General features: G+C 35.0%; 55 protein-coding genes and 1 tRNA gene. 20 read left to right on the top strand and 36 right to left on the bottom strand.

Annotated features, from left to right (window positions below):
• Window positions 1-232 precede the first annotated feature (232 nt).
• A complete protein-coding gene (locus F1Z66_RS12790) occupies window positions 233-1,495 on the top strand; it encodes a glycosyltransferase (RefSeq protein ID WP_149864016.1) in 1,263 nt (420 codons plus the stop codon).
• A 227-nt stretch (window positions 1,496-1,722) separates the two neighbouring features.
• Here F1Z66_RS12790 and F1Z66_RS15660 read toward each other — a convergent pair whose 3' ends face one another.
• Window positions 1,723-1,896 (bottom strand): hypothetical protein, encoded by a 174-nt coding sequence (locus F1Z66_RS15660; protein WP_154670566.1) that lies wholly within the window; start codon window positions 1,894-1,896, stop codon window positions 1,723-1,725.
• 288 nt (window positions 1,897-2,184) lie between these two features.
• Here F1Z66_RS15660 and F1Z66_RS12785 point away from each other — a divergent pair, with 288 nt between their 5' ends.
• Together F1Z66_RS12785 and F1Z66_RS12780 are read left to right on the top strand one after the other, a co-directional pair.
• Entirely contained in the window at window positions 2,185-2,469 is a 285-nt protein-coding gene (locus F1Z66_RS12785) for a hypothetical protein (protein WP_149864015.1), read from the top strand.
• Between the two features lie 128 nt (window positions 2,470-2,597).
• Window positions 2,598-3,164, top strand: a complete 567-nt coding sequence (locus F1Z66_RS12780) for a uracil-DNA glycosylase (protein ID WP_230207560.1) — start codon at window positions 2,598-2,600, stop codon at window positions 3,162-3,164.
• A 228-nt stretch (window positions 3,165-3,392) separates the two neighbouring features.
• Here F1Z66_RS12780 and F1Z66_RS12775 read toward each other — a convergent pair whose 3' ends face one another.
• The 12 genes from F1Z66_RS12775 to F1Z66_RS12720 form a co-directional block, all read right to left on the bottom strand.
• Window positions 3,393-4,892, bottom strand: a complete 1,500-nt coding sequence (locus tag F1Z66_RS12775) for an NADH-quinone oxidoreductase subunit N (protein ID WP_149864013.1) — start codon at window positions 4,890-4,892, stop codon at window positions 3,393-3,395.
• 22 nt (window positions 4,893-4,914) lie between these two features.
• Window positions 4,915-7,014 carry an NADH-quinone oxidoreductase subunit 5 family protein gene (locus F1Z66_RS12770; protein ID WP_149864012.1) on the bottom strand — a complete coding sequence of 700 codons (2,100 nt, stop codon included), beginning with the start codon at window positions 7,012-7,014 and terminating at the stop codon, window positions 4,915-4,917.
• A gap of 10 nt (window positions 7,015-7,024) precedes the next feature.
• A complete protein-coding gene (locus F1Z66_RS12765) occupies window positions 7,025-8,839 on the bottom strand; it encodes a complex I subunit 4 family protein (protein ID WP_149864011.1) in 1,815 nt (604 codons plus the stop codon).
• A 102-nt stretch (window positions 8,840-8,941) separates the two neighbouring features.
• A complete protein-coding gene (nuoK, locus tag F1Z66_RS12760; RefSeq protein WP_149864010.1) occupies window positions 8,942-9,244 on the bottom strand; it encodes an NADH-quinone oxidoreductase subunit NuoK in 303 nt (100 codons plus the stop codon).
• Window positions 9,228-9,749 (bottom strand): NADH-quinone oxidoreductase subunit J family protein, encoded by a 522-nt coding sequence (locus F1Z66_RS12755; RefSeq protein WP_149864009.1) that lies wholly within the window; start codon window positions 9,747-9,749, stop codon window positions 9,228-9,230. The genes nuoK and F1Z66_RS12755 overlap by 17 nt, the downstream gene beginning before the upstream one ends.
• Window positions 9,739-10,239 (bottom strand): NADH-quinone oxidoreductase subunit I, encoded by a 501-nt coding sequence (locus F1Z66_RS12750; protein ID WP_149864008.1) that lies wholly within the window; start codon window positions 10,237-10,239, stop codon window positions 9,739-9,741. Before F1Z66_RS12750 ends, F1Z66_RS12755 begins: the two co-directional genes overlap by 11 nt.
• Window positions 10,236-11,537, bottom strand: coding sequence for a complex I subunit 1/NuoH family protein (locus F1Z66_RS12745; RefSeq protein ID WP_149864007.1), 1,302 nt, complete (start codon window positions 11,535-11,537; stop codon window positions 10,236-10,238). The genes F1Z66_RS12750 and F1Z66_RS12745 overlap by 4 nt, the downstream gene beginning before the upstream one ends.
• A complete protein-coding gene (locus F1Z66_RS12740) occupies window positions 11,537-12,616 on the bottom strand; it encodes an NADH-quinone oxidoreductase subunit D (RefSeq protein ID WP_438502948.1) in 1,080 nt (359 codons plus the stop codon). Before F1Z66_RS12740 ends, F1Z66_RS12745 begins: the two co-directional genes overlap by 1 nt.
• Before the next feature lie 86 nt (window positions 12,617-12,702).
• Window positions 12,703-13,275 (bottom strand): NADH-quinone oxidoreductase subunit C, encoded by a 573-nt coding sequence (locus tag F1Z66_RS12735; RefSeq protein ID WP_149864005.1) that lies wholly within the window; start codon window positions 13,273-13,275, stop codon window positions 12,703-12,705.
• Window positions 13,275-13,790, bottom strand: coding sequence for an NADH-quinone oxidoreductase subunit B (locus F1Z66_RS12730; protein WP_149864004.1), 516 nt, complete (start codon window positions 13,788-13,790; stop codon window positions 13,275-13,277). The genes F1Z66_RS12735 and F1Z66_RS12730 overlap by 1 nt, the downstream gene beginning before the upstream one ends.
• 61 nt (window positions 13,791-13,851) lie before the next feature.
• On the bottom strand, window positions 13,852-14,184 hold the full coding sequence (locus tag F1Z66_RS12725) for an NADH-quinone oxidoreductase subunit A (RefSeq protein WP_149864025.1): 333 nt from the start codon (window positions 14,182-14,184) through the stop codon (window positions 13,852-13,854).
• An 824-nt stretch (window positions 14,185-15,008) separates the two neighbouring features.
• A complete protein-coding gene (locus F1Z66_RS12720; RefSeq protein ID WP_149864003.1) occupies window positions 15,009-16,217 on the bottom strand; it encodes an NAD(P)/FAD-dependent oxidoreductase in 1,209 nt (402 codons plus the stop codon).
• Between the two features lie 315 nt (window positions 16,218-16,532).
• Between F1Z66_RS12720 and F1Z66_RS12715 the strand changes: the two genes are divergently transcribed.
• Window positions 16,533-16,847 carry a hypothetical protein gene (locus tag F1Z66_RS12715; RefSeq protein WP_149864002.1) on the top strand — a complete coding sequence of 105 codons (315 nt, stop codon included), beginning with the start codon at window positions 16,533-16,535 and terminating at the stop codon, window positions 16,845-16,847.
• Between the two features lie 92 nt (window positions 16,848-16,939).
• Here the strand turns inward: F1Z66_RS12715 and F1Z66_RS12710 are convergent, their stop codons facing one another.
• The 10 genes from F1Z66_RS12710 to F1Z66_RS12665 all read right to left on the bottom strand — a co-directional run bounded on the left by F1Z66_RS12710 (window position 16,940) and on the right by F1Z66_RS12665 (window position 27,194).
• Window positions 16,940-17,812 carry a fumarylacetoacetate hydrolase family protein gene (locus F1Z66_RS12710; protein WP_149864001.1) on the bottom strand — a complete coding sequence of 291 codons (873 nt, stop codon included), beginning with the start codon at window positions 17,810-17,812 and terminating at the stop codon, window positions 16,940-16,942.
• 12 nt (window positions 17,813-17,824) lie between these two features.
• A complete protein-coding gene (gltX, locus tag F1Z66_RS12705; protein ID WP_159357483.1) occupies window positions 17,825-19,720 on the bottom strand; it encodes a glutamate--tRNA ligase in 1,896 nt (631 codons plus the stop codon).
• A 6-nt stretch (window positions 19,721-19,726) separates the two neighbouring features.
• The gene (locus tag F1Z66_RS12700) at window positions 19,727-20,734 is read right to left on the bottom strand and encodes a polyprenyl synthetase family protein (RefSeq protein WP_149863999.1); all 1,008 of its coding nucleotides are present in this window, start codon (window positions 20,732-20,734) and stop codon (window positions 19,727-19,729) included.
• Window positions 20,709-21,830 carry a type 2 isopentenyl-diphosphate Delta-isomerase gene (gene fni, locus F1Z66_RS12695; RefSeq protein ID WP_149863998.1) on the bottom strand — a complete coding sequence of 374 codons (1,122 nt, stop codon included), beginning with the start codon at window positions 21,828-21,830 and terminating at the stop codon, window positions 20,709-20,711. The genes F1Z66_RS12700 and fni overlap by 26 nt, the downstream gene beginning before the upstream one ends.
• Before the next feature lie 36 nt (window positions 21,831-21,866).
• On the bottom strand, window positions 21,867-22,667 hold the full coding sequence (locus F1Z66_RS12690; protein WP_255437925.1) for an isopentenyl phosphate kinase: 801 nt from the start codon (window positions 22,665-22,667) through the stop codon (window positions 21,867-21,869).
• 217 nt (window positions 22,668-22,884) lie between these two features.
• A complete protein-coding gene (gene mvk / locus F1Z66_RS12685; RefSeq protein ID WP_149863996.1) occupies window positions 22,885-23,913 on the bottom strand; it encodes a mevalonate kinase in 1,029 nt (342 codons plus the stop codon).
• A gap of 16 nt (window positions 23,914-23,929) precedes the next feature.
• A complete protein-coding gene (gene amrB / locus F1Z66_RS12680; protein ID WP_149863995.1) occupies window positions 23,930-24,796 on the bottom strand; it encodes an AmmeMemoRadiSam system protein B in 867 nt (288 codons plus the stop codon).
• Between the two features lie 8 nt (window positions 24,797-24,804).
• Window positions 24,805-25,389 (bottom strand): 30S ribosomal protein S2, encoded by a 585-nt coding sequence (gene rpsB, locus F1Z66_RS16470; RefSeq protein WP_438502947.1) that lies wholly within the window; start codon window positions 25,387-25,389, stop codon window positions 24,805-24,807.
• Between the two features lie 311 nt (window positions 25,390-25,700).
• The gene (gene eno / locus F1Z66_RS12670; protein ID WP_149863994.1) at window positions 25,701-26,951 is read right to left on the bottom strand and encodes a phosphopyruvate hydratase; all 1,251 of its coding nucleotides are present in this window, start codon (window positions 26,949-26,951) and stop codon (window positions 25,701-25,703) included.
• 6 nt (window positions 26,952-26,957) lie between these two features.
• Complete coding sequence (locus F1Z66_RS12665) at window positions 26,958-27,194, bottom strand: DNA-directed RNA polymerase subunit N (protein ID WP_149863993.1); 237 nt, start codon at window positions 27,192-27,194, stop codon at window positions 26,958-26,960.
• 99 nt (window positions 27,195-27,293) lie between these two features.
• On the opposite strand from F1Z66_RS12665, the gene F1Z66_RS12660 reads away from it, so the two are divergent.
• The 3 genes from F1Z66_RS12660 to F1Z66_RS12650 all read left to right on the top strand — a co-directional run bounded on the left by F1Z66_RS12660 (window position 27,294) and on the right by F1Z66_RS12650 (window position 29,123).
• A tRNA-Leu gene (locus F1Z66_RS12660) sits at window positions 27,294-27,378 on the top strand.
• 96 nt (window positions 27,379-27,474) lie between these two features.
• Window positions 27,475-28,554 carry a redoxin family protein gene (locus F1Z66_RS12655; RefSeq protein WP_149863992.1) on the top strand — a complete coding sequence of 360 codons (1,080 nt, stop codon included), beginning with the start codon at window positions 27,475-27,477 and terminating at the stop codon, window positions 28,552-28,554.
• Between the two features lie 65 nt (window positions 28,555-28,619).
• Entirely contained in the window at window positions 28,620-29,123 is a 504-nt protein-coding gene (locus F1Z66_RS12650) for a peroxiredoxin (protein ID WP_149863991.1), read from the top strand.
• A 21-nt stretch (window positions 29,124-29,144) separates the two neighbouring features.
• Here F1Z66_RS12650 and F1Z66_RS12645 read toward each other — a convergent pair whose 3' ends face one another.
• Window positions 29,145-29,759, bottom strand: coding sequence for a hypothetical protein (locus tag F1Z66_RS12645; protein WP_149863990.1), 615 nt, complete (start codon window positions 29,757-29,759; stop codon window positions 29,145-29,147).
• 551 nt (window positions 29,760-30,310) lie between these two features.
• On the opposite strand from F1Z66_RS12645, the gene F1Z66_RS12640 reads away from it, so the two are divergent.
• Together F1Z66_RS12640 and F1Z66_RS12635 are read left to right on the top strand one after the other, a co-directional pair.
• Entirely contained in the window at window positions 30,311-31,150 is an 840-nt protein-coding gene (locus F1Z66_RS12640; protein WP_149863989.1) for an FAD-binding oxidoreductase, read from the top strand.
• Between the two features lie 57 nt (window positions 31,151-31,207).
• On the top strand, window positions 31,208-31,537 hold the full coding sequence (locus tag F1Z66_RS12635) for a hypothetical protein (protein ID WP_149863988.1): 330 nt from the start codon (window positions 31,208-31,210) through the stop codon (window positions 31,535-31,537).
• Between the two features lie 93 nt (window positions 31,538-31,630).
• Here the strand turns inward: F1Z66_RS12635 and F1Z66_RS12630 are convergent, their stop codons facing one another.
• The 3 genes from F1Z66_RS12630 to F1Z66_RS12620 all read right to left on the bottom strand — a co-directional run bounded on the left by F1Z66_RS12630 (window position 31,631) and on the right by F1Z66_RS12620 (window position 34,552).
• Window positions 31,631-33,160, bottom strand: a complete 1,530-nt coding sequence (locus tag F1Z66_RS12630; protein ID WP_149864023.1) for a B12-binding domain-containing radical SAM protein — start codon at window positions 33,158-33,160, stop codon at window positions 31,631-31,633.
• Window positions 33,161-33,300: 140 nt separating this feature from the next.
• Window positions 33,301-33,726 (bottom strand): NUDIX domain-containing protein, encoded by a 426-nt coding sequence (locus tag F1Z66_RS12625; RefSeq protein WP_149863987.1) that lies wholly within the window; start codon window positions 33,724-33,726, stop codon window positions 33,301-33,303.
• 454 nt (window positions 33,727-34,180) lie between these two features.
• Window positions 34,181-34,552: a hypothetical protein gene (locus F1Z66_RS12620; RefSeq protein WP_149863986.1), complete on the bottom strand. Its 372-nt coding sequence runs from the start codon at window positions 34,550-34,552 to the stop codon at window positions 34,181-34,183.
• Window positions 34,553-34,900: 348 nt separating this feature from the next.
• On the opposite strand from F1Z66_RS12620, the gene F1Z66_RS12615 reads away from it, so the two are divergent.
• The gene (locus F1Z66_RS12615) at window positions 34,901-35,428 is read left to right on the top strand and encodes a GNAT family N-acetyltransferase (protein WP_149863985.1); all 528 of its coding nucleotides are present in this window, start codon (window positions 34,901-34,903) and stop codon (window positions 35,426-35,428) included.
• 1,652 nt (window positions 35,429-37,080) lie between these two features.
• Here F1Z66_RS12615 and F1Z66_RS12610 read toward each other — a convergent pair.
• Entirely contained in the window at window positions 37,081-37,362 is a 282-nt protein-coding gene (locus tag F1Z66_RS12610; protein WP_149863984.1) for a peptidylprolyl isomerase, read from the bottom strand.
• A gap of 1,164 nt (window positions 37,363-38,526) precedes the next feature.
• Here F1Z66_RS12610 and F1Z66_RS12605 point away from each other — a divergent pair.
• The 5 genes from F1Z66_RS12605 (at window position 38,527) to F1Z66_RS12595 (ending at window position 41,516) form a co-directional block, all read left to right on the top strand.
• Entirely contained in the window at window positions 38,527-39,363 is an 837-nt protein-coding gene (locus F1Z66_RS12605) for an SDR family oxidoreductase (protein ID WP_149863983.1), read from the top strand.
• Between the two features lie 195 nt (window positions 39,364-39,558).
• A complete protein-coding gene (locus F1Z66_RS15655) occupies window positions 39,559-39,732 on the top strand; it encodes a hypothetical protein (RefSeq protein ID WP_154670565.1) in 174 nt (57 codons plus the stop codon).
• A 53-nt stretch (window positions 39,733-39,785) separates the two neighbouring features.
• Window positions 39,786-40,187 (top strand): hypothetical protein, encoded by a 402-nt coding sequence (locus F1Z66_RS12600; RefSeq protein WP_149863982.1) that lies wholly within the window; start codon window positions 39,786-39,788, stop codon window positions 40,185-40,187.
• Window positions 40,184-40,354 (top strand): hypothetical protein, encoded by a 171-nt coding sequence (locus F1Z66_RS15650; protein ID WP_154670564.1) that lies wholly within the window; start codon window positions 40,184-40,186, stop codon window positions 40,352-40,354. Before F1Z66_RS12600 ends, F1Z66_RS15650 begins: the two co-directional genes overlap by 4 nt.
• Window positions 40,355-41,057: 703 nt before the next feature.
• Window positions 41,058-41,516 (top strand): hypothetical protein, encoded by a 459-nt coding sequence (locus tag F1Z66_RS12595; RefSeq protein ID WP_149863981.1) that lies wholly within the window; start codon window positions 41,058-41,060, stop codon window positions 41,514-41,516.
• Between the two features lie 415 nt (window positions 41,517-41,931).
• Here the strand turns inward: F1Z66_RS12595 and F1Z66_RS12590 are convergent, their stop codons facing one another.
• The 5 genes from F1Z66_RS12590 to F1Z66_RS12570 form a co-directional block, all read right to left on the bottom strand.
• On the bottom strand, window positions 41,932-42,801 hold the full coding sequence (locus tag F1Z66_RS12590; RefSeq protein ID WP_230207554.1) for a S1C family serine protease: 870 nt from the start codon (window positions 42,799-42,801) through the stop codon (window positions 41,932-41,934).
• A 332-nt stretch (window positions 42,802-43,133) separates the two neighbouring features.
• Window positions 43,134-44,567 (bottom strand): MFS transporter, encoded by a 1,434-nt coding sequence (locus tag F1Z66_RS12585; protein WP_149863979.1) that lies wholly within the window; start codon window positions 44,565-44,567, stop codon window positions 43,134-43,136.
• A gap of 153 nt (window positions 44,568-44,720) precedes the next feature.
• A complete protein-coding gene (locus F1Z66_RS12580; protein WP_149863978.1) occupies window positions 44,721-45,551 on the bottom strand; it encodes a hypothetical protein in 831 nt (276 codons plus the stop codon).
• 453 nt (window positions 45,552-46,004) lie between these two features.
• Window positions 46,005-46,742 (bottom strand): class I SAM-dependent methyltransferase, encoded by a 738-nt coding sequence (locus F1Z66_RS12575; RefSeq protein ID WP_149863977.1) that lies wholly within the window; start codon window positions 46,740-46,742, stop codon window positions 46,005-46,007.
• A gap of 184 nt (window positions 46,743-46,926) precedes the next feature.
• Window positions 46,927-47,478 (bottom strand): hypothetical protein, encoded by a 552-nt coding sequence (locus tag F1Z66_RS12570; RefSeq protein WP_149863976.1) that lies wholly within the window; start codon window positions 47,476-47,478, stop codon window positions 46,927-46,929.
• A 454-nt stretch (window positions 47,479-47,932) separates the two neighbouring features.
• Here F1Z66_RS12570 and F1Z66_RS12560 point away from each other — a divergent pair, with 454 nt between their 5' ends.
• Together F1Z66_RS12560 and F1Z66_RS12555 are read left to right on the top strand one after the other, a co-directional pair.
• Window positions 47,933-48,142: a hypothetical protein gene (locus F1Z66_RS12560; RefSeq protein WP_149863974.1), complete on the top strand. Its 210-nt coding sequence runs from the start codon at window positions 47,933-47,935 to the stop codon at window positions 48,140-48,142.
• Between the two features lie 249 nt (window positions 48,143-48,391).
• Complete coding sequence (locus tag F1Z66_RS12555) at window positions 48,392-48,994, top strand: MarR family transcriptional regulator (protein ID WP_230207553.1); 603 nt, start codon at window positions 48,392-48,394, stop codon at window positions 48,992-48,994.
• Between the two features lie 324 nt (window positions 48,995-49,318).
• Here F1Z66_RS12555 and F1Z66_RS12550 read toward each other — a convergent pair whose 3' ends face one another.
• Together F1Z66_RS12550 and F1Z66_RS12545 are read right to left on the bottom strand one after the other, a co-directional pair.
• A complete protein-coding gene (locus tag F1Z66_RS12550) occupies window positions 49,319-51,421 on the bottom strand; it encodes a 6-bladed beta-propeller (protein WP_230207561.1) in 2,103 nt (700 codons plus the stop codon).
• Window positions 51,422-51,757: 336 nt separating this feature from the next.
• Window positions 51,758-53,422, bottom strand: coding sequence for a PQQ-dependent sugar dehydrogenase (locus tag F1Z66_RS12545; protein ID WP_159357478.1), 1,665 nt, complete (start codon window positions 53,420-53,422; stop codon window positions 51,758-51,760).
• A 1,870-nt stretch (window positions 53,423-55,292) separates the two neighbouring features.
• On the opposite strand from F1Z66_RS12545, the gene F1Z66_RS15645 reads away from it, so the two are divergent.
• From F1Z66_RS15645 to F1Z66_RS12535, 3 genes are all read left to right on the top strand, one after another.
• Window positions 55,293-55,454, top strand: a complete 162-nt coding sequence (locus F1Z66_RS15645; RefSeq protein WP_154670563.1) for a hypothetical protein — start codon at window positions 55,293-55,295, stop codon at window positions 55,452-55,454.
• A gap of 151 nt (window positions 55,455-55,605) precedes the next feature.
• Window positions 55,606-55,953, top strand: coding sequence for a hypothetical protein (locus F1Z66_RS12540; RefSeq protein ID WP_149863971.1), 348 nt, complete (start codon window positions 55,606-55,608; stop codon window positions 55,951-55,953).
• An 11-nt stretch (window positions 55,954-55,964) separates the two neighbouring features.
• A complete protein-coding gene (locus F1Z66_RS12535) occupies window positions 55,965-56,495 on the top strand; it encodes a hypothetical protein (RefSeq protein ID WP_149863970.1) in 531 nt (176 codons plus the stop codon).
• A 539-nt stretch (window positions 56,496-57,034) separates the two neighbouring features.
• On the opposite strand, the gene F1Z66_RS12530 is transcribed toward F1Z66_RS12535, so the two are convergent.
• Window positions 57,035-57,334 (bottom strand): hypothetical protein, encoded by a 300-nt coding sequence (locus F1Z66_RS12530; protein WP_149863969.1) that lies wholly within the window; start codon window positions 57,332-57,334, stop codon window positions 57,035-57,037.
• Between the last annotated feature and the right edge of the window lie 337 nt (window positions 57,335-57,671).

The following is a 57,671-nucleotide window of genomic DNA, read 5'->3' as shown; positions in this document are numbered from 1 at the left end:
CATAGATATAAAATTTTATGCACATATAACTTCGCAGTGATAATAGTTTGAAATCAAGCATAAATATATCAACAAATTCATACTTCTTGGGTTATTTAACAAATAGAGGATCTTTAGTAAGATTAATTGCCACTGAAATGGTTAAAGATAAAGTAAATTTCCACTTACATGGTTTTCAGGTGTTGGAATAAATCCAAGGCTTAAAGTTCAAAACTAAGGAAGATGAAATAGATTGAAAGTAAACTTTGTATATTCGGATCTAAATCCTTGTGGCGGAGCAGAAAAACTATCGTTGATTACGATGCAATCCTTCATAGAACTTGGAATTAATATTGATTTAACTTCATTAGAATTCCCAGATTCAAAAAGAATTCAAAACGCATTTGGTAAAGAATTGGCCTCCGTATTAGAGTGCATCAGAGAAATCCATATTCTAGATACGTTTAACGAAAAAAGTATAGAAAAGAATATTCTCAACGACTATAAGTTGGTGTTTAACTCTCATGGTGATATTGACCCATATTATCATAAGAGTCGGAATAAATTTAATACAATTACATATTGCCATTATCCTACTGCAAAGTTTTTGATAAAATCAAGAGACGAAGAATATCTTGAAAGATATCTAAAAATATCAAGATTCGAAAGATCTGGTGACAATGGCATAGAAAGCATAACAATACCACGTTCAAATAATCAGGTTAGCTTGTTACAAATCAATAATAACAAGCACCTTCAATGGCTAGAGCAAACATATGATAATATGTTAATGAATTCATCCTTGGTTACCAATTCCCAATATAGCCATAATCAGATTACCAAGACATTAGGGATATCAGATACTATGGTAATATATCCTCCTGTTGATGTTGATAAATTTCGAGACATGTCTTTAATTCCATCGCTAAATAAAGGGATTAAGGAAAATGATATCGTAGTTATATGTAGGATCGACCCGGCAAAAAAAGTCGAAAACGTCATTTTTTTGGCGCAAAAATTGAGAGAAGCAGGAGTCAATTTGAAAATAACTATTGTAGGTAATTTGGATCCATATCATCACTACTACTATAAGAAATTGAAGAAGACTATTATTGATCTGAATTTGGAAGATAGGATCTTTTTTAAGACTGATGCTAGTTTAGAAGATCTATTCGTCATCCTAAGTAAATCAGGAATTATTTTTCATCCAAAACCTGGGGAACACTTTGGCATTTCCATTGTCGAAGCAATGAGTGCTGGATTAGTGCCTGTTGTCCCCTCAGTTGGCGGGCCGACTGAGTTCGTTCCAATAGAAAATCAATACGACTCAATTGAAACAGCTGTTAAAATCATACAAAAATTTCAAAATATAAAAGATATTGAAAGGATTAGAACAAGTAACTCAGTAAGACAGTTTTCCACACAGTGTTATAAGGCAAAAATAAAGAAGCTCGTACTTGATTTACTTAATGGGATAGACTATACTTCTTTTGGCGTCTATCACAATTTAACATAATATTGAAAATTTATTGGCTTAGCAGACTTGCTACTAAACTGAGCAACAATATTGATATGGTCTCAAATTAGTTTAAAGGTCTTGTAAAATATTCTCTAAATTTGATTTAAAATAAGAGATTTACTGGTTGTTCAGTCGATTGAATTTAGGAAGATAATATAAAAGGTGATTAGTATGTAGTCGTACCTGGAACATAGTAAGAAAATAAAAATATAAAGGTTTATTTTTTAGGCCCTATCGCCCTCTTTAGCAATCCTTTTCCTGGTTTGTTCATCAGCTGCTTGAAGTTCTCTTTCATCATGTGGCGGCTCTCCACCTGCACGTCCTCCTCGCGCTCCTGTTTCTTTGTTGGCTGAGGCCAATCCTCTACTACTATTTTTGTCATTTTTATTGTTTGACATAAGAATTGATTTCTCTACTTTCAATAATTTTAATTTAAGATCGCTTAAATCAAATAAACATCACCTTGATGAACAAGGGTTTTTTTATATTACCGTTAATTAAGACCACTCAAATATAGGAAAAAAATCAGTTTATACTCAGTCTAAGGTTTAAAACAATTATAGTTTTTTTAATTCGGTATATAAATTATAAAAAACGTATATAGTAATTATTTATACTTTCTTACGTTTTAATAAACAATGAAGATAATATTAGTCATTTTTTCAGTATTGAGCAGTTTTTTGATAATGGCTCCCTCAATGGTCTCAGCACAAAATTCTAATGACAATGCCACTGGGAATGACCTCAATAATGCAGGAGGTTTGTCTCCAGAATCAGTAGATTTAGCCACATCCAACGGAACTAATCAAGCGCTAAACACGACAGATTCTTCGAATAATGCAGGAGGTTTGTCTCCAGAATCAGTAGATTTAGCCACATCCAACGGAACTAATCAAGCGCTAAACACGACAGATTCTTCGAATAATACAGGTGGTTTGTCTCCAGAATCAGTAACAGAAGCGAAATATTAGTTTTTGCATAAATAATACAATTGCTCCAAAACTTTCTTTTTGACTACTCATATTTTTTAATTATATTTACGAAAGGCTTATCACGATGCATTTTCATAAATCAATAGTTGGATAATCGTGTTGATACTTTGGAAAGTATTAGTAAACAAGTTGTCAATTGCCTCCTGTGTGATTTGGCAAAGTCCCGTATAAACGCAGTCCCAGGAAATGGAGACATTAAATCCAAAGTAGTTTTTGTAGGAGAAGCTCCTGGAAAAAATGAAGATGAAACAGGTGTGCCTTTTGTTGGAAGTGCTGGCAAGATTTTGGAAAAAGCTTTAAGGGAAGCTGGGTTTGATAGGAAAGAAGTTTACATAACAAACGTAGTAAAATGTCGTCCACCAAATAATCGCATTCCAAACGAATTTGAGATTGAAACTTGTACTTCAGCCCACCTTAAAGTCGAATTACAGGTACTATCACCAAAAATTGTTTGTATATTAGGGGCTACAGCGCTAAAATCTCTGCTAGGATTAGGACATATGACATTATATCGAGGCAAAATTATTACTAGACCACCGTATAGGTATTTTGTCACATATCATCCCGCCGCTACAATATACAATAACAAATTGAAGGAGACTTTTGATTCAGATATCAAGAGATTGTATAGTTTGATCAAGGGTGAAAATAAGACTTTAAATGATTTTGCCTAATTTTTAAATTTTCTATGAATTCCATATTCATGTTTATGAACTGGGTAATACATTTTAAGTATCAAACCTGTTTTATCCAACCCTGATGCAGTCAATTCGTGGAAATCTATCTATAGATAATTACATTTCTGTTACAGAATTAAAATAAAAGACGTTTAAAATCAATTAGTAAGTTCATCTTTCTGGATTCATCAAAATTAAAGGGAGATAGAATTTGAAGATTTGCTACTACCGGGCTGCAATCAAATGAGTCAAATCGTTTGGCACAGCCATGGATGCCAGGTCCAATAATGGACCATACCATATGCCGAATAAGACCATGAAGCCAAGCGCAAACAAAAGAACAGCAACAATAGGACGCGGTTCCTTCTGCCTTATTCTGTTTTCTCCTTCTTCCATGTACATCTTTCTGATTATCCATATGTAATAGCCCAGCGATAATGCACTGTTAAGAACACCGGCTATCGCAAGGTATGGAGCCCACCAAGCTTGATCCCCAGCGTCAATGGCAGAACCAAAAATCAAATATTTACCCCAAAATCCGTTAAGGGGAGGAACTCCTGCGAGAGAAAGTAAAGCAACGGCAAGTACCAATGCTGTTATAGGCATTCTATATCCTAGACCCCTGTATTTTTCAATAGTGTAAGCACCAATTGTAATGATTACAGCGGCGGCTGCCACAAAGGCAGCAGACTTCATTACAGCATGATTTAATATTTGCAACAGGGATGCGTCTAGTCCGTAATTTGTATACGGAGCTACTGCTAGACCAATTAAGATGTACCCGGCCTGCGCGATACTAGAATAAGCCAAGATTCGTGGAATACTTTTTTGTGTTAGAGCACCAAGATTACCCAAAGTCATTGTGAATATGGCAATTATAGCAAGAGTAATAGTCCAATGGACATTCAAAGCTATTAACCCTATTACAATAACCCGTATAGCAGCCGCAAAACCTGCCTTTTTGGTACCTGCAGCCAGCAGAGTGGCAATCGTCGTTGGAGCCCCCGAATAGGTATCTGGCAACCACATGTGGAAGGGAACCAATCCCATTTTGAACCCAAATCCTGCTATGAATAGCGCTACGGCCAACAGGGCAAAAGGCATCAAATCAGGATTTAGGGTAGTCATGCCCACCACAGAGTCATAGATGTTGGTAGTTCCAGTCAATCCATATACGATTCCCATACCCAGAATTATGATAGCTGAAGAGAGTGCCCCAAACAAAAAGTATTTTATCGCAGCTTCGTTTGAAACTGGATCCCTTTTTGAAAATGCAGCCAGTGCGTAGGTTGGAATTGACATAAGCTCCCATGCAACCAATAGCATTACAAAGTCTGTTGAATACCCAATGAGTATCATACCAATGCTAGAAAGCAATATCAATGAATAATAGGCAGCGTGATTGCTCTTCTTCTTCATATAGCTCCATGAGGAAACAGTAACCATGATGGAAACTATCAAAAAGGCAATTGAGAAGAATGCCCCAAAAATATCATCCGCAATCACACCATTATTAGTAAGAGACAAAGCCGGAAGATTTTCACCGGTAAATATTCTAGATATGACTACTGCTAATGCTAATGCTAATGCACCAAAGGCAATAGCACTATAGACTTTATTCTTTGAACCTCTCTCTTTGTTAAGGGCATCTAGAATTGGTATGAGGAGTGCTACACTGCCTAAGATTATTGTTACAAGTGCGGGTGTTGAGAAAATATCTATCATTTTTTTATCTCATCCTCCCTCACTAACTTAGCAAAAGCATTGTAATGACAATAATGCCCGCTGAAAATACATATAGATAGATTTGTACATCTCCGGATTGCGCCATCTTTGCCACTTTAGACATAAAAACCATAGAGTGCTGTACGGATGGATTAATACCGTACATTAGTAGATGCTCAAAGTACTTGTTTACTCTCCTGTAGAAGCCAAGTGGAATAACCACTCCCATCCAATACAAAATGGAGTTAAGGTACCATCGGTTGTAAAGAAATCGCCATAATCCTTTGGATACGACATTTTCGTTGATCTTTGCAGGGTCTACTGATCTACGGATGTAAAATAGATAACCCAAGAATCCACCTACACCAAATGCCGTAACTGAGGCTGCGACCGCCACGGGATTCATTTCTGAACCACCTGATGTTGCTTCGTGTTGACCTTCTCCTTCTACTGTACCTGTTGTATCTTGGACCTCTGATAATGGTATAACACCATTTTCTGTAATTCCAAATGTACTGGACAAGTAAGTCGCAAATACATGATGCAATTGGCCTTCAAAAGCAAATCCAACCAGTCCTATCACCACTGATGCCACGGCTAAAACAGCAAATGGAAGCCACATAAGTTGATTGACTTCTCTGATACGATGACCTTTGTTTTCCATGTTTACAATATTTTGGCTAGGCTTTCCAAAGAATACCAGTCCGACCATTCTAAAAGTGTAAAATGCAGTCATCACTGCTACAGTTACCGCAATAAAGAATAGATAGGATGAAAATTCGTAATTGCTATCCAAAATTGAAGCAAAAATGGCATCTTTACTCCAGAATCCAGAGGTTATTAGCGGAGCCCCTGCAAGAGATAAGCTAGCCAAAAGCATGAAAATATAAGTTCTTTTCATATTTTTCCTTAGTCCACCCATATCCGTCATAAATCTAGAATGCACGGTATGCAGTATCGCACCTGCTGCCATGAACAATGATGCTTTGAATAGCGCGTGACTTATCAGATGGAAGAATCCCGCGGTATATCCATCAATGAAGTTAGTTGTTAGTCCTGCAATCCCCAAAGCCATCATCATATATCCAATTTGTGAACCTGTAGAATAAGCAAGGACTTTTTTTATTTCAGGGTTTACCAAAGCTTGCGTAGCCAACAGCATCGCGGTTATTGCTCCAACCCAAGCGACTATTTCAAAGAACTGTTGCATATTAAAGACAGAAAGTGCAAAAAACAGTGGGCCAATTCTAGCCACTAGAAAAACACCTGCCTTTACCATAGTAGCAGCATGGATTAATGCAGAAACAGAGGTAGGACCAGTCATCGCCTCAAGCAACCACTCATTTAATGGAAATTGAGCTGACTTACCTATCGCACCTCCAAATATTAGTACAGCGGCAGGGACCAGGAGGTTCTGCTGCATCATCGCATGAGCCCAAGTTTGATCAGTTAAAAGTTCTCTAAATCCAAACGTTCCTGAATACATAAAGATAAGGAACATTCCAGAAAGCATCATTATGTCTCCAGCTCGGTTTTGCAAGAATGCTTTAATTCCCGCATGTGTTGGAGAAGTCCACATGGGTATGCCCCATACGGTGTGACCTTCTTTGCCAACATAGTCTTTTTTGCGATCCTGATACCAAAATCCAATCAATGCGTATGACGCAAGTCCAACACCCTCCCAACCAAAGAAGACCATCAAAAGATTATCAGAAAGTACAATAAGCTGCATCGATCCTATAAAGAATAACATAAAGAACCAATATCTTATCAAAGACTTTTCTTTATGCATATACGAAATAGAATATACAAAAATAGCTGCAGAAATCCAGGCCACTAGATTACTCATAATAATTGCAAGTGGATCAGCAAGCACTCCAGCATCCAAATTCAAAGCCGAAAACCAGGGAATCTGACTGTGAATTTCACCATTAGATAACCCAACAGGAAGTATACTTAATGCCAAAAATGCACTTAATAACGAAAACCCAACTGCAACATAACTTTTCAGTTTTTCATTCTTATTTCGTAAAATTGGAATAAAAGCTGCACCAATAAAGGGTAGCATCCAAATGAGCCAAGCATTTACACCCAATCCTTCAAAACCAATAGCGCCAACCATCTCACATCACCTATATTGTTACAAAGGAAACCAATTGGTTGCCCGAAATTAAATGTGTCTTTTGCGCCGAACCAAAATAAGAAACATTAGTAACGTTACTGGTGCTTTGTCCTTGGTCAGGAGATACGCCGGCCTGTCCCACCGGCTCTTGGCCGGTTCCGGCCTTAATTTTGACCGGAATTATTTCGCTTGGACTATGATCATATAGACTTTCAACATATCCTATAATTGGCTTGTAAAACAAATCAGGATATAATCCTAGAACCAGTGTTAACGAAGCCAAGATTCCCATAGTTACCAGAATATACATACTCGAATCGCGTATGTTTTTTAAAGTTTCTGGAACTACACCATAAAAGATTCTTTTGTACATCCATAGAATATAGGCAGACGTCAGTATTGTGGCAGTAATCGCCAAGGCAAACGAAATTGCTTTGAGTGAACTCCAATCAACTACTGCGTTTTGCAACGCCCCATTAAAGAGGACCCACTCAGACATAAATCCACTTGTGATAGGCACACCTATGATAGTAAGTCCTCCGATCATAGCAAAAACAGCAGTGTATGGCATTTTACCCCCTAAACCACCAAGTTTATCCATATTTCTTGTTCCGGTCTGCAGAATTATAGAACCTGCCATCATAAACAATATCCCTTTACCTAAAGCGTGTGTGACAAACATGAAAATTGCCCCGCTAATTCCGAGCACACTTTCCGAACCGATTCCAAAGAGAAGATAACCCATTGAACTGATACTAGAATATGCCAAAACTCTTTTGATGTCTTTTTGCATGAGAGCCATTGCCCCACCATAGATCATAGTAGCCAACCCCCAAATGTTGACGTAAATACTATAATCAGTATAATTTCCAGGACCAGAAAGTAGTTCGATCCAGAGTCTAATCAATCCATAGGCACCGATCCCCGTCATGACTGATGAAATCAAAACGGTAATAGGGGTAGGAGCATCAGTATACGAATCAGGTAACCAAACATGGACTAAAAATGCGGCCAATTTCACACCAAAGCCTATAATCAAAGAAGCAACAATGACAGCTATCCAAGCAGGTGGAATTTGTGAAACATTTGCTTTAACAACATCGTAATCAAATCCACCACTCAGAAATCCCATTGCCATAAGGCCAAGTAACATTACAACTGCTCCAACATGAGCCCAGAAAAAGAACATTATAGAAGTTCGCTTTCTATTTCCATATCCAAAGAAAGCAATCAAAAAGAAGGAGGGAACTAACATTAGTTCAAAGAATACATAAAATTCAAAAAGATTGGTGGCCAGTACAGTCCCCAACATACCCATGGCAAAAACCAAGTATAGTGTATAATAAAGAGCCAATTGCTCATTCAGATAATTTTTCTGATCCGCATTTAAAACAAGAGTAGATAACGATTTACCATCTGTTGCAGAATAGCTCTCATTCTCAACGTCATCAAATTGAGATTTATTTCCTAACGAATTCTTAACTTGGTCAAATTGAATTAATATTTTTCTAACCATATAAGGTTTAGAATATATGACAATTATAGTCGATAACAGATAAATTGTAATTGCGAATGGAATACTCAAACCATCTAGCTTTAATCCGAAATGACCCAACTGACTCCAATCAAAGATTTCTTGATAATTGCCTCCAGACCCCAGGCCAATGGACGGAATAATTACAAGTATTGTGGAGATAGCCAATATTCCAAAAGTCAACCACGTTGTAATGTTTATTCCCTTACGCTTACCTAAAAAATAAACTACCGGAGATAATATCAAGGGCATAAATGTTGCCACCATAAGATAATAGGAAGAATCCACCATCTACATTCTCTTGCTCCGAATACCCTTACCTCAACGACAGTATCTCCTTTTATATATTATACGGTTGGACAATAAAAAAAAGAAATAACTTACTAAAAAAAACTAGTTCTTTAGATTTCTAAACTCTGTAATATCTATGTCTTTGTAGAACCTATATGCGATTATAATAATTCCAAGGCCTACAGCTACTTCTGCAGCAGAGATCGCGATTGAAAAAAGGACAAATATTTGACCTTGAGGACTTGGTAACATCCTGGAAAACGCGATCAGTGCCAAGTTTACAGCGTTTGCTATAAGCTCGATTGAAAAAATCAATCTTAAAGCATTACGCTTTACAACTAAACCATAGATCCCGATAGATACTAGGATTACTGCGATATAAAGAAAATCAGTTGGTTGATTCATTTTTCTCCTCTATATCCTCCCTTCGTGCTAATGCCATGGCACCGATGACAGCACCTGCTAATGTAAGCGCCAATGCTATCAATACCGGTGAATAATAAGTTAATAATTCTTTCCCAATAGCTTTGACATCAAAAACTGGTGCAGTATCATTAAACTTTAGCTGAGTGGCTGTAGAGCTGCCTAGTACAGAGCTAGCTAATCCTAAGAACGCCAAGCCAATTAAAATACCTGCAATCTTTCTCTTTTTTGTTTCTTTTTTAGTTACTGTATTAGGTGCCCGTACTAACATTACAGTGAAAATAATAAGAACAGCGACTGCCCCGACATACACAGCTATTTGAAACATTGCAACAAAGGGTGCATCTAAGATGATAAAATAACCAGCTATACCGAGCATAGAAATGGCCAAAGCTATTCCTCCATAAAGTAACTCCCTACTTTCTAATGAAAGAATTGCTGACCCCACAGTAATTATGGATAAACCAACAAATACGCTATCTACCATGATGAGCACCGCGTTTACCTATTTTAATTTCCACATCTCCATCGTATTTTGGCTTTACAGAAAGCTGAGCAGGAGTATATATCAAATGAGATTTTGTATATGAGGCCAGTTCATAATCATTTGTCATAAAGAGTGCATAAAATGGACAAGCATCTACGCATAATCCACAAAAAACACATTTACCATAATCAATCTGAGGCATGATGGATTTTTTATTCTGTTTCCATTGTTCATCAACCTTTGGCATTGTGATTGCTTCAGCAATTCCTTCGCATGCAATAGCGCAAAGCTGACATCCAGTACACTTATCATGAAAGAGGATATGTCTACCCCTCGTTCCGGCTAATCCTACGCCTTTCTTTGGGTCGAATTGATATCCATCACCGACAAATTTCAGCTTTTCTTGTGGATAGCGGAACGTAAAGCGTTTCATAACAATATGCTTTGACCCCGATTCTAATGCTTTAATAAATCCAGTTGCAGTATTCATCTTGCTGAAATCATTCCTCCCGGTCCGATAACTCCACCATAAATCAGCATCAATACAACGAACAGATTTATGAATGTTAAAACAATTAGCTTATACCACCCAGTATGCAACAAGATATCGATTCTGATTCTAGGATTGATACCCCTGATTATCAAGAACAAAAATATTATTACTATAGTCTTAATCAAGAACCAGAAAATACTGTTTACAGTCACCGGATTGTAAAGGCCATCAAGCGCCAACATTTGTAACAAAGGCAAATTAGAATCATGAGCACCTGGAATTAGCTCCTGTGGGAATATTTGTGGGCCGTACCATCCCCCCATAAATAATATCACAAACAAGCCAGCCAGTGCGTATAGTTTAAGATAACTTCCTAGTTGTATAAGGCCATATATCATTCCACTAGTCTCAGTTAACCAACCAGCTACAATTTCACTTTCTGCTTCTGGCAAATCAAATGGAATTCTTTCAAGTTCTGCAAGTGAAGAAATAAAAAATACAAACGCGTTAATTGGCATAATAAAGATATTCCAAAATGCTGTTTGAGATCTTGCAATATCTGACAAATTGAGAGATGATGAGAGTATTACAACAGGTATTGCAGAGAGAAAGAATGGAATTTCAAAGGCAATCATTTGATGTAATGCTCTAAGCCCACCAAGGAATGGATATTTGCTATTGCTGGCCCAAGAGAACAACAACGCGATTAGTGGGAAGAACCCAAGAATGGCAAAAGCCGCTATGAGTCCAACATCTACGTCGGCAACAACCCATCCAGAAGCAACTGGAATCAGTGCTACAACGGCTGCAGCGGTCGATACAAACGCAATTGGAGCCAACCAAAAGATAGGTTTATCGGCCCCAGATGGGACGATAATTTCCTTAGTAAGCAGCTTCAGACCATCAGCAAGCAACTGGAATATTCCTTCTACCTTACCAGCATACAATGGACCCACACGTAACTGCATTTTAGCAAGTAATTTTCGTTCTACGAATATTGTTGCTGCTGCAATCAAAGCTGCAAATGCAAAACCTGGAAAGACGGCTGCCCTGAAGATATCAAGATGCATAAAAAATTGAATCACAGGCAAGGTTCTGGAAGGATCGACCATCATAGAGAAGAATAGATATGGTGTAAGGACTTGGCCATCGACTTCAGGTAATGGTACATAAAACAATACGAAAAATATGATTGGAAGAATAAGAAGTGTTACCAATACAAGTACTACAAATACCAACCATACTACGCTTCCAACAAAATTTCCAAATCTGAAATCAGGAGTTAAGGAGCCCATTACCTATCAGCCTCCACAGGCCAGTAATTTAATGACCAATATACGGCAGGCATATCACCTAGTTTTGATCCAGTGAGTAAGAAGGGTAAAGCGAGCAGATTTCTAAATGAACCAACTGAGGCTTTTACCCTATAGGGTTTAGGAGATCCATCGCCTACTAAATGATATCCTAACGCACCTCTTCCCGATTCTACTCTCTTATAGGTTTCTCCCGGAGGGTTCTTGATGTTAAATTGTAGTTTCTCTCTGACAGGTCCTGATTCGGGCATCTTGTCAATTATTTGTCTTATTATATGACAGGATTCACGCATATCGAGCATTGGAACATAAGCTCTTGCAAAAGAGTCACAAGTTTTCATATACTGAACTTTAAAGTCAAGTTCATCATAGATATCATAAGGTTCAACCTTTCTTACATCAAACGGAACACCCGACGCTCTAAGAACAGAGCCAGTAACTCCCAACCTTATTGCATCCTCTTTACTCAAGATTCCAACACCTTCAGTTCTTTGTCTCAAGAGAGGATTATTATAAAAAATATCATCATATTCATTCAATCTCTTTTCAAAGTAATTGACTTGAGAGAGACATCTTTCCTTAAAGTTATAAGGAATATCGGCCCTCGCACCTCCGGGAATGTTATATGCGTTTGTAATACGCTGTCCTGACATTCGCTCCAATAAATCAATCAATAATTCTCTATCACCTGCTGGCCACATGAACATCGTAGAATGTCCTAAAAATATACCATAAATAGCAAGCCAGTACAAGGTGTAAGAAAGCCTATTGAGTTCAGACGCCAATGCTCTCAGAAACTGACCTCGTCTTGGCACCGTAATACCAACCAAATCTTCAACAGCTAAACTATATGAATAGGTTATATTGCATGAGTCATGAATGACGGGACGCTCTAAGTGAGGAATATTCTGAAAATGATTTCGGTATTCACACATTTTTTCGTGTCCCCTATGGACATAGCCAGGGTCAGGATCAACAAATACAATGTAGTCTCCATCAACTTTTATCGTGAATCTAAAGTGACCAGAACCAGGATGCTGAGGTCCGACGCTTAGGGTCATCAACCTATCTTCCTCATTCTCTTTTGTTATTTGAAGAGACAGTTTTTTTGCCTCATCAATAATTCCATCTAAATTACTCATTCCATTTATCTCCCCTTGATCCTAAAGTCCTTCCTCAAAGGAGGTATATCTGCCCAATCCTCAGGCAAAATAAATCGCTCATTCCTTGGATGCCCCAAGAAATAAACTCCGAGCATTTCATATGTCTCGCGTTCATGATACTCTACGCTTGGAAATATATTTATCAAACTGTTCGATTTTGGGTCATCCCTATTAACTCTTGTGGACAGAATAACAATGTAAGGATAATAATCAATATTGCTATAGGAACCCAAGTGATAGTTTAACTCAATTTCGTTATCAGCAGGATAATCAGTTCCTGATGCTGATTCGGCATGATCAAACCCATGATTGTTTCGCAAGAACAGGGCCGTCTCCACGAGATTTTCCGGAGCCACCATTAATTTGGAGCGAAACTCTTTTTTGTAAACGACTTTGACTTTTTCACCAAAGTTGATTGAAAGAGAAGAGATTATTTCTTTAGACAGAGGATAATTGTCATTGTCCCTGACTTCAATCGCTTGAGATTGACCGATATTATTATTATTATTTGAATTTGAATTTGAATTTGAATTTGAATTTGAATTTGCTTTTTCCATTATTTTATTTTCGACCTTTTAATTTTTTCTTGCAATAACATGGTTCCTTGAATCAAAGTCTCAGGTCTCGGAGGACATCCTGGGACATATACATCAACAGGAATAATACTGTCACATCCAGGCAAAACATTGTAAGAGTCAAGATATAGTCCGCCAGTAATAGCACAGGCCCCCATAGCTATTACATACTTTGGTTCTGGCATTTGATCATAAACCATTCGCAGCCTAGGAGCCATCTTTCTTGTTACGGTTCCCTGAACCACAATGAGATCACATTGACGCAACGAACCAAATGCCTCCAGAACACCAAACCTTTCAGCATCATAACGAGGGCTAGACACTCCACCGAATTCTACACTGCAACATGCAGTCTCCAAGTGAACAGGCCACAGGGACCAAACACGTCCCCAGTTAATAGCATATCCTAAAGGTTCATCCAAAGCTTTGACAAGAACATCACCTAGCTTTGACACTAAAACATTAAAATTGGTAGGGTTAACGAGATCTTTTATCATACCTCTACACTTGGTAATCTTTGAGAGTTCAAGTTATTAATACCTATTGTGCTTTGCCATTTTACCAAATTCCTTTCCTCCCTGCCAAAAACAGTGCATACCCCATTGCTGCAAACATTATACCCAGAAATCCTATCATCGGTAATGTTGCTTCCCTTGGAATTGAAAAGAATGTAGTACCCCACGCGTACAGGAAAATAGACATTACGTCAAAAACAACGAACATCAGGATATACGAATAATATTGCATCATGAAATGTGATCTTCCTCCTCCTGAAGGAACTTGACCACACTCCATTGGAAGGAATTTAACCGGATTATATCTTCTCCTGGTCATCAATAAACGGGACAAGACAATTGAGGGAACTCCGGCCAAGATTCCAAATCCAAACAAGTATAAAATTGGAAGAAATTGTGTAGCGGTTTCTCCTGCCAAATTAAAAGTGGCTGAGAATAGAAGATATAAATATCTTATTGTTAGGCTGACGGCGTTTGTAACCAATAAAATGAATCAAGATACAGAGAATTTTTTTGGTCACCCAGCGAAATGACAAACCAAATTACAAAAGTCCCTGTGATAGCAGATATCGAATAGTTAGGCAGATAAGCAACCCCCTACCCACTTGTATTAAAATACGAATTGATAGTCCAAAAAAAAGATATAGCAATTGTCTTAGATATAACTCCTCTAAGGTGAAAAAAACCGCGCAGTTAACAAGAGGGTAGTAAATAATTCCTTTATAAGCAAATTTGATTATTATATAGTATATTTATGGTTGATTCATTATAATATTGTGATACATGTATCTCTTTTCATCCCCTCTACAATGAGTCAAATTCTACTAAAATACGATATAGTAATTATAGTAATAATATCAAAAAATATATTTAAAGAAAATACCCTTATTTTTTTGATACGTCTTCTTACATACTTGTCTCCAAAAGTATGATTGACATATACTGTCCCCTCCCGTTACCTCATCGATTTATTCAATTTGAGTCTAAATAATCCCCAGCACAATGAATTTGCAAATCTTAACCACCCTTATTGAAGAGTCAAGTACATATGTACTCACATCGTGGAGGCTTTACAAGCAGCTGAATTACCATTTTGGCGGTGAAAAGATAATGTTAACGCCTTTTTTTGCCTATCAAATAGAATCTGATGGGAGTGGATGCTGAAATTAGTATCAAACTTTCAATTCTGTTTCCAATACATCAAGTGTTATTATTCTTATTTAGTACAAGGCTAAATAGTTGCTTTGCTATCAACCTTGGGTGATTTAAAGCAAGTTTTAACATCTTAGAAGCAGTAAAATCAGATTTTATAAAGTCCAAGAATTCATCTATCGACAATCCTTTTATTATTTCAATTTCTTTGTCCCACTCCGAATCCGATAGCCCTAGCCATCTTCCTTGAACTTTTAGCGCAGATTTTATTTTTTTTTCTAAAATCTCCTGGTTTGCGGTCTCATAAGGTTTCAAAGATTCGGCTGTAGAATTAGAATGAAGAGACTCTGCCCCTATCTTTCCAGCCAATCTACCAAACTCTATCGCATATCTTATTCCCTCTAGCACAAGTGGATTAGCTTGACCCACTGTGTCTCCAACCATGATCAGCCCATCAAAAGTGCATTTTGTTCTCAATCCTTGGTTTGGAATAAGACCATAGTGAAGCTCGAGTGGTTGTATTTTGCCCAAAGCCGTGAGTGGAGGTTCACGATTCTGAATAATCGAATTTAATTTTTTCAACGGATCTACACTAGAATCGGGTTTTCCTATGCCGACACCTATTCTTACCCTGTTTTTAGACAAAGGAAAAACCCAGGCGTACCCTGCTTCAGAATATTTGTTGCCAACCATTAACACCAAAGTTTCTGCGTCAACACCATCACAATAACACTCATATTCGGCACCCACACCATAGCGCTTCCATTCCGTTACTAATCCGAGTTTTTTTGCAACGACACTGTTAAAACCCGATGCATCAATGACAAGGGTAGACTCGACATCCAACTGCCCTTGTGGAGTACTAACCCTAAGTAAATTAAATTTATCATCTTTTTTATGCGAAACATCAATTACTTGGCTTTTGATATATATTTCACAACCTTCAGAAGCAGCCAAACTAGCAAGCAATTGGTAAGTTTTTTTTACATCCAGAACACATGCAGAATTTTTATCCCCTGAAATTTTGATTTCGTTGCCTGGCGATATGAAAGAGAAGTTTCGGATCGGATTAAAATATTGGTCTGTAATCCCAAATTCATTCATCTCTTTTATCCAGCTAACACCACTTGTTCGTACATTATGGCCGATGGAGGGATCTTTTTCAAAAAGAACAACTTTTGCGCCATGTTTTGCTGCGGCATAGGCGGCCGAAAGTCCAGCAGGCCCGCCCCCCACGATAGAAATGTCATATCTCAAAAATTGATTTCACTCTAAATCAAAGTTTTATAGTTTTATAGTTTTGTAAGAGTGCAATAATTGGACGTTTAGGTAAAGGTAGATAAATAAATTGTCTAGGCATTTGGAGCCCGAACCTGATAAATTTAGCAGGTATCTCGTTTTTTATTTACCTATTCATATGGCAAATGACATTAGATTAGTCAAATAGATATACAATACCTTTTTTTGTCATCATATAAAAGACAATCAACTCAAAATAGATATTTGGTAGTCCAAATTCATATTGATATTGCATGCTAAAACAGAAATAACTATGGGCTTGTTAAATTAACTATGTTTCTAAGGAAAAAGGATAACAGTCAAAATCCAACTAAAGAAACAAAGATTCTTAACAATAATTTGAAGCCCATAATAAAGTCAATCGAAGAAAGCAGCGACGAGCAAAGAGAGATTGTAAGGAAATTTAGATTGGAGATGGAAAACTTTGTAACTGAAAGATCCCTTGAAAGTTGTGTTAAAGCCCTAAACCTTTCTATGCAATTAGCAAACATTCGAGAGCAACTATTAGAAACCTACAAACAATACATATCCATACTAGAATCTGAGCTAAAAACATCACTAAAAAATAATGGTGATTCAAACAAGTAAATAAAAAATAGTATTAGTAGAAGTAGTACTCGTCCCATCACCTATATACAGATACAAGAGAAAACCTACTTTGTAAATGTACATGAATTCAGTTAAACGAATTGAATCTTGTTTCTAATCGTACCGAGGCATTCAATAGATATTTCAACTATATCATCTTGTTTTAAATACCGTGGCTCCTTCATTGACATGGCAACACCAGCAGGAGTGCCTGTTGAAATAATATCACCTGGTTCGATAGTCATCAGATTGCTCAGAGATGAAATTATTTTCTTTATGGGAATGACCATATTGCTGCTTGATGAATTTTGTCTAATTTCTCCATTGACCTTAGTTGTAATTCGCAAATTCTGAGGATCTTTAATTTCGTCTTTTGTAGTAATCCATGGTCCACATGGTGCAAATGTGTCAATTCCTTTGCCACGCGTAAACTGTTTGTCACGAAACTGAATATCTCGTGCAGAGACATCGTGAAACACCATATATCCAAAGATAGAATCAAGAGATTGTTCTTCAGATACCTTTTTCACTTGAGATCCCATAACAACTGCGATTTCTGCTTCATAGTCTAACCTTTTCACATACGAAGGAGAAATTACATCACCGTGCGGAGTATTCAGTGCAGTTCTCGGCTTCAAAAATATGACTGGCTCTTCAGAAGGGGTAAGTCCGGCGTCCCTGGCATGATCGTAGTAGTTAAAAGCAAGACAAATTATTTTCGGTGGATCCGGCAAGGGTGCTAATAACTCTACTTCTTCTAAAGAGAGTCCACCATCCATTTTTAAATCACTGTTTGTTATTTCCGCCAACCATCCATCAAACAAAAATTCTTTTATTTTAGGCGGGATTGGAATTCCAGTGTCCTCTTGGATATGTTCCTTTGTAATTATCCTCTTGAAATCATCTGATACGATTCCATAAGTTTCCATTGAATTTTTTTTTAGTCGTATTCTAGCTATTTTCATTCTGAATATTTTTCACCTATGAGTAAAAACTGCAGTTTTATGGTCATCAATCCTACAAAAACCGTACCGTACGAATTGAATAGAGGTTCCAACAGGAAGTGTTGAGGCATAAGACTCAGCATATCCAGTATCAACTATCAAATTGTTTTCATTATAGTTGTCCCCCTTGTAAAGAGGCAGTGGTTTTAGGATAGTGAAACTTACCTTGTCCATATCAGAAACCCATTGAATTTTTGGAATACTGTGACTTATTTCATTTCCAACATTTTTTGCAAGAATTATTCTTTCATTAGTTTTATAATCACCATTATCAGTGGAATCACCATGTTTGTCATTGGTGGAATTTTTTATTGATAAAATCTCAATATTGCACAGGTCCATTAATCTTAATGTATCTCCAGTTTTAATTCTAATTGCATCATCGTTAGATATATAAATTATATTTTCAACCGACACTTGTCTTCGACCCATATCCAAGGTCGGGTGATTTTTAAGCTCGGTTGAATTAATACCCAATGAATCAATTAACAGTTTAACTGGATTTCTAACGAAAAAGAGCCTCAATGATATAGGATCTAATAATTTGCGGTTAAAGGATTCTAGTATTTCGATAGAAGGTTTTGTTTCAGACAAAGTGATACTAAGTGAGAGTACGAATTTTCTAATAGCCTCTGGAAGAAAACCCCGTCTTTTTAGAGCCAATAGTGTAGGTAACCTGGGATCATCCCATCTATTAATTACCCCTTGCTCGATTAGAGGAGTAATTTTTCTTTTTGAAACCGGAATACCTTCGAATTCAAGCCGAGAAAATTCAATTAATTTAGGCTTAACTAAACCAAGGTTATCTAAAATTGAATAGTATAGTTCATTTCGCAATTCATATTCTTTTGTTCTTAAGGCATGTGTTACTCCATCCAAACTATCCTCGATTGGAGCTGCAAAATCGTAGGTGGGCCATAAAGAATACTTTGTACCTACCTTGGGATGATTGCCACCCTCTATTGACCTAAAAAGCGTAGGGTCTCTCATTGCGGTATTTAGACTCGCCATATTCCCCCTGTATCTTAAAATAGATTTTCTGCTTTCGGGTTCTGACAAAATCATACTTTGGAATTTAGCCAAGTTATCTTTAACGGAGTTAAGTGTACAATCACAGGCTACGGACTTTATTCTATTTTCTTTTATCAGTTCGGGTGCGCAAGTACAAACATATGCAAAATTCTTTTCAATAAGCTTTCGGGCATAGTCATAGAGTTTTTCAATATCATCAGACGTATTCTTGATCAATTGAGGTTTTACCTGTAACCAATCAAGACCATCCCGTATTGCATCATAATATTCAAGTTTTTCCTTCAGCGGATTCGTATCATCATAACGTAAAATCAACTTGCCGTGATATTTCTTTGCATATTCCTCATCAATTATAGCTGCCTTAGCATGTCCAACGTGAGGATAACCATTTGGTTCTGGTGGAAACCGAGTCACAACGGCTCCATCTACTGCGTCTTCTAAATCAGGCAGCTCAAATTCCATAAATTTTTTGGATAATTTAGGAATTTTCTGAGATGAAACACCTTTATCAAGGGATTCTTCCAGTATTGCTTTTGATGAGGTAGCTGTACTAGGGCCTTTGCTAAGGCTGCTGTCATTGCTTAAATAGCTATTACCGCTGGTCAATAGCTCTTTATGTAATTTCCTTTTGTCTTCAATTGTTAACGGGTCAAGGGCTTTTACAATTTCTTTTATATCAGGAATAAAATCCTTGACATTTTTATTTTCTTTTAAAAATTTTGAAAATGAGAATGACTTTGAGATGACTACCTCTAATTTTATTATATTGTCAAAGTCTAAAGCATTTTTTAGAGCAATTATTTTTATTGTATTGACAAACTTTTCGTCTGGTATCAAGATTGCTTAAAGACTCCGTTCAACGATAAATCTGGCTGATCTTTCAAGTGAGCTTTTTGCTCTTGAATTATCATAAATTGACAATTTATCAAATGCTGATTGTGTGAAAGTATTGGCGATATTTCGTACTTCCTCATCAATGCTGCTTTTAGATATCTTTTCAACTACTAATTCAATTTCACTGTTAGTAGAATTGGGGTTTCCAAAAACTGAAGTTAATTCCTCTCTTCCTTTGGTGTCTAAACTTTCAAATGCTAATAGTATAGGTAAAGTTTTTTTACCTTCTCGAATATCATTACCAACAAATTTTCCGGTTATTTGAGTATCTCCATGAATACCAATTAGATCGTCAATTAGTTGAAAAGAAATTCCAATTTTTTCACCATATTCCGATAAATTTTCCAAATCATTTCTTGTGAAATCTTTCGAGGAGAGAGTCCCTAGCTCGCATGAAACCCTAAACAAGGCAGCTGTTTTTTTTCCTATCATCTCAATATACTGTTCCTTTGAAGAAAAATCAACATCTTTTGCCATCTTAATATCCAATGCCTGTCCCTCGCATACATCCATACAGGCCGATGAAAGCAATTCAATCATAGTTAATAATCTAGATTCTTGGATATTCGATTTTTTTCCATTAAAAGAAATTAAATGAAATGCCTTAGAGAACAACACATCACCTGACAAAATAGCCAGAGGAATCCCAAATTGGCGATGTACGGTAGGTACATTGTGTCGAATGTTATCGTTATCCATTATATCATCATGTACTAAAGTAAAATTGTGAATAAGTTCCACTGCACAAGCTGCAGGAAGGGCTGATTCAAGAGTTCCATTGAATAACTCACTTGATTTGACTGCCATAAATGGCCGAAGTCTTTTTCCACCACTTTTTATGTAGTGTAAAGATGATAAGTACAGCTCATCTGGTTTACCAGAGACATTTTCATTGATAAATCGATTTATTTCAGAAGCCACATTACTAATTTCATTGACTATCTCTTCTGAGCTCATAATCATTTAACATACTTGCTAAATTTTCTTTCAATATATATCTTGTATTTTTTAAAGACTCGATGTTTCCAGAGCCGACCAAGAACATGGTACTTTTTAGTTGTGCTATGACAAGTTGTGTGAATTCATCCAAGTTTTCCTCAGACTCTGAAGCTTTCTTAAGAAATGGGTATGCCATTGCACTCATGTTAGCCCCCAAAACAATCGACTTTGCTATCTCCATGCCATTTCTCAATCCACCGGATGCTATAATTGGTATTTTTACGACTTGTGAGGTCATTATAATACTAAGGGCCGTTGGTATACCCCAGTCCCAAAATAATTTACCTAATTCGCCTTTGATGTAATCATTTACATTATCTGCCCTAATCTTTTCAATTCCAGCCCAACTAGTGCCACCTGAGCCCGCAACATTAATGCAATGAGTCCCAACTTGTTCAAGTTTTACAGCAACTCTATCTGAAATTCCAGAACCTACTTCTTTTACTATTACAGGAATATCAACAGCTTCAATCAGGTCTTGAATCTTTTTTAATACACCAGCGAATTTAGGTTCACCTTCGGGTTGAATTAACTCTTGTAATGGGTTTAGATGTATGGCCAAAGCATTAGCATCTATCATTTTGATAATCCTAAAGACTTCTTCTTTAGTCAGCCCTTCTGCTAGTTGTGCACCTCCTATATTAGCAATCAAAAAAGCATTCGGTGCATTGGTTCTGGCTACTGAATAGCTCTCAACCAGTTTTTCACTCCTTAATCCGGCTCTCTGGCTTCCCAAACCCATTCCGAGTCCATATTTTTCAGCGATATGACCCAGTCTCTTATTAATAATTGTGGCTTCATCGGTTCCTCCAGTCATTGAATCAATAATTATTGGTGCAGAGAATTTCGCTTTAAGAAAAGTAGTAGTTAAATCGATTTTATCATAATCTAGTTCAGGTAAAGCAGAATGTAATAAAACAACATCTTCGAATAGAGTAGAGTTCTTCTTACCCTGTACTTGATTATTGAGTGGAATATCTATTCCTTCTTTCTTCCTTTGTCTTATTTGTTCTATCTTTTCTTCAGGAGAAAGATCACCGTTTTTTGAAGTCAAATCTAATTCACCATTATTTCTCTAGTTGTAATCCAATTATATTTGGCTTATAGGTTTTAATTTAAAACAAGTGCCCACATAGTCCTTTCCCTCTATTATATCCAACATTCTCTGAGGTTCAAATCCGTTTAAAAAATAGACTGGTGTGCCAGATTTCACGATAGGAATCGATTCTGACACTTTTCTTTTCATTCCCCCTGTTACATCAAAAGGTGAATTATCTGTATCACCATCGGAAGATCGGGTATCAGTTTTTGTTATTAGGCTATCCAAATTATCTAACTGGACCTCATGAAGCAGATTCCGTTTGTTTATGTCGCCAAACAATCCATCAACATTTGTCAAAAACATACAATACTTTGGATGAAGATTGGTGGCGAGTAATGACATTATAGTATCACCCGAAAGAATAGAGAAATTATTTTCAGTGGTATGTATCACATCTCCGAATGTAACCGGAACAATATCATTTTTTGTGGTAATGTCTAAAATTGATTCAATCTTGTCTGAATCAGGCAATCCACGGTAAACAAAGGTTGAAGGTTGTAAAGTATATGGTTTTAATCTATTCTCAATGAATTTTTTGATAATTATATGATTAAGTTGAAGCATAGACTCATGGACTATTGATATTCCTTCGTCCGAATATGGGAGTGGTTTAGTATGCATATCGTACTTTACCGACCAATAATGACCAAAAGAACCACCGCCGTGTACTATTATTACCTTGTATTTTTTACGCAGTTCTAATACTATCTTTGAAATACCATCAATAGCAGTGAGATTTGCTGTCAGGGGCGAATCCTTAACTGTTACTACTGACCCACCCATCTTCATAATAATCAAATCAGGTCTAGTCATTTGTCAAGTATTTAGATTGATAGGAGACATTATTAACCATGTGATTGTTAGTTGGTATCCCAAGTAAATGTAAAGATTTTTTTCGGTTCTTAATGCAAGGTAATTTTGTTTAAGTTAGAATTAGAAGTATCAAAAGGATCGAAAGTATCAGAATATACAGTGAAAAAGTTGATTATCACTAATTTAATGGATATTAGATAATTCTAATTCCGGTTGAATTCAATCCCGTGAAAAAATACCTTAAATTAAGGTCCTTTAATCTATTTTCGAGTGTCTTATTATCCTTCTTTTTATCGATTAATGATATTATACATCCGCCCCCACCGGCCCCTGTAATCTTCGTTCCAAAGGCGCCATGGCTCTGACATATATCCACTATTTTTTCAATAATATTATTTGAGACAGAGAGTTTAGATAAAAGTGCATGGTTTTTACTTAACAAAATACCTAATCTTTCCAAATTATTTTCTTGTAAGCATTTGAGTCCCTCTTGGTAGATCACAGAATAAGAATCACAGACTTCTGAAAACATTGTGGGATTATTTTCCTTAATCTTTGATACTTTTTGAATCATAGTATATGTATCATGGGCATTTCCAGTATCGACGACCAAAAACTCTATGTCACTGCATTGAGAATCGATCCTCGTGTATCCATATTTCTTATCATACCTACCTAGTCCCCCAAAAGTAGAAACAGTACAATCCGCACCCGATGTGTCAATATTGATCAACTTTTCAGCATCAATCGAAGTTTTGCATATCTTGACCTTATCAATTACTCTTTGATTATAGTAAACAAAAGATGCCGCAAGTGCCACGCAAAATGCAGATGATGAACCCAAGCCTCCTCCTAGTGGTAATTGGGAATCAAGTTTTATAATAAATTTACCTTTTTTAGGATCTTTTTGAATTACTTCAACCCCATTTAGATAATCTATAATTTTGTATAGCTTACTTACTATTTCCAAATGGTCCTTAGATGGCGTGGTTTCAAACTTAATATCGATACCCATCTTTGTAGCCGAAAACCCCAAGTTAGAAATAATTTGTACTGCTCCTTTAGCTTCTGGATAAAATGAGATATCTACAGAAAAATACCTTTCAATAGATGCAATGATTGAAGGATATCCATAAACCACAAAATGTTCACCAAAAAGTATTACTTTGCCAGGGGTTACCGCACTAACTTTCTGATAAATCCCTTCATCAAATACAACCATACGAATCAATACTCTACTAAACCATCATTATCGATGTATATCCTACTACAGACGACTTGTTACCGTCTATATCACCACTATTAGACTGATTCAGAAGGATCGCATCAGAATTTCCTATAATCTTTGAAAATTCCATTGCGGTAGCAATACAACCATAGCCACATATCAATCTAGAATACTTTTCCAATATTTCATAAAAGGAGTCCACATCAAGTTTAAGTATTTCAGATATGATCAATTTGTCAGCATTATAACACTCATCATAATTCAAATAATGAGTCAAATTAGAAGTGCATAATAATACGATTTTTTGTTCCTTTGGCAATACACTAGTCAATAATTTAGCTAGTTTCTTGGATGTTAATTTGTCCTGATTCTTCTGCAGGATAGGCACTATATCAAATTCTCCGGTAATGTTTCCAAATTGAATAAAAGGCAATTGTAATTCGATAGTATGATCAATTTCAAAAGAGAGTTGATCGTTTACTAAAAAGCCATTGCCAATTCCATTCACTAAATCAGATATTATTTTTTGGTTAGTCTTGACTTTTCCCAAAGGTGTAGTCCAGTATTCGCTATTATTAACAGAAAGCCCGGGACTGGTACCCTTATGATCCGAAGAAAGAATTATGAAAGTATTACAGTCAAACTGTCGGATAAGCAAGTATGCAAATGCAGATACTAGGCCACTATATTTGAGTGATGCATGAGGAATAAGAAATGAGAGAATTCTTTTATTTTTCATATATTCTCTGATCATCTGTAAAAATTCTTGATTCTGAGAAGAAGATGTCAACGTATCATATGTTTTTTCCATCTCGGCAATCAAATCGGCATAATTTTTGGGATAAAAAACCCCACTAAAATTATGTTCACGAATCAATACTTATGTCAAATCAATTCTTCAACCAATTTTGCCTCAAAGTCATCGATTGCTAGCGGCATATCAGAATCGGATTTGATTTTGCCTTGTTTTTTTAAGACTTCCTTTGTAAGTAACCAGTAAACGGTTGCTAGTGCTTTCCTTCCTCTGTTGTTAGATGGAATCACTAAATCAACCTTTGAAGTAATGTTATCACTATTTGAAAGTGCAATTACAGGTACTCCTGCTCTTGTGGCTTCCAAAACGGCTTGCTCATCAGCTTGTGGATCTGTTACAATAACTATTTCGGGTTCCATATATTTTGGTAATGAGGGGTTAGTAAAAGTGCCTGGCATAAATCTCCCAAATATACCTCTAGCGCCTGTCAGTTCACAAAACTTTTCGATAGGTGTTTTTCCATATTCTCTAGCCGATGTGACTGCAACATTTGCAATGTTTGTTCTGCCAATAAACTTGGCAGCTACATCAATTCTTGCTAAAGTTTTACTAATATCGAGAATATAAAGCCCTTCTGGGTTAGCTCGGGTAATAAAGGAATTCATAAATTTTGTTTTTATGGGTGTACCTACTCGTATTCCGGTAGATAATATCATTTTTTCCAAATTGTTTGGATCCTCAAGATTCTGATCGTCATCGTCAGTAATAGAATCAGAATCAGAATCAGTTGAATTAACAAGAGAGTCATCACTTCCCATCTTGTCTTTCTTTTGATCCACTTCATCGTCAGGTCCACTTCCTTCAGCATTAGTGGAATCATTATCATTGATACTAGCAGTCGAAGCGTTTATTTCAGAATCTGGTGATGTGGCACTTTCAGAATCAATATTTGAATTATCACTAGAATCATTAATAATTTCATCTTTAGACACATTAGCAGAATTCAATTCATCAAGGTTCATATTTGTTATACACTGCTCCATTTAGCCATTCCTTCTATTAAACCATACTCTGAAATCCTCAAAAGTTCGTTTAATTTTGAAATTCGTTCTCCGCCTACCACGCCGGTTTTAATCATGACAGAATCTGTAGCAATGGCTATATGAGATATGTGATTATCAACCGATTCCCCAGATCTATGAGAGGTAATGATTTTAATATTGTGAGAATTGCAGTCTCTTGCAAAATTCATAGCGTCATATAAAGAGCCTGCCTGGTTAACCTTTAATATTGCTCCAGAACAGGCTTTCTTTGAGGCTGCAATTTTTATCCTCTCGGAGTTGGTAACAAGCAAATCATCTCCGGTAACCAAACAGTCAGGGCTATTTTTAGTTATTATTGCCATATTTTCAAAATCCTCCTCGTGAACTGGATCCTCTGCATATATCAAATTGTAATTTCTTATTAGAGAATTGACATATTCAACTTGCTGATCGGTTGTTCGAGTTATGCCTTCACGGTTGTAATCATAAATCTTCTTTTCTTTATTCCAAATCGAGGAGCTTGCAAAATCTATCCCCATTCTAACCTCTCTTTTTGGGTCGTAACCGCACTCTATAATAGATTTTTCAACTAGCTGGGCCGCGGCGTCGTTTAACACGTTTGGTGCCCAGGCACCTTCGTCTCCTTTTCCATATGTAAATTTCTTATCAATTTTTTCCACAGTTTTTTTTAGTTCCTTGTGAATTTGCGAATTAATTGTAACTGCCTCCATCATGGATTTGGCGGAAATAGGACAGACCAAAAACTCCTGTATATCAGGAGTCCCTGGACCGGCATGTGCACCTCCGCCTAGGATGTTACCTAATGGAAAAGGCAGATTTACAGAACTTTTGGAGGGATTTAAAACCTTATAAAATGGAGTGTCAAGTGACTTTGATGCAGAATCAATACTTGCAATTGTTAAAGCGTATGCTACAGATCCACCAATATTGGAATAATTGTTAGAAGAATCAACTGCTCGAATAGCTTCGTGAAGGCCCTTAAGATCAGACGAATCTAACCCAATAAATTTATTCTTCATACTTTTAAATTTCTCCAGGGTTGCAGAGGGATCATTTTGCACAAAACTCTGAGCTTCAAACTTACCCACACTTGCACCAGAAGGAGCACAGGCCCTGCCAAGGTACTTGTTATCAGAAATAACATCTATTTCCAGGGCTTGGTCTCCGCGACTATTAAAAACTAATCTTTCGTATATTGCTGTTATTTTAGGCAAAAACTATCATTCCATCTCAGATTGTATTTCAGCTCTTCTCTTTCTCAGAGCTTCGTAATATGGGATCACTTGATAGATAGTTTCTACACTTGATACAAACATTCTCCTGCAACAATATCTATTGATCTTTAAAGAGTCCATGACTTTGTTAGGTTCTTCACCTTGTTTTACTCGAGACAAAAATTCATTATAGATATTAGCGATGAGCTTTCCGCACGTAAAACATCTTACAGGAACAAGCACATTATAAAAAAATTATTTCCTTAATAAAAATCATTCATACAGGTACAATTCAAACTCGTGGGAATATTCAAATTATCCCTCCAATTATAAAATCGTAAAGCGGGAGTCGCCCAGCTTGGCCAAAGGCGTAAGGTTGAGGGCCTTATCCCTAAGGGGTTCGTGGGTTCAAATCCCATCTCCCGCATACAAATTTTTCGTTTATGATTGGCAACCTTAAATTTTAGGTTAATACATAATATTGAATATAGGATTAAATTACAAAAAACAGTGATAATAAAAATTGAATATTATTCCAGCAACTCCTGCCCCCGAGTTTAAAGGCATAGTAAGATGGAGCGATGAATTAAATTATAATTTAAAGGAATACAAAGGGAAAGTAGTCCTTTTGGACTTTTGGACATATACTTGTATATTTTGTTTAAGAACTATACCGACGATTGAAACATTAAAGGAAAAATATGATAATCACGGCTTGGAGGTAATTAGCTTACATTCAGCAGAATACGAGTTTGCAAAAGAAGAAGATAATATAAAAAGGGCTCTCAAAACTTATAATTTGGAAAATTATCTAACAGGATTTGATACAAGTAATAAAACCTGGGAGGCATACGGAAATTCGTATTGGCCAAAGCATGTATTAATTGACAAAGAAGGGTTTGTCAGATACGAACATCCAGGATATGGAACTCCAGACGAATTTTATGACGCCTTAAATGACCTTTTTGATATTACAGAGTCACATAGCCCATTAGACACCACAAATAGCAACCAGAATAATTCTTCAAATACAGAAGGCCAAATAGATGGTCAACCTCTTTTGGAACCAGAATCAGATTCTAATGCTTTCGAGCAAAACAGAATTACCAAACAATATGGAATGCATTTTCCGGGAATGGCGCCTGAAATATGTGTAGGTTATTCTAGAATGAGAAGGTTTGGAAATAATCAAAAAGTAAAAATAGATGAATTTAATGTCTTTAGCGATTCGCCCACAGTAATGGATAATGTAGTGTATCTAAAAGGTAAGTGGATTTGGGGAAGGGAAGGAGTGGGCGTCACATTAGAGCATAAGGATAAATCTCCGGCAATAATCTTCAAATACAATTCAGCTTCCAATGTGAACATAATAGCAGGTTCAACTGATGGAAAACCAACTATTGCAGAGATACTTTTGGATGGCAACTATCTGCAGACTGAACAGTTAGGAGTCGATTCGAAGAAGGAAGGCGATATAAGCCTTGTAAATATTACTTGGCCCCATATTCTTAACATAGTCAAGACTCCTAAACCATCGTCACATAAACTGGAAATTAGGCCAAAATCCGATAATTTTTATTTCTATACTTTTGTTTTTGGTTAGGCCGCCATACCATAAAACACACTAAAATAAACACAATAATAAGAGATTTTTTTTCATATTGTTTTATGGAAGAAGATGGGGACAAGGAAAAGGTAATTTCAAAAATAAAGTTAGGACAGCCTCCGGTAGATTTTGAGTTTCAAGACAGCAATAACAAAAGTCATAGAATTTCTGACCTGAAGGGAAATAAAAATATAGTTATTTATTTCTATCCAAAGGATTTCACTCCTGGTTGTACTATCGAAGCAGAGGAATTTAGCAGAGACTATGAAAGTTTTAAGACCGCGGAAATTGAAATTGTAGGCATTAGTCCTGATTCAAACGAGTCACATTCAAAATTTAGAGAAAAGATGAAAATTCCATATATGCTAGCCGCAGATACAAGAAATGAAATTTCCAAAGATTATGGTGTGTATGGATTAAAGAAATTTATGGGTAAAGAGTACCTCGGCGTCAACAGATCAACCTTTCTCGTAGACAAGTCAGGTAATGTAGTAAAGATGTATAATAAAGTTAAACCAAAGGGACATTCCAAGGAAGTACTAGAGTTTTTCAAGTCTATTCAGTAATCCATATTTTTATTATTATTATTATTCATCATAATTATCATCATCCAATTCAGGTCCTCTTTTGATTGCCTCTACGCCGAATCCATAGTAGGAAAACAGGATATCATTAATTTCCTTTTCTTTTATTTGAAAAATTGCAAAGTGATCCTTTTTTAAGTTTATTTGAAGGTTCATATCTTTTTTTGCATCCAGTTTTGGAATTTCGGCCGGTTTGGTTTCACGGAATTGTTGAATTAATTCAGATGTTTCTAGCAAGATATTATTTCCAGTTGTATTCAAAGTGTCGAAGGTTTTATCGCGTATAGTTTTGGGCTGACGATCAACTAGGAGCCTTGTCATCTTGTCAATGTAAAGATAAATCAAGATCCGAATCTTTTGAAATTTGAATTTCCATATACTCTCATCACTTAATGTAGGGATATGAGAGCATAGCAAGTATTGGTATTCGTCAAAATTTTTTACTATTGTAATTGAATTCCCCAACCCAATTATTTTGTCTTTTAAAATTGGAACATTTTTGATACCCAAAATTAATTTGCCAACCTGATTTCTTAAGATAAACCTATTAGATGATATCCCATCAAATTCCAGTTGTTTCTTACATGGTTTAGAAGTAGACAAGATTTGTGATATCAAAATACTCAATTCAGAATGCAAAATGATCGATGTTATGCAAACTATTTGATATGTATTTATAGGTTATTCCACACTCAAAACTGCACTATTGATTAGGTGAGAAATCGGCCTTTGTAGCTAAAGTGTTTTCACAATATAACAACAAGAAAAAATATGGTTAGGTATCAAAGTTCCTAATGATAAGAATAATTAGATTTCGAAAACAATTTATATGTTTTATGAACCTCTTGTCAATTACTATTTGGGTGCCAATATAAGTTCTATTTGTGATTGCCCTTGCCACAAAAAATATGGGGAAAAATCAATGTGTCAAAAATGCATAGAGAGGCATAAAGGTTCACCATACTATAATATTATGAAAAAATTCAATTAGTGATATTGATATATTGTTTATATGCCGCAAATTCAAACATCGTAGTCTGTTGTTCATGGAGATTTTAGATATTTCTTAATACATTATTTGATCATACCTATTAAAATTAAATTTGAAAGTCTGAATGTAATGCCCAGAACAAAATATTTAACTAACTTGACTTAAAACAAAAAATATTATGGTAGTTGATAATAAGGCGACGATTTCTTATATAAGAGTATTAAAGGAAGATCTTGCGATTTTTCATATAAAGCCAATTGAGGGTCAAGTTCCCGATTTTAAGCCAGGTCAATTTGTGACATTGGGCTTGAATGTTCCAAAGGAAGGCAAAGTGATAAGGAGGGCTTATTCAATAGCTTCGCCTCCTGAGCAAAAGAAACATTTTGAATTGGTAGTTCGATGGGTCAAAAAACCTCTTCCTGGCAGATTGACTACAGAGTTATTTAACAAGAGAGAGGGTGATGAGATTAGTTGGGTTAAACCGACAGGAATATTTACAATAAATGAAAAGATGTCTGATGGCAGTCCAGATAATAGACGGCTAGTACTAATTGGTGGTGGAACCGGATTGGCCCCATTTATATCTTATTCACTTCACTTAAAATCCAAAGGCAGTAAGAGACAAATCATAGTGTTGCACGGTGCTAGTTACGTAGACGAGTTGAGCTATAGAGAGTTATTAACCGAACTAGAACATGAAAGTTTGGATGGAAATGGAAATTGGAATTTTAGGTATAGAGCAAGTATTAGCAGACCACAAGAATGGTTCAATAGATCTTGGAATGGACATAAAGGCCGAGTAGAAACATTTTTGAGACCAAAGCCGGGTAAAGATATGTCGCCTTTGGAAGAATTAGTAGGAGAAAAAATTACACCTCAAAATACATCATTTTACGTTTGCGGTTGGCAAGGAACTGTCGATGGAGTACTAGATTCCCTTGTTCCCAAAGGGTTTGTAACTGAAAGAAATAAGAGAAAAGATGGAACTTTTGACGTTAAATTCGAATCTTATGGCTAAGCCTTTTCTTTTAATTTTATAAAGTTTATTTAACCTCACTCCAAATACTTTACATAAATGAAATTTGAATTTGAAGAGTTTGAAACCATTGAAGATGTTTTGGTTTATTTGGTTTCTGTGGCCCCGTATATGAAACAAATCCTCCCTATTAGTTCGTATAAAGGATATGTGTTTTCTATGGTACCAATTACACCTCTATCTGGCGAAACACTCTTGATGATCTATACCAAAGGGACCCTAGATCAAGGTATGTATGAATTTGACATTTCTGCCAAGAAACACAAACTTGTAAACGTAATGGAGAGAGCAGACAAGAATTATTTCATTGTTATTACACCAAAAAGAGACACTATTGCTGATGCAGCGCTGGGGCAGATCAGCAGTTAATTTTTATATTTATTAATCAAATATTTTAAAATCGATCCTTTATTATTGAACAATGTTTTATAAAATAAAAAAAAGTCAAATAAAAGTATAGAATTAAAGTTTTGGAGGCATTGGGGCTGTAACTGATCTAGGTCGAATATATTTTGCGACAATGTCTTCAGCAGGCTTTCCTTCAAACAAGCCTTTTGATAACCCTCGCAAATACTTCATTATTGCCCACGTTCCAAACTTTATCAACAAGGCCATAAAGACCTTCATTGCAGGGCCGTAAGATTTGTTTCTTATAATTATGGGAATTATATCACTGATAACTCGAAGGTTATGTTGCCAACAAGTCCAAAATAAAGCGAATTGAGATTCATTAAGGTTCCCAAAGTGCATAGAATTTTTCTCAGAGAAGTCCTGATAAAGCAAAGGTGCTACAAGTCCCCTCATGTTCATATGCTTGAAATCTTGAATCAAATCTATGGTATATTGAGTTTCATCCGGCGTCTCATCTGGCCATCCAATAATAAGGGTCAATGCTGGGAACCAATGATTTTGATTCAATATTTTACACCCTTCTCTAACAACTGCACCCCATTCCTCTGGCTGATATGGCCTTGTTTTTACCCCGAGGTGTTTCTTAACCATTCGTGGTGCGACTGTTTCAACTCCCAAATTAGTTGCAAGCCAACGACCATTGTTTTCCATATCGTTTACTTGAGAGATTTTTTTTATAAGATCGGGTGATGAAGCCACTGCAGATAGAGTCATATGGGTTGTTCCAACGAAATTTGCACCTACGGATTTAAGTCCTTTCCATACTCCTAATATGGCATCATGATTAGGAATAAAGTCCTTATTATCACATCCATACAGGAGCATCTCATCAGATTGTAGCCAAATTGAATCGAATCCGTATTTTATGTTAATTTTGGCTTCCTCTTGTAATCTTTCAAGAGGAATGTCCTTTTTGGAACGCTTGTTTACATCGCAAAAATCACATCCGCGACCACAACCGCGCATTGCCTCTATTAGTGAATTTATGGTAGGACCTCGTATTGTAGGAATATTCTCTATATTTCGAACAAATGTATGCAATAATTCTGGTGCATCGCCTGCTTCAAGGTCATGGAACAGGTCAAGCGCCAGTTCATCAGCTTCTCCTATTACCACAGTATCGATTCCATGAATTTTCATTCTTTCCGGTTTAGCTAGTTCCCATGATCCATTTCCACCAACAACTACTTTAAAATCATATTTCTTTTTCAGTTGAATAATGGAAGCACACATTTTCTTAAATTTCATTGCAACATAGGATAATTTTTCCGGCGACATGGTAGTTGTTACAGGAGCCATACCCAGAGGATCCATTACATTAATACCTACTACCTTAGTTTGAGGTCCAATACATTTATCAAGCATTTCAGGGTGTGCCAAAAATACTTCATTCTTATCGTATTCTCTGATTAAAGCACTCTCAATTCGTCGTAACCCACATTGAGCCACCTTAATTTCACCAGTATTTTTATCGGTTTCGACACTGGGACAAAACAATTTATCAAATACAAATTCAGGAACCAATTCATACGGTCCACATGCAATAAATCCATAAAGGAAATTACCTCGATAATTAGTCATTAAACTACGATCGGCAGTTAGAACAATTCTTTTACCAGCAACCATCTTTTAATCTATATCCGCTTCTAATTATAAGACGTGGGTATAAAATTATTTTCATAGCATTTAGAGTATGCTGAGTAGGACATTTAATCCCGTAATTAGTATAATCCGCGTCGTCTACCTTTTAATATTATAGATTTGAGTTGACGATGATCTAAAATCGATAAAGCTTCTTGATAGGTAGTCCACTTAAAGCCCTCATGTTCATTAGAAATTGTGACCTCTCTCTCAGGTGTTGTAGCAAAATAAAATTTTACTTCTTTCTCAGATCTAATGCCATCTGCCCTAAAGTATTTGTATTGTATTTTACCAATATACTGATGAATTTCCAATATAGTGATTCCTGTTTCTTCTTGCACTTCTCTTTGGAGCGTCTGTATCTCATTTTCACCCCTCTCTTTATGACCTTGGGGGAATCCCCAAAATCCCCGTTTATTTCTTAAAAGAAGAAATTCGGAATGATCTTTATTGAATTCCGTTGATTGATATCTTATTATTCCACCAACTGATAGCTCTATCGTCACTCTTCTCTATCCCAATTACGTAGATTGATAAGTTATAAATATAATATTGTTTCTATGCTTCAAAAAATCAACTAATCACGTTTTACCCTTTTTATCTAAGACTGACGCAGTTGATCTCATCAAATATTTAAAGTTATTAAACATTTTAAATATAAATCGGGTTAGTTCAAATTACTACAGAATTAAGTTATATATCAAAAGGCAAATTGTTGGTTTAACATATTACATATCCAATATTAAGCCTGTTCGCGAAATAGAGCAAGATAATTCATTTAAAAACTTGTCATTGTTTGATTTTATTTTTTAAATTGAACTGAGTGAGTTTTAATGTTTAAATGGGAATAACATTTAAACCGTACTCAGAGCAGCACTTGTTATTGAGTCCAATTTATAATTTAAAGCAAAAGATTCAAAGAATAAAAATTTAGGATATGTATCTAAAAAAAATAATTGATTAAATACAATCGTCAGTTTGATTGGATGTAGGTATGCAAGCTTCTTGTTCGTTCACATCAGTTGCGTCAATTGCAGTGTTGTTTGGATTACTGATGGATGTATCATTGTCAAGGAATGCTGCATTGCTTCCTTCTATTCCTTCTAAGGATTCGATTGTTTCTGGTCCGGTCAGGTTGAGTGGTTTGTAATCTACTTCAGAATTATTTGTTGTACCAACTTCACCGGGTGTTCCAGGGTCCACTTCACCGGTTGCTGCGGGATCACCTTGTGCGAAGGCAAAATTCGAAGGATTGGTACCTGCAATTGTTAGTACCAAGGCCAAAAATGTAAATGCGGTTGCCATGGCTATGACAATATGATTTTTTCTCATGACAAATTTTTAAGCTCTATATTTATAAAGATTTTGTTGTTAGAAAAGGTTAGTTCAGCGGCTCATATTTTTTTTAAATATGGATTAAATGGTTAGCGTCGAGGCCAAAATTCAAAATAGAGTCAACTTTGTAATCGAGATTATTAATTTTAACCTTTAGAAGAGATGCTGACCTTTTAATAGGGCGACTGGTATATTTAAGCATGTCAGGTCTTCTAACGAATGTTGTTAGGATACGAATTGACTCTCTGAGATTACCTGATGTACATAAGGATCTCGAGCAGCCATATGATGAATTAGATCTAAAATTCATCTTAGAGTCCAAATCCTTTTTTGAGAAACACAGAAATGACAATGATAGATAACTTTAATTTAGATTCGATCAGGTTTTTAGTATTTGATCCGAAAATCCACATTTTACCTAAGATGCAGTTAAAACAATCAAATGGCGAAGACCCGCTTGAGGTTCAAAGTTATTATGAAAGCATAATTAAAGGAAATTCGTTTAACAATGAGTTACTTTATGTTATAAAATATAAAACCGAGACAATAGGTTTTTTTTGCATTGCATCAGCAACAGTGGAACCTGATTTCGCGAATGTGGATAATCCAATTACTCAAGGCAAGAACTCATTAATTAGAGCACTCCTTATTTCCAAAATAGGCATTGATCAAAATTATAGGTGCTTTGGACTGGGCAAATATATTTTGCAATATTGTATTGGACTAGCAATAAATTTGAAAGAAATTGAAAAGTTTGATATTGTGTTATTCAGGACTACAAAGTCTTTGGCACAAAAGATCTACTGTTTAAAATATAATTTTAAGATGATTAAAGGGGACGAAAAATTAGTTTGGGTATACAAAAAGATATAAATTTACAGTGTAAGTTTTTGCTTCAATTAAATTTCATTTTTTAAATATTCATAAATAATACATTTTGACGTAAGTTTCAAACTTATATTTATAACGTTCAATGAACTCCCTAATTTAAGTAAACAATATCGTAAACGTAACCATTTCCATGCTTCCAATGGATCAGTTTTAGTATCTACTTATCTATGCTAATCAGAATGCACCCTTCAAAATAGTGGCAGTGTATACATTCATTCCTTTCTTCCGATACATCGTGTAATTCAATACATTTACAAATTAAATAACGTATCTTTAATTTAACTAAGATTAGTTTCCTGCTAAAGAATAGTATTTCACGCATCAGAAATCCTTTTTGTTATTGCAATTAGCTTGATAGTCTGCTGACTGTGGGTGCTGCCCTTCGTCATTTGGCAGGTTCAAGAAATAACAATCGTTTGTTGAAACACACTCGAATACACTATAAGACGATTGTTGGTATGTTGATACGTCAGATGGACTTTTTGCCTGTAGCTTAATTTGATATACCCAGATAGAAAAATAGGTATCTTTAATAATTTGAAGTCATCGTTGAAAGGGTAGTCACATTACACATTTTGTATCGCAATTTCATTGATATGTCGACTCAAAGTGCTTTCCATGTTTTTTTGTGGACTCGTAGTTTAACTAATTTTCTTACCGTTCATAAGGTCAGGTCATGCAAAAGGGTCATCCTTTAAATGAGGTTCATAATTACTCAATTGCAACATTTGTTTATAGAAGATTGAATTACCGGATATTACCCCTAGTACAAATTTATCCCCATCCTTATCTACTGGTTAAAAGTTTTTTAGAGATTCACCATCAATAGCGATTTTTAAGCAAGAAACATGAAGGACAGAAGATGCACAAATCTAATCCTCATGTATTTTTTCTCTTTGGTATAGTAAAATTCCCTCAGTAATTCGGACATAAGGAGATGAATTTGTTATCCTTTGCAACAATAATATCCATAAAGTTTATTTTTTAATATTCAAACTAATATTCAGCATTCACTTTGTGGTTTTAGGGTCCCAAAAAATAATGTACCACAACATCAATTAAAACGAGAAATAGCGCTAGTTCTATGGATTCGGTTAACTTTTAATTTATATTACGCTAAAAGTAATTTATAATATTTGCATTATGATCCCAAGGAGAGGGAAAGTTGCTTGTGTTCCCGAGATAACTCTTCTCTGAGGACTGCTGTCATAATGCAAATTTTCCTTTAAAACTAATCAAATTGATGATAACTAATTATTATATTACAAGTATTTCTATTGGCGAAGCTGTAACTAAAAATTCCGTCATCAATATTTTTCAGACTTCATTAGCATGTCTTGAAGTATTTGCAAGATATTTGTGAAAAGATGGTATTAAAAATTGTAATCATGCAATTACAATGCACATAAACAATATTACACCTAGTGGATATGAATTAGTCTTTTTTATATTTTTACGAGATATGTTTATCGTTAACTGGTTAATGGCAAAAAAAGTAGAAGCGGAATAAACAACTGTCTGCCCTCCTGGATTTGTATCACCGTTCAAGTTTACCAGGGGACTTCAAAAATCCATTTAAGCAGATTAATATGCATCAAACCGATTTGCCCTGATAAAAGCGGAATCCAGGTCACTTAACCTGCTCTCTTAATAATATGATACCCAAATTCGGTTTTTACTGGTTCGAGCGTCATCTCTCCTTTCTGGAGTTTAAATGCCGCTTCTTCAAACGGCTTTACCATCATACCTCTACCGAATGAACCTAAATCTCCACCCTTTTTTCCACTTCCTTTGTCTATAGAAAGATCTCTAGCCAAATTAGCAAATCCTTCTCCCTTTTTCAATCTTTCCAATATTGCAAATGCTTCACTTTGTTTCTTTACTAGTATATGAGAACATTTTATCTTATCAGCCATATTAATACCTCAATTGTTGATTTGCCATAATAGATAAGCATTGCGAAATCGGGATAGGCTCAAGGTTACAGTAAAGAAACTCAAATAAGAATGGAATTTTTAGGCAGTCATGCCAATCTCCCGTCATAAGGCACAGCAAAAATCCATTGGGTACCTAGGAGCCTCTCATATAGCGACATTTTATTTCAGAGTGAAGAAAAACAAAGGGCGCAAAGTCATTGACCGGAGATGAAGAGTTGTTTATAAAAATATATTTTATTAGGTTTACAGTTTTGAGATAATGATAAAGAATCCGGATCATCTAAAAAGATCGGATTACCCAATACTTCCATACCAGCAATGAAAAGATTTTGAGCATTATTTAATTTAGTTAGGCAGTGCGAAATGGCAGTTTTTTTTGCATCTTTTAGGTTTTAAAAAATTTGATGTTTTATCACACAAACCCCTTAGTGATCCAGTATACGAAATAAATTCAAACGAATTGAATTTTCGTCCCCAAGTATTGTCTGAGTTTCCTAGAGTCTATCACATAAAGAAATTGACAGATTTACTTATATTCTGTAAATGATACCATATAAAAAAATACTTTTGAATTATATAAAACATTTCCCTTGTAATCATATCTTGCAATAACTTTACTTAATACAGCAATTTCATTGTGTGTTCTAGCGTTTAGTTTTAGCTAACAATAATAATAAAACAATTGCAATATTTTGTGATACTGTTACTATACCTGTCTAATCAACCAAGATCGCAGAATTGAATCCATTCTGTTTGTAAAATGGTACAGCAAGCCTAAGATATCATACAGTATGAATAAATTTTTTCTGCCAGATGATTTATTTCTTTTTTCATAAGTATATTTTTTTACTTGGAAACTGATTCTATTTTTAAAAAATTATTAAAATAGCAAATTTAGGCTCAAAAAGATGAAAAGGTATCAGCATAGACAAGTCAATTTAGTATGTTACCACTACAAAAGATAGTACATTCTAAACTTGCTAATAAATCTTAACTTGGAGGCTTTTACCAAGACTTCGCCAAAGTAGATTTGTATATCCTTTTTCAATGTTCTAATTATATAGGACAAAATACGTAAGATGCAGTTACAAAAGTTGGAAGGCGCTGAATAATTTATTAATTCGTTTGAGAAATGACTATAGCATGGATGACAAAAAGGTAGCGCTAATAACCGGATGTTCTAGTGGTATTGGTCTTTCTACTTCAGTTGCCCTTGCCCGATCAGGTTGTACTACCTATGCTACTATGAGAGATTTAAGCAAATCTAAACTATTGCAATCTATTTTAGAAAAAGAAAAACTACCAATTTCAATCATCCAATTAGATGTTATAGAAGACAAATCCGTGACCCGCGCCATTAAGGACATTATTGAGAAATCAGGTAGGATTGACATTTTGGTTAATAATGCCGGCTTTGGCATTACTGGGGCATTTGAAGATCTCACTGTTGATGAAATAAAACAGCAATTTGAAACAAACTTCTTTGGACTAATCAGAGTCACACAAGGAGTATTACCTTATATGAGATCCCAGCACTCTGGAGTGATAGTAAACATTAGTTCAGGCCTAGGTAGATTTGGCGTTGCAACAAATTCAGCTTATGCTAGTTCAAAATTTGCAGTTGAGGGACTAACAGAATCTATGTCGCCTGAGCTTAAACAGTTTGGAATTAGGACTGTATTAATTGAACCAGGTATCATAAGGACCAAATTTATTCAATCTTCAAAGCTTGCACGAAAATCAAAGGATATAACCTCACCATATAGAAAGTATATGGAGAACATGGAAAAAGGTATGAAAAAGCTTATTGAATGTGGTCAAGCACCCGAATATGTAGCAGATATCATCCTCTCTGCAATTCAGGACAATAACCCAAAGCTTAGGTATTTAGCAGGTCAGGACGTTGAACAGATTTTAGAAGCTAAAGAAAAGCTTTCTGATGAAGATTTTCATAACATGTTAAAAAAAATGAGTAGTTAGTATCCTTGTTCCATTTTCAATAACAACATCAATCTAAATCAAATATACACATATTTCTGTATATAATAAATACCCAATTTGAAAATTTTATTCAGTATTTTAAAAAAATTTCAGCAATGATAAAAGTATTATCATTTTCAATGGCTCTGTTCAGTTAACGATAAGCCTATAGCTTGAAAGCATTCCATTTCTTTTATGCTTACTAGAAACAGAACGCCTTCAAAGTACATTGGCTACGGTTTGTATTTGTACTTTTCAGGCCTATCCTTAAAGAAAGCCTCGGAAAGATTATCTCAGATATACAAGAGAAATCACGTTTTCTTTGCCAAAAGTGGAATTGGATTCAAAAGTACAAGCCTCAAAAGCTGAAGTCAACTAGAAGAAGAGTTCTAGAGTATATAATAGATGAGACCATGTTGAAGGTGGGATCAGAGTTTGTCTGGCTCTTTGTTGCAATCAATAGAGCCAGAAAACAGGCAAATTCTCGCACTTCTTTTGCTAATAAATCTAAAGAAAGAAACATGTTTGTAGCTGAAAGATTTATGTCTGATCTAGTCAAGATTCATGGAATTCATCCAGTTTCTACCGATGGCGGTGGTACATGGTATCCAATGGGTTGTAGATTCTTAAATCTCGATCATCACATTCATTCCTCTCTGGAGAAAAGTCTGATTGAAAGAAAGATGCAATGCATAAAAGACAGAACTGAAAGTTTTGATGATTACTTTCCGTGTAGAATAAAGAATTGCAAGTTAAAGCATGTACGGAATTGGCTGCGGCTCTTTGTAGACTATCATAACAATGAAATAAAACATATTAAGTGAACAGAGCCTTTTCAATCATTATTATTTCAATAGGAATATTAGTCACACTTTTCATCATTACCTATGCAGAATCAGGCAAAGTTAGCATCGATTGCGTAGGTGCGCAAGGAGGTCAAATAAATCCTCAAAAAGTATTATCGATAGGATTTGGTGACATTTCTAATTGAGTTAATTCATCCGAAGCTTTGAATAGTACCATTACTGTTACTATGGAAAAAAATATTGTTGCCACGTATGGATACAGCCTTTTTGTTCTGAAAATAATTCAAAAAAATTCATTTGACCTGTACTAATCGAGAGACAATGGTGTTACTTAAACCCAGCTAATCAAATTATGATCGGATAGTTTTGGAAATGATTGAGCGTAATATACAGTAGTAATTGACAACATTAGTTCTAAATATATTCATATATGCCATGTTGCCAAGGATTCCTAAATAGGTGTCAATAGCTTTCTTTTGCTGTCGAATTTATTTGTCTCAGAGAATGCGCTTCACCGATGCACCTCTGTATCTTCTTCTTTTACTTCGCGATTTGATCTGGTGGAGACTTTTGATTTTTTTTATAAACTTTTCCTTAAATGACATGTTCGATAAAAGATAAACAAATTGCAGGAATACTTTTCTAACTTGCCGTTGTGCAAGTAAATTATTATTATTTTGGTAGCTTTGATTTTGTTCAAAATTATTTGATTTGGAATTATTTGAGATAAGGTTATGATAAATTAGTATCTGACATACTTTGTATTTGGAAACCGGAATGTTATTGAGAATCGACATTTGCAGATGAACCTGATGGCATAATTGCTGTATATAGTACTACTCAGTATACTAAAGTTAAATAATCCCCATACACTATTAAAATACATATATGCCAAGATCCAATTCAGCTGAACTAATCACATTAAGAGTTAACATAGTCAAAGAGTTGAGAGAAAAGTGGAAAAGGGAAAGGGAAAGAAATCCATTTGTTAATGAGCATTTTGGCGGGTTTGTAAATGAGCTTTTGCATGACATTCTCGAAAAAGACGAGTTTTTGAAGCACTATGCTCCATTTCTCTCAGAGGAAGGATGCACTCGAGATACGTTATATATTAAAGACTATAAGGAAAACAGAGTTACTGAAATACACCTTAATAATAACAAGTTATACTGCACCTTATGCACATCCTTTGATTGTTTTCACATACAATTTGCAATGGCAACTCCCAGAGTAGCTAAATTAAATATCGAAAACAGGACTTTGGATTCAGATTTAGAAGAAGAAGGTCAACAAGTAAAAAGGATTACTAACCAAAAGAGAAGAAAAAATTCCTTTTCAAAAGCATAGAAGTGTAAAAAAGACAGAGACATGAGGGTGGGGAAAAGTAGTCCTATAACCAATTATTTTAATCTATAATCATTTTTTTTGAATAAAAATAAAAAAATAAAAACACGACTAATTTCTATATATTGATTTATGCAGAATTTTTTGGATTCAAGGTTTTGCTTAAAACCTTTGCCTGATTGATTTGAAGATAATTTAGAAATTCATAATCTGACTGAGGTTCGAAAAAAAGGACGTCAAGACTATTTCTTTGTATTAAAGATTATTTGCGGATTATTATTCGACAATATCACAAAAGAAAAAATCTAAAGAAATGATTGTTTCCTCAAAATGTTATCGAATTTGTCAGTATCCGTACATACATTCAGGGAAAAAAGCAATCTATTTTCAAAAGCAAGGATGCTAAGAGAGAAAATGATTAGTTAAAGTTATTAGGATACGGCATCAAGACTATTTCTTTGTCAATTTTCTTTCCATACCTGTTAATGCTTATAGTTATTTTGTCTTTAACTGCCATTTTGCTAATGTGTGTAGATATTTGAAAAGGATCCCGGATTCGTATCCCATCAACTAATTCGATTATATCACCTTTGCGCAGATCTGCAAAATAACCTGGACTATCCTTTTGAACTTCTGCTATTAACGATCCCTCGGTTGTAGGTAGACTATATGCTTTCGCAAGTTCGTTTGTAATTTTAATTGTAGAAATGCCAATCCAAGGTCTATTCGTTACTCTGCCATTACTAATCAAGTCATTTATAATCATCTTTGCAACATTAATTGGTACAGCAAATCCAATTCCTTGAGCATATGGCATTTTTGCAGTGTTAATACCTATAACCTCACCTTTTGTGTTAACCAATGGTCCCCCCGAGTTTCCAGGATTAATAGCAGCATCTGTTTGTATTAATTCCATTGCACTATTTTCAAAGCGAAGTCTCCTATTCAAAGAGCTGATAATCCCAGCAGTAACAGATGGTCCACCTTCCAGACCAAATGGGTTTCCAATTGCTATAACAATCTGACCAATCTTTAATTCATCGGAATCACCTAATATCGCGTGAGAAAGGGCGTCTGTAGAATCAATTTTTATAATTGCCAAGTCAGTATGTCTGTCGTTACCAACTAAATTCCCGTCATAAACATTGCCATCTGGTGTGGTAACTCGTAATTTGTTGGCCTTTTCTATGACATGGTTATTGGTAAGAATATAACCTTTCTTGTCGATTATGACTCCAGAACCAACACCTTCAACAGGAAAGACACGTAAAAGTTGATCTTTGACCATTCGGACGCTTGCGATATTTACAACATTTTTGCCTATTTTTTCAACCGCATCTATGACTATATTTTCATTATTACCATCTAGTGGAATTATTTAAACTACTCCTCCTAAAACGTATCCAAAAAATTGGAAATAGTGTTTGACATCATTTATTCTAGCAGCCTCTCTTCCGCCACTTTTAACCCAGCCTTTAGCATTCATACAAATCACTAGTTAATTTATCACGGTAATCAGATATAAATTGTATAGTTACTATTAGGTAATCTTCTAAAACCCAAAGAAGAAAACCTTATTTAACCCATATAGTTAATTCAAAACTATTGGCTTTTGCAGAGTCAAGGTTTCTGTCTTAATAAATATTGAATAAATACTGACGAAATCATCAACAATGCCGAGATAAGAAAAACTGAATGAAGTGCATTCATAAATTTTTCAAATAATATATCCCTTTCAATGCTATTATTAGGATTATTATTAATATCTGCAAATGAACCTGTAAAAATCTTGCTAGTTTCTCCAGGTGGCAAAATTAGTGAAAATATGATAAAGATAAGTGCTATGCTAAAAGCGCTTCCTGTCATGACCAGAGTCGTGCTTATCCCCGCAGCTATACCCCGGTTATTTGGAGAAACCGAGTTCATTATCGCAGCTCGATTAGGGGAATTAAATATTCCCATTCCACTACCTATTAAGGATAAAGGTAGAACTAACTCAGAAAATGAAACTTGATTTCCCAATGTAGTCAATAGTAAAAAACCCGCGGCTGAAACCAATAGACCTATTTGTGAAATCACAGGCGAACGAAATTTGTCATAAAACCACCCAGTAATGGGAGCAAAAATAGCAAGTGTAAAAGATACTGGTATCAAATAAATGCCTGCATCTAATGGACTAAGCATCATACTTGGCCCCTGTAGGTAAAAAACTATTACAAAAGAAAATGCACCCCTAGCCATAGAATTCAAGAAAATAGTCAAATTGTTGCTAGTAAAATTCTTGATGCGAAAAAGCGTTAGATCAATCATAGGATGTAAGATTTTTTTCTCAGCATAATAGAATATTATTAACAAGATGACTCCCACTAAGATTAATAATAAAACAATGAATGCATCAATCAAATGAAAGGATCCGAATGTAATTCCTACTAATATAAACAGCATTGACAAAGTCATTAAAATGTTACCAACATAGTCAACTTTCTCCTTTTTAATTGAACCCAATTCTTTTAATTTGACAAAAGCCCACACGGTAGCGAGAATTCCTATAGGTATATTTATCCAAAATATGCTCCTCCATCCAAGGTAAGAAGTTAATACCCCACCAAGGACAAGACCTATCACTGAACCTATCACTATTGCTATTTGGTTTATGCCCAACGCTCTCCCTCTTTCAGACTCAGGAAAAGAGTCAGATAAAATGGCAGAACCATTTGAAAAAATAAATGCGGCACCTATGCCCTGGACGATCCTGAACATGATAAGCTGTTCGCCTGTGGAGGAGATGCAACAGAGGCCCGAACCAATTGTAAAGAGTGCAAATCCAAGATTATAAAGTCTAACTCGTCCAAACATATCTGCCAGACGACCAAATGTTAGCAAGACTGAGGATGTTACTACCCAATAACCAATGGTAATCCAAACCAAAGTTATCAAAGAAGTGTGAAGGTCAGAGGAAATAGAAGGAAGTGCAATTACAATAATGTTCCTATCCAAAGCCGCCATCAAGGTTCCCAAAGTTGTGTTACTTAACGCAACCCATTTGTAATTCAAAATAGCCTCTTTCCTTGTCTATGTGATTTGGCCATATACAAATGCTTCATTCTACCTTTATTTTAGCATAAAACCGGAATTTACCGAATACTTAAATTAAAATAATAATTTAAATAAAAATTAGGATTTATTGGGTAACCCCAATAATATATATCAGTTATCTTGTGCTGCTGCGTTGTTTCCTTCGTTATCTTGGTTTTGAACGTTGACGTTGTTACCTGAACCTTCAGAATCATCGCCAGAAGCTACATTGCTTCTTTGGTCAGAATCCTGTGATTGGCCTATACCTTGACTTGCACTGTTTCCGTTGTCGTTTTTGTCATGATGATTTCCGTGGTTATCATCATCGTCATTGTTATTTCCACTGCTTTGTGCTGCTGCGTTGTTTCCTTCATTTTCTTGGTTTTGTACGTTAATGTTGTTTCCTGAAAAGGCTGTGTCATCACCTGAAACTACTCCGCTTCGCTGACTTGAAGATTGTGATTGGCCTATACCTTGACTTGCACTGTTTCCACCATTGCCATCACCATTGTTATTTCCACCGCTTTGTTGTGCAATTGCATTGTTTCCTTCATTTTCTTGGTTTTGTACGTTGACATTGTTGCATGAAAGGAATGTACCTTCACCAGATACACATAATGCACTTTGATCAGAAGATTGTGATTGGCCTATACCTTGACTTGCACTGTTACCGTCATCATCGTCATCATCATCATCACTTCCACTGCTTTGTGCTGCTGCGTTGTTTCCTTCATTTTCTTGGTTTTGGAAACTCAAGTTGTTACAAGAGAATAAAGTACCATCCCCAGACACACATATTCCTAGCTGTGTTGATGCTTGAGATTGACCTATACCTTGATTCAGGTCGTTGCCTTGTGCGAATGCATTTGTAGTTATTGATGCTGGTGCTGCTAGCATGATAAATGCTAAAGCTATTACTGCAGAAACTGATAGTATTCCATTCTTTGATGCTGTACTAATCATTTAGTTATCTTAGGCGAAAAAGTATATAAAGACATTTCTAGAGAATTATTATGTAAAACATTTCTAGAAAATTATACCATAATCGAGAACATTGAGGGTTCCACTCAATTGGTATTTTAAACAAAAGTTTTTAAAATATTAAAGATTTGCAGATAAATCAGCATAAAGCTCAAATAATTACCAATATTTGCTTTAGCTGTATCCAAATCACCATATATTGCCACCAATTCACTCATAGTGATTGATATTTCTTTTTTCATTTGAAACAGTTTTGTCAAGTAAATCGTTTCGAAAATAAAATTATCAAATTTTAGTTAATAAATTATATTTTAATTAAAATTTGTATAATTAAGTTATAAACTTTTACTTCAAGGACACGAAATATCCTAATTTTATAATACTATTTAGATATGAATATATACATAAAATATTATGATATAGCTAATCAAAGGACTAATTATAGCCGTTAAGTAGAATCATCTTGTTAACTCCCTTACGAAAATTATACTTGACATCTTTAATTTCATAGTTTAGGCTGGTACTAGTTAATCGTTTTAAGTCGCTCATCAATTTCTCAAAGAATACAGGCAATTTCCCATTTGGAGTAACAACTGGGAAAATTCTAACTTCCTTTGTTGAAACGCGAATGAATTCAAGAATTGATTGTAAATGAAATTCATAGTCTAAAACATCGTGATAGTAAAATAACAAATTGCCGCTTAATACAAGATCAAAGGTCTTATCCTTAAAAGATAGTTTTGGCAATTTTGCATACACATAACGTTTTTCTATTAACCCAGCTTGATAATCTGTCAAAAATTTTTGCAATGGTAATCTCCTCGCTTTAAGCAGTCCATCAATATTATGATAATGTTCCCATTTATAGTAGTACGAAGTTTCAGACAATATCCTGGCCATATGTTTCAAGTCATTACTAGCAATATTTTCCAAGTTTGACAAATCCCTTGAATTATACATAACGTCGCAGCCGGTTACAAATCTTATCCCTTGCTCCCAAAATGACTCGCAGACAAATGATGACGATCCAGCAGGGCAATCTAATATTTCTAAATCTTTAATCTTTTGCACATCAAGATCGAACATATCAACATATTCTGAAAATGTCCGCCCAATGAAAACTACTCGATCCAAATTCAAGGAATTAACATCATTCATTTTGCCAGATTTCAAAGACCTATCCATTTACATAGGAGTACTACAGTATGTCAAAGAAAACTTTTACGAAGATAATCATTGTTTAAAATAGTTAAAAGTTCTTAATCCCAAAGTACAATTAAAAATATTACTAAATAGTAGCGAAAAAAAACAAGATAAATATTAGCTGTAGATTTTGGAATACCCTTTCTGTTAGAGTTTAATCCTTAAATCTAAACCTGATTGTTGTGCTGCTGATAGTCACGTTAACAGTCTTGTTGAAAATTTCATTAAACATTAGTTCAATTACTATTTTATGGTATAAAGACCAGTTTTCACCTAACTCATGTTTAAGTACGTATATATGGTAGCCATCCTGAATTGTATGGTTAGTTTCTGTAAGTGAGCTAGTCATTCGGGTCTCAAACCACGACAAAAAAGAATCAAGATCCATACGATTTTTCATAAATAAAGCGATATCATGAACTACATCTTTTCCTATTTCTTTGGCCATATTTTCAATATCTTCTTTAGTCATCTTACTGAAAAGCTGGACTACTATCGGTTTGGCAATAGGTATCATTCCCACCTTCGGTTCAAACATATCCCACTCTACATACCGCTTTAAAAGCTGATTGACCAGACTGTTTAAAGTGATTTGATTTCGTTCAGATTCATTTCTCAATACCTTTAAGACATATTCATCAAGTCTGAATGTCATTGTAGCAGTTTTTTTGGAATCACCATAACCAGCGTTGTCAGGATCATGCATCCAAAAATATTTGTATTTAATATAATAATATCTTTTGTTTCCCAATCAACATGAAAATTAGTTTCTCTTTCTGGTTCGCAATGGATAATTGCAACAGGGGCATCTTATCCCATTATATTTAATATACAAGCTACAACCTGTGCATCTCTTATATCCTAAGGCATACACAGATTCTTTTCCTCCTCCGGTTCTGTCAAACCTAACACATAAGCCTTTACAAACCAATATGCAAATGCCAAGACTAACAGAATTAAAGATTGAGTCTCGTTTGCAAGCAAATGCAATCAAAAGCATCGTCTTCTCTAAATATGCATATATATTAATACGGACAAAATGGTATTCCTTTTAGGCATTCGCCTCAGAATCAATTAAGATTCTAAAAATATCAATACTTTAAATGTGATTCACTATTTTATGATCTGGTCATTAAATACTATGTTTACAAGTACAAAGTATGATAACAACTTTTATTTTTGTTATAATAGGCCTTGCTGCCATATCAAGTTTCACCATAAATGTAGCTTTAGCACAAACAGACAATGGTAGTAACAATAATTCTGATACTCTAGGGCAGAAGTTGAATCTTACAAATACATCCCTAATGAATGGCTCTAATATGTCAAACATTACTACTCCAACAGGAAATGCAAACACATACAGGTGAAATTCTGCTGAGGTAGAACAGTTTTTTTGTCAAGCCTTTACAAGATTTAAATATTGAGACAACAGGCAGAAAGATTATTTTGGAACCTGGACCGATTGACTATTAAAATTTGTTAAGGTATAAATAAAATTTATCATATCATGCAATAATTAGATAAAAACAATAAAGTAAATATAAAAAATAAATAAAATAATAACCTGAAATATTAGTAATTTGATAGTTTAAATATTTTCATTATTAAATAATACTGTGTCGTCGAACCCTAGTTTTAATGAGAGCCCTAATCATTTTATGGTGCTTGATGCCATTTCGCGAGGAATGAAAAAAATAGACAGTATAGCAAAAGTTACAAAATTATCAAAAGATCAAATTGAACTCATAGTAAATGATCTGAAAAATCAAAAACTAGTCAACGTAGTAATTAAGAAAGGCTTTTTTGGTAATAAGAAAATTGAATTCTATATCACTGAGACTGGCGACAAACTTTTGAATTCAAAAAAAGAGGAACTATCCTATAAATCTCAAAAACTTCAACAGCTATATGAGAGCGGGAACAGGACCCAGATGCAGAGTTATATGGATGACAATAGAATGTGGATGCCGATGATGTTATTCTCCGGTATACTGAATATGGTAATGTTTGCTTCTATGATGTCATTTATGGGAATGGCGATGAGCCCCGCCGAAAGTGCCCAAACCGAAGGTCAGGTGGACGATTCAAGTGGGGCTGCAGACTCGGGAGCAGCCGACACGGGAGATACGGGCGGTGCAGGTGATGTTGATTCAGGCGGATTTGATAATGCAGGATTTGATACCGGGGGATTTGATACCGGGGGATTTGATTCATTTTAGTTCCAGTCGAGTATCAAGTAGAAACTTAACATTATTTTTTTTAGATCATCACCTCTTTCAAAAATATCTAGATTCTATCAAAGAGAATAAAAATTAGAAAAAAGATAAAATATTGTTATTATTAGTACGACTATTTTTTTATTATTTTTTAAAAATATATTACAATTAAATCTAAGTTCTTGGCAAATTAGTGTGATTAGCAAATATGTACACTTGAGAATTAAAAAATAAAAAAATCTTGCGATGTACAGACTTGCCTTGATACTTTTCAGATTCAAATTCATGCAAGAATTTAAACTATCCATATATTCAACAATAAAGGAATTATCCATTCAAGTCCTTAAGGTTTGATGCAGTCACCACAATACTTCCATACAAATGACTCCAGGCTGGATCATAGTAATCATAATTACCCGGGTTTTGCAAAGTTATATTGTAAGATTCCCCTGGACCAAAGTAATCACCATAAAATTCGTTAGATGGACCCTGATCCGGAGTTCCTGAGACTATTTGATGATATGTGGAGTCCTTGTTTAGCCAATTGATTACCGTTCCTTCGCTAACTGTCAGATTCCTCGGTGAAATGGGGTTCTGACTTGCACTGTTTGTTGCCCCAGGGTTAATGGTTATCGTAGCAGTTATCAGTTCTGGTGACGTTCTATCAATACTCTGCTCATTTTCGGAAGTAATATTTATGGTATGAAAATCAGAAATATTTTTGCTAGTAGAAGTATAATTTGAAATGGCAGGTAATTTAGAATGTCCAGTTTCGTTAACGTTTTCAGGTTTTTCCAACAATGAATTTGATCCATCCTGTTGTGGAGAGAACTGGATTATCTTAAATGAAACCCCAAAAATCCCTGAGCCATATCCCCTAGGATCCGTTGTAGCAACAATGTTTCCCAGCTGATTAACATCTAGATCTGAAAGCCTCAAATTGGATTCTGCATCCGATGTATGGTATTCATTGACAAATGTTCCATTATTATCGAATTTTTGAATCCGAGTATAATCATTATCTATAACATAAATGTCGCTATTTGGACCCGTAGCAATTGAGGTTGGGGACTGTAAAAATACAGGATACAAGGAATCAGATGACCACGTACTCAGTTGTAAACCGTCAGGATTAAAAGTATATATTCTATTGTTAACTGGGTCAGAAATGTAGATTTTGTCCAAATAATTTATCGAAATATCTTTGTGATTTGACCCGTCACTTTGAATTCCGGTATGCCAAACCGACAAAAAGTTTCCGTTATTATCGAATTTTTGAATGCGATCTGTGCCATCATCAATTACGTAGAGATTGTTATTTGAATCTACATCAATAGCAATAGGGAGAGAGAACTGACCATCTTTAATGCCCGCAGATCCCCACTGAGTGATAAAGGTTCCGTTATTATCGAATTTTTGAATTCTATTATTGACAGAGTCCACAACAAAAATGTCATTTGACGAATCCGTGATAAGGTTTCGGGGTCCTAAAAATTGGCCTTCGTCAATACCAGGAGAACCGAGTGTCACTTCACTAGAAACATACGATCCATTATCAGTGGATAAGTACTTTATGACCCGGTTTCCAACATAGTCAGCAACATACAAGTTTCCATCTTTGTCAAAGGTTATACCAACAGGCGAAATGACCTGTCCGTTCCCTGTTCCATTAGTGCCCCAATAAGCCTTGGGATAGTATTCTGAAAGTGATAAAGAGTTAGAAAGATTATACAGAGATTCAAATGTGCTGTTTGTTTGTGAATCGGTGTCACCAAACATATGACCTGAGAAAAATGATTCAAAAGTTCCTAGTGGGGAAATTTCAAGGGACATTGAATCCTTTACATTTTTGTTATTTTCACCCCCAAGTAGTTTGTTAAGTAGCTGATGTGCTTTTCCCAAAATTCCACCGTTTGAAAATAAACCTGATGCAGAACTTGATTCATTGGTTTTCTCGTCGGATGCTAGATCTGTTTGATCTGCCACTACTGGTTGAGTAAAGTTAACTGTAGTTTTATCAGGTGAAGACGGTGTCGTATTATTGGTTAATAACAAATTCTCACTGACATTGAACCCAGTGTCAGATGTCACAATAATATGACCTTTTATGTGATTCCAGACCGGATCATAGTAATCATAATTACCCGGGTTTTGCAAAGTTATATTGTAAGATTCCCCTGGACCAAAGTAATCACCATAAAATTCGTTAGATGGACCCTGATCCGGAGTTCCTGAGACTATTTGATGATATGTGGAGTCCTTGTTTAGCCAAAGGATCGTTGTACCTGAATTAACGGTAGCATTAGTAGGCCAAATAGGATTTTGGCTTCTACTATCAGTGGCCCCGGGGTTAATTGAAATAATCAATGACCCTGTCTGAGAAAAAGCGGGATTTATATAAGAAAAAAACAAGACTAGAACCAACATCATACTGTTCAAAGTAATAGTCACCTTCATGATTAATCTGGTAGAATATTGTCTAGTATATATTGATGATCATATATTGCGAAGATATCTAAGGGAGAATAAGAACGAGTTTTTTTTATATTCCATAGTCATATACTAAATATTCAAGCAATGGAAAGTTTAGAAAAAAAGTTTCCCTAAGGAAGATACTGGAAATAATTCATTAAAGATAGTGATAATTGAATTCTTGATATTTTCAAAAAAAGGTTTTAAAAAAGCAACTTGATTAAACAGCACTATTTTACAGTAGAGTTTACAAATGATAATGAGTTTCATTATTTTTTATGTTTTTAACTTATTTCAATTTACTATAATTTCACCAACCATTGATGGATGATAGAAGCAATAATATGGATAGGTACCTGAGTTATCAAATGTTAGACTATAATACTGATTGGGTATAATTGCTTTTGAATCAAATGCTTGTCCTGAATCTCCTTCATTGTCATGCCCAGAAGTTACGGTATGTGATATCGTATCCCCATTGTACCATGTTATGGTTTGTCCTCTTTCTACTGTTATTGGGTTGGGTGAGTATGATTTATCTCCCTTTAGACCCATAATAATTACAGAATTTGAGCCATTAGGTGGTGTAGGGTTTTGATCATCACCATTTTCCTGAGCAGAAATATTTTCTTGAGAATTATTTCCAAGACTCTCATCAGCTGTCATGTTATTTGTTGAAGGCACGATCTTAAATAGGGTACCAGTATAGCTTAATACATACAAATATCCGTCAGGTCCAACTTCTATATCAGTTATTCCGCCAAAACCCTGCCCAAAAACTAATGGTTGATTTTCCCTAGGATCATTTATCTCCTTATCGGACAATGGATTGGTGTCTGTGGAATTTGTATTGGTGGCACTTAAATCATCTCGGGCATTATTCAAAATAAACCTATACAATAATCCGTTGTTTATGTCCCCTACAAACATATCATTTTGGTATTCTTTGCCCATTTTGTCTGAATTCATAAACTTTAGTGCAGTAATTCCTATTGGAGTAATCCAAGTTAACTTTGGTTCAGAATAAGAGCTTTTACCGAACATCACTAATTCGTCCGGACCAGCACCATTTCCCAGGAGATCATCATAAGAAGGGCCCTGGATTAGGGCCCACCCACTGTTAAAGCCAGGATATACCAAATTAATTTCGTCGCCAGTAAATGGCCCATTTTCTGTATCCCATAAATTACCAGTTACAGGATCAAAGTCTATCCCAAAACTGTTGCGTATACCCATGGCATAGTACAAACTTAGTGGAAGAGAATCCCCAAATATTGGATCGTCAACAATCTGTCCGTCTTGAGTTATTCTCAAAACACCACCAAGACCATTAGGCTCGGGACCATTGGCCGTATTTTGAGCCTGAGTTCTATGTCCACCTACTTCTCCTATAACGTAATAGATGTTATTGTCTGGACCAATCCTGATCTTTCCACCATTATGTTCTCCCCGCCCATTATCAGGAATTGCAGGCAAATCGAGCAAAAGCACTGGATTTTCTAAATGACCATTTACATATTCATATCTGTATAATCGATTACCAGCAGGGTCTATTTTACCCGTTACATCGCTTCCATCCTCATTATTTCCAGATTCCGTATAAGAAGTAAATACATAAATTTTACCGTCAGTTTGTTTAGAAATAGCTATCCCTAACAGCCCACGTTCTATGCTTGTAGCAACATTTACATCTAACGCGGGTTCATCCTGTAACTGACCATCTAAAACTCTCATTACTTTCCCAGTCTCTTTCTCAGTTACTAAAATATCATTTGGTCCCAAAAATGCCATACTAGTGGGAGCGTTTAACCCATCAACTACTTTTTCAACCTTTAACCGGTCATCCTCCACTGTTGGACCATTAGGTGCCTGTGGAGCTTTAACATACGCACCGTAAGTGAATTTGCTTATCCCCACTAGCGAAGAAGAAGTAATCATTGATACCAACAGTACCGACATAAATAACATCAGAAAATTTAATTTAAAAAATTTTAATTGAAACATGTTTGTCAAATAATTTCATTTTGAGTACAAATAAAGACTATTCGGAATTATTAAAAAATGGATAAAACCATATAATCACGAATTTTATTATCCCCGCTGGAAATATATTGAAATTTGTATGAATTTTTCATCTTATTATCACTATTTATCTTAAATCAACGGAAAGCCTTGGAACTGTCACTAAATTTTTAACCCTCTTTTTTTGACAATCTGCATATAAACAAAGATAAACTTGTCATAAATTAATTTTTCATCCTCAGATAATACTTGATGGAAAGGACTTAAAAGATTATGATACAATTAACTAAATATCAAAAAGTAATTAATAATCCTAATTCGGTTAGATTATCTTTTGGTAATATTATTAATCTTTCATAGTAGCATTGTTTTTACCATATTATCGTTAAAAAGGCTAAAATGAAAGGTAACTCTATTGATTGAGCAAGCAGAAATTTTAGGCAAAAGGAAATTAATCGTCCCAGCAAAAATTTTAAATATAAACCGGTTGTTACCGCCGTCAAGCTGATAACACACCTGTCAAATATTATTATAAATTAACTATACTTTAATATAACAGCACAAAAAACCTAAAAATTGATTTTTCCTTAAGAATAGAAATTTATTTTTATTTTGTCTAAAATAGGATTCATCCATTACATATTAGATACGTACCAACTCATCTAGATAGTAGGGTATAGATATACATCATAAAAAAAATTTAAAGCCCATTTACATTCTTATTTTGAAATAACTAGTCTACTGATTACTCAAAGACTGTCGACGCTACAGAAACAAATCAATCTCTTATAATTGAATTCTTTTTAGAGAAGAATTTAACGAAATCAAATCATAAACCAAAATGCTTATGCAAGAACTTTGTCACCCCTATTACAATAATTACAGATTATCTCTTGACCGATTTTGTAATAATCCAGGTTTAGGAATTTTAGGCACCTACTGCAGAAAGCAAAGTCAATTCGAAGCCCTTTCCTATCGACTTGATTTGTCAGCTCTTGGGTCATTCTTACCATAGAAACTTAATTAGGATTCTATAACATAAAAGATTCTCTACATCCTACTGTATAAAAATCCCTTGTTTTCCTATACAAATATTATGCTCATAAATAATTTTAGTCATTCCTCCTGTTTCAAATGTAGCAAGTTTCTGATATTTCCTGCTACCGATCATAAAACTACAAGGAGCAATAACTTTCGAATGAATTGAGGAAGATGCTCATCAAAAGAGCGACTCCAAGGTTACTGAAACATAATGTTCCTGCCCATTTCGTTTATTGTTCTAGATACTTATAATTGGTTTGTTCCTACTATTATGGCTTTTTCAGATTTTTACAATGCGAGGAATGGTAATGTTAAAAAAACAATAACTAATGTTTACCAGCACAAACTTGATTATGACAATTAGATATAACAAATCGTCATTTTCCGAACCTCATGTAGAGGTAAAGTTGAATGGGTATAATCAAAAAATAAAAGATAATGAAATTCCAAATAATCGGCGTGTGAGAAGCAATAGCAACTAATTTTAACTGATCTCCATTCAAATTTAATAGATGCTAATCGAGTTTATTATTAAAAATAACTAACTAATTCCAAAAAGACTAGCAAATATCTAATCTAGATCTTAAAACACTAAGACTAGATAAAGTAAAAAAGTATAACCGTGTCAATTTGGAATTGAACGGATATGTCCCCTTCCCAAAGAGACAGATTGCAGGATTTGCTAAATAATAATGCCCTGAAAATTGTTGCAAACTTTTCACACAAAATGGAAAAATAGCAAAGCTAATCAGATATGAAGTTGTAAATGACCAAAGTAATAAAAGGTGAAATCAAAATAGTACATCCAGCTTTTTTGTTGTTTTCTATAGGATTTGTGGCAGTGTTTCTAGTGTTTGTAGGTATAGCAGGATTTAGAAAACTTTATGAAAAAATTAGACATCGGAGTCATAGTAATAATTTGTATTAAAATAAGAACTGTGAAATAGATTGGATTACGGATAGAAAGATGTGTAGGGTATGTTAGATAACCTTTGAGAAAACAAATTTTCGCTTTGACCTTATTATTAGTCGGTTTCAGCAATATTAATGGAAAAATCGAAATTCGGAAGATAAAGTGAATGAGAGAATTAAATAATGTGGATATGATTGAAAAATACAGACTAGTCTTGAATAATCGGACATTGGCTCTTGAACCTAAACCATCGAAAAGAGATCGCACAGTTGGAACACCATCAAATGGTTCCATTCATGCTACAGGTTGCAAAATGATTCAAGAAACCTTTAAAGAAAATGAACTTTATCCTCCCAAAAGTTGTAACTGGATCCAAAATGAATCAATGCCAACAAAAATAATAGGATCCGCCGCTAATAGGGGTAATAAAATATATGCAATTGGGCAAAAGGCACAACAAAATCTGACAGATTTAAGAGTAATAAAAACCGTCACCCAAGTGACAGGATACTAGTGAAATAAAATATGCTAAAACATAATTCTAAAAAAAAATCAGATAATCGAAGCAATCTGATAGTATTATTAGTCGTAGTGATGTTGGCTTTATCTTTGGATATTGTATTATCTACTACTGCAATTTACCCGTATTTAGTCTATGCCCAAGTTCAAAATATCACAAAACAAGGGACATTTAATTACACCCAAACTGACACATCGGGCAATCCGGATTGGATAAATACCGGGAATTGGTCGTTGAAAAAGTCTCCGTCTGAAGTAATTGCCTTTGATGCAGTCATAAGTATGGCAAAGCCTAACGGCTCGGAAGAGCATATACACAGAGTCGGTGATCTTACAATTTCATACGCTCCAATTAAGCAAACTAATTCCACCATAATAAAAGGAACAACAACCATTACAATGGAAAATGGGTTTTTTGTTTCTGAAGATCCCACCACCATCAAACTGGGTGAAAGGAATATTTCGGTATATTTTGATACATCCAAGATCAATAACCATTTTGGTAACCACTCAATTACCGGTATGGTAACACAATAGGAAAAAGATGATCCAATCCATATGTAAAGAAATAATTTCTTACAGAAATAATATGGTCATGATGGGATTAATATTGATAGCGCTCTTAAGATCGGATTCTTTCTGATATATGCCGATCACAGAGTTGAAAATTTTAAAAATACCTTTAGAGTTTAATGAAAACGTATGAAAGTGAAATACTATTGCTATTCTCAAAAGAATTGAAAAATAGACTATTTCTTCAAAATACTTAACCTATAAAAAATATTCATTCATTGATTTGCAGATTAGTTTAGAAATCCATTTTGAACTGGGTTTTAGTTCTCTACTCTCTTGCCTAAAAAAAACCATAGATTCAAGAGAAAATGTTTTATTCAGCAAAGTTAAAAGTAATCATCTTTGATAATATTGTTTCTCTTAAATTAGATATTAATACACATCAATCTCAAGGAATTATACTAAATACTCTTTATTGTGTCCGTAAGCTAGGAACATATGAAGTAGATTTAGGATTGATAAATGAAAAATTATGAAATGCATAATGCTGGAGGCAGATTAATTTACACAAGCAGTTCATGTAGAGATTCATATCTTTTTATATATTCCATACCCTTTATCGATATAACATAGTGTGGAACGTTTTCATATTCTCTATTAATTAAAAGATTTTTGTTTACTACGGGTTTAATTAGCCCTTTTGAAAGTAATAAAATCAACACCTTTCTATTAGTTGCGATTCGGTGTTTGGTTAGTGGAACTGGGTATTGACTTAGATATGTTAGAGTTTCATAAAGGGAATCATAGTGGGTATTATACTCTTTATTATATTTGAAATGATTATTTTTTGGAACTAGAGCCATGATGAAATACCCATATCCAAATTATCATGATCCTTAAAAGCCATAGGGATTTATAATACTGCAATATTTTTTCATATATTTTATGTGGTAAAATAATACTTGAATGGTTTTAACACAAAGTATCCATAGATAAAAGATATGATTGGTTGATAAGGTATTTGGAGGGTTATCATTTATGATCATCTTCTTAGGCACAAATAGTTAATACTTTTTGTTAATTCAAGAACTGCGTGTTCATAAGAATGGTTCTAGTTTCAGATAGCCTCTTTCTCAAAGTCATGATATTGATATTGGCTGCTGCAGCAATCTTTGATTGGGAGATCCTTTGCTTGTGTTT

Origin of the sequence: Candidatus Nitrosocosmicus agrestis (assembly GCF_008389435.1) — an archaeon.
GTDB classification, from domain to species: Archaea; Thermoproteota; Nitrososphaeria; order Nitrososphaerales; family Nitrososphaeraceae; genus Nitrosocosmicus; species Nitrosocosmicus agrestis.
This window is presented reverse-complemented; position numbering and strand designations above follow the sequence as displayed.

Bases quoted from the DNA above. Each gene is read 5' to 3' on its own strand.
- F1Z66_RS15660 (WP_154670566.1), bottom strand. From the start codon at position 1,896: ATGTCAAACAATAAAAATGACAAAAATAGTAGTAGAGGATTGGCCTCA.
- F1Z66_RS12785 (WP_149864015.1), top strand. From the start codon at position 2,185: ATGGCTCCCTCAATGGTCTCAGCACAAAATTCTAATGACAATGCCACT.
- F1Z66_RS12775 (WP_149864013.1), bottom strand. From the start codon at position 4,892: ATGATAGATATTTTCTCAACACCCGCACTTGTAACAATAATCTTAGGC.
- F1Z66_RS12770 (WP_149864012.1), bottom strand. From the start codon at position 7,014: ATGGTTGGCGCTATTGGTTTTGAAGGATTGGGTGTAAATGCTTGGCTC.
- F1Z66_RS12765 (WP_149864011.1), bottom strand. From the start codon at position 8,839: ATGGTGGATTCTTCCTATTATCTTATGGTGGCAACATTTATGCCCTTG.
- nuoK (WP_149864010.1), bottom strand. From the start codon at position 9,244: ATGAATCAACCAACTGATTTTCTTTATATCGCAGTAATCCTAGTATCT.
- F1Z66_RS12755 (WP_149864009.1), bottom strand. From the start codon at position 9,749: ATGGTAGATAGCGTATTTGTTGGTTTATCCATAATTACTGTGGGGTCA.
- F1Z66_RS12750 (WP_149864008.1), bottom strand. From the start codon at position 10,239: ATGAATACTGCAACTGGATTTATTAAAGCATTAGAATCGGGGTCAAAG.
- F1Z66_RS12745 (WP_149864007.1), bottom strand. From the start codon at position 11,537: ATGGGCTCCTTAACTCCTGATTTCAGATTTGGAAATTTTGTTGGAAGC.
- F1Z66_RS12740 (WP_438502948.1), bottom strand. From the start codon at position 12,616: ATGACCCTAAGCGTCGGACCTCAGCATCCTGGTTCTGGTCACTTTAGA.
- F1Z66_RS12735 (WP_149864005.1), bottom strand. From the start codon at position 13,275: ATGGAAAAAGCAAATTCAAATTCAAATTCAAATTCAAATTCAAATTCA.
- F1Z66_RS12730 (WP_149864004.1), bottom strand. From the start codon at position 13,790: ATGATAAAAGATCTCGTTAACCCTACCAATTTTAATGTTTTAGTGTCA.
- F1Z66_RS12715 (WP_149864002.1), top strand. From the start codon at position 16,533: ATGTTTCTAAGGAAAAAGGATAACAGTCAAAATCCAACTAAAGAAACA.
- F1Z66_RS12710 (WP_149864001.1), bottom strand. From the start codon at position 17,812: ATGAAAATAGCTAGAATACGACTAAAAAAAAATTCAATGGAAACTTAT.
- F1Z66_RS12700 (WP_149863999.1), bottom strand. From the start codon at position 20,734: ATGAGCTCAGAAGAGATAGTCAATGAAATTAGTAATGTGGCTTCTGAA.
- F1Z66_RS12690 (WP_255437925.1), bottom strand. From the start codon at position 22,667: ATGAAGATGGGTGGGTCAGTAGTAACAGTTAAGGATTCGCCCCTGACA.
- mvk (WP_149863996.1), bottom strand. From the start codon at position 23,913: ATGGTTGTATTTGATGAAGGGATTTATCAGAAAGTTAGTGCGGTAACC.
- rpsB (WP_438502947.1), bottom strand. From the start codon at position 25,389: ATGATATTATCTACCGGAATACGAGTAGGTACACCCATAAAAACAAAA.
- F1Z66_RS12650 (WP_149863991.1), top strand. From the start codon at position 28,620: ATGGAAGAAGATGGGGACAAGGAAAAGGTAATTTCAAAAATAAAGTTA.
- F1Z66_RS12640 (WP_149863989.1), top strand. From the start codon at position 30,311: ATGGTAGTTGATAATAAGGCGACGATTTCTTATATAAGAGTATTAAAG.
- F1Z66_RS12635 (WP_149863988.1), top strand. From the start codon at position 31,208: ATGAAATTTGAATTTGAAGAGTTTGAAACCATTGAAGATGTTTTGGTT.
- F1Z66_RS12630 (WP_149864023.1), bottom strand. From the start codon at position 33,160: ATGACTAATTATCGAGGTAATTTCCTTTATGGATTTATTGCATGTGGA.
- F1Z66_RS12620 (WP_149863986.1), bottom strand. From the start codon at position 34,552: ATGAGAAAAAATCATATTGTCATAGCCATGGCAACCGCATTTACATTT.
- F1Z66_RS12615 (WP_149863985.1), top strand. From the start codon at position 34,901: ATGACAATGATAGATAACTTTAATTTAGATTCGATCAGGTTTTTAGTA.
- F1Z66_RS12610 (WP_149863984.1), bottom strand. From the start codon at position 37,362: ATGGCTGATAAGATAAAATGTTCTCATATACTAGTAAAGAAACAAAGT.
- F1Z66_RS12605 (WP_149863983.1), top strand. From the start codon at position 38,527: ATGGATGACAAAAAGGTAGCGCTAATAACCGGATGTTCTAGTGGTATT.
- F1Z66_RS15655 (WP_154670565.1), top strand. From the start codon at position 39,559: ATGCTTACTAGAAACAGAACGCCTTCAAAGTACATTGGCTACGGTTTG.
- F1Z66_RS12595 (WP_149863981.1), top strand. From the start codon at position 41,058: ATGCCAAGATCCAATTCAGCTGAACTAATCACATTAAGAGTTAACATA.
- F1Z66_RS12590 (WP_230207554.1), bottom strand. From the start codon at position 42,801: ATGGTCAAAGATCAACTTTTACGTGTCTTTCCTGTTGAAGGTGTTGGT.
- F1Z66_RS12580 (WP_149863978.1), bottom strand. From the start codon at position 45,551: ATGATTAGTACAGCATCAAAGAATGGAATACTATCAGTTTCTGCAGTA.
- F1Z66_RS12570 (WP_149863976.1), bottom strand. From the start codon at position 47,478: ATGCATGATCCTGACAACGCTGGTTATGGTGATTCCAAAAAAACTGCT.
- F1Z66_RS12560 (WP_149863974.1), top strand. From the start codon at position 47,933: ATGATAACAACTTTTATTTTTGTTATAATAGGCCTTGCTGCCATATCA.
- F1Z66_RS12550 (WP_230207561.1), bottom strand. From the start codon at position 51,421: ATGATGTTGGTTCTAGTCTTGTTTTTTTCTTATATAAATCCCGCTTTT.
- F1Z66_RS12545 (WP_159357478.1), bottom strand. From the start codon at position 53,422: ATGTCGGTACTGTTGGTATCAATGATTACTTCTTCTTCGCTAGTGGGG.
- F1Z66_RS15645 (WP_154670563.1), top strand. From the start codon at position 55,293: ATGACCAAAGTAATAAAAGGTGAAATCAAAATAGTACATCCAGCTTTT.
- F1Z66_RS12540 (WP_149863971.1), top strand. From the start codon at position 55,606: ATGAGAGAATTAAATAATGTGGATATGATTGAAAAATACAGACTAGTC.
- F1Z66_RS12535 (WP_149863970.1), top strand. From the start codon at position 55,965: ATGCTAAAACATAATTCTAAAAAAAAATCAGATAATCGAAGCAATCTG.
- F1Z66_RS12530 (WP_149863969.1), bottom strand. From the start codon at position 57,334: ATGGCTCTAGTTCCAAAAAATAATCATTTCAAATATAATAAAGAGTAT.